General features: G+C 71.6%; 52 protein-coding genes, 1 tRNA gene and 1 pseudogene (2 of these 54 running past the window's edge). 34 read left to right on the top strand and 20 right to left on the bottom strand.

From position 1 onward, the window contains the following. Window positions 1-446, top strand: partial view of a GNAT family N-acetyltransferase gene (locus AC3IYI_RS16445; RefSeq protein ID WP_489410876.1) — the 3' portion only. 697 nt of this gene lie to the left of the window's left edge; only the last 446 of its 1143 coding nucleotides appear in the window; the start codon falls outside the window, past its left edge; it ends in the stop codon at window positions 444-446. 14 nt (window positions 447-460) lie between these two features. Here AC3IYI_RS16445 and AC3IYI_RS16440 read toward each other — a convergent pair whose 3' ends face one another. Next, entirely contained in the window at window positions 461-2128 is a 1668-nt protein-coding gene (locus tag AC3IYI_RS16440) for a glycoside hydrolase family 26 protein (protein WP_489410875.1), read from the bottom strand. Between the two features lie 150 nt (window positions 2129-2278). Here AC3IYI_RS16440 and AC3IYI_RS16435 point away from each other — a divergent pair, with 150 nt between their 5' ends. The 5 genes from AC3IYI_RS16435 to AC3IYI_RS16415 all read left to right on the top strand — a co-directional run bounded on the left by AC3IYI_RS16435 (window position 2279) and on the right by AC3IYI_RS16415 (window position 7912). Then, complete coding sequence (locus tag AC3IYI_RS16435) at window positions 2279-3715, top strand: carboxylate--amine ligase (RefSeq protein WP_489410874.1); 1437 nt, start codon at window positions 2279-2281, stop codon at window positions 3713-3715. Between the two features lie 92 nt (window positions 3716-3807). Beyond that, window positions 3808-5073, top strand: a complete 1266-nt coding sequence (locus AC3IYI_RS16430; protein WP_489410873.1) for an NAD(P)-binding domain-containing protein — start codon at window positions 3808-3810, stop codon at window positions 5071-5073. Between the two features lie 31 nt (window positions 5074-5104). Continuing rightward, a complete protein-coding gene (locus AC3IYI_RS16425; RefSeq protein ID WP_489410872.1) occupies window positions 5105-5530 on the top strand; it encodes a hypothetical protein in 426 nt (141 codons plus the stop codon). A 14-nt stretch (window positions 5531-5544) separates the two neighbouring features. Next, window positions 5545-7665: a SpoIIE family protein phosphatase gene (locus AC3IYI_RS16420; protein ID WP_489411559.1), complete on the top strand. Its 2121-nt coding sequence runs from the start codon at window positions 5545-5547 to the stop codon at window positions 7663-7665. 67 nt (window positions 7666-7732) lie between these two features. Next, the gene (locus tag AC3IYI_RS16415; protein WP_243335422.1) at window positions 7733-7912 is read left to right on the top strand and encodes a hypothetical protein; all 180 of its coding nucleotides are present in this window, start codon (window positions 7733-7735) and stop codon (window positions 7910-7912) included. 84 nt (window positions 7913-7996) lie between these two features. Here AC3IYI_RS16415 and AC3IYI_RS16410 read toward each other — a convergent pair whose 3' ends face one another. Continuing rightward, on the bottom strand, window positions 7997-8443 hold the full coding sequence (locus tag AC3IYI_RS16410) for a DUF6299 family protein (RefSeq protein WP_489410871.1): 447 nt from the start codon (window positions 8441-8443) through the stop codon (window positions 7997-7999). Window positions 8444-8628: 185 nt separating this feature from the next. Between AC3IYI_RS16410 and AC3IYI_RS16405 the strand changes: the two genes are divergently transcribed. Both AC3IYI_RS16405 and AC3IYI_RS16400 read left to right on the top strand, forming a co-directional pair. Beyond that, the gene (locus AC3IYI_RS16405) at window positions 8629-9234 is read left to right on the top strand and encodes a DUF4352 domain-containing protein (protein WP_489410870.1); all 606 of its coding nucleotides are present in this window, start codon (window positions 8629-8631) and stop codon (window positions 9232-9234) included. A 57-nt stretch (window positions 9235-9291) separates the two neighbouring features. Next, window positions 9292-9786 carry a DUF5949 family protein gene (locus AC3IYI_RS16400; RefSeq protein WP_489410869.1) on the top strand — a complete coding sequence of 165 codons (495 nt, stop codon included), beginning with the start codon at window positions 9292-9294 and terminating at the stop codon, window positions 9784-9786. Window positions 9787-9897: 111 nt separating this feature from the next. Here AC3IYI_RS16400 and AC3IYI_RS16395 read toward each other — a convergent pair whose 3' ends face one another. The 3 genes from AC3IYI_RS16395 to AC3IYI_RS16385 all read right to left on the bottom strand — a co-directional run bounded on the left by AC3IYI_RS16395 (window position 9898) and on the right by AC3IYI_RS16385 (window position 13184). Continuing rightward, window positions 9898-11184 (bottom strand): cytochrome P450, encoded by a 1287-nt coding sequence (locus tag AC3IYI_RS16395; RefSeq protein ID WP_489410868.1) that lies wholly within the window; start codon window positions 11182-11184, stop codon window positions 9898-9900. A gap of 85 nt (window positions 11185-11269) precedes the next feature. Beyond that, window positions 11270-12433: a low temperature requirement protein A gene (locus AC3IYI_RS16390; protein WP_489410867.1), complete on the bottom strand. Its 1164-nt coding sequence runs from the start codon at window positions 12431-12433 to the stop codon at window positions 11270-11272. 28 nt (window positions 12434-12461) lie between these two features. Beyond that, window positions 12462-13184, bottom strand: a complete 723-nt coding sequence (locus AC3IYI_RS16385; protein ID WP_489410866.1) for a sirohydrochlorin chelatase — start codon at window positions 13182-13184, stop codon at window positions 12462-12464. 303 nt (window positions 13185-13487) lie between these two features. Here AC3IYI_RS16385 and nirB point away from each other — a divergent pair, with 303 nt between their 5' ends. Together nirB and AC3IYI_RS16375 are read left to right on the top strand one after the other, a co-directional pair. Continuing rightward, window positions 13488-16274, top strand: a complete 2787-nt coding sequence (nirB, locus tag AC3IYI_RS16380; protein ID WP_489410865.1) for a nitrite reductase large subunit NirB — start codon at window positions 13488-13490, stop codon at window positions 16272-16274. 234 nt (window positions 16275-16508) lie between these two features. Further along, entirely contained in the window at window positions 16509-17930 is a 1422-nt protein-coding gene (locus AC3IYI_RS16375) for a NarK family nitrate/nitrite MFS transporter (protein WP_489410864.1), read from the top strand. 15 nt (window positions 17931-17945) lie between these two features. On the opposite strand, the gene AC3IYI_RS16370 is transcribed toward AC3IYI_RS16375, so the two are convergent. Both AC3IYI_RS16370 and AC3IYI_RS16365 read right to left on the bottom strand, forming a co-directional pair. Further along, window positions 17946-19082, bottom strand: a complete 1137-nt coding sequence (locus tag AC3IYI_RS16370) for a hypothetical protein (protein WP_489410863.1) — start codon at window positions 19080-19082, stop codon at window positions 17946-17948. Further along, window positions 19064-19402 carry a hypothetical protein gene (locus tag AC3IYI_RS16365; protein WP_489410862.1) on the bottom strand — a complete coding sequence of 113 codons (339 nt, stop codon included), beginning with the start codon at window positions 19400-19402 and terminating at the stop codon, window positions 19064-19066. The genes AC3IYI_RS16370 and AC3IYI_RS16365 overlap by 19 nt, the downstream gene beginning before the upstream one ends. A gap of 76 nt (window positions 19403-19478) precedes the next feature. Here AC3IYI_RS16365 and AC3IYI_RS16360 point away from each other — a divergent pair, with 76 nt between their 5' ends. The 10 genes and pseudogenes from AC3IYI_RS16360 (at window position 19479) to AC3IYI_RS16315 (ending at window position 30402) form a co-directional block, all read left to right on the top strand. After that, window positions 19479-20036 carry a helix-turn-helix domain-containing protein gene (locus AC3IYI_RS16360; RefSeq protein ID WP_489410861.1) on the top strand — a complete coding sequence of 186 codons (558 nt, stop codon included), beginning with the start codon at window positions 19479-19481 and terminating at the stop codon, window positions 20034-20036. Window positions 20037-20322: 286 nt separating this feature from the next. Next, a complete protein-coding gene (gene pflB, locus AC3IYI_RS16355; RefSeq protein ID WP_489410860.1) occupies window positions 20323-22593 on the top strand; it encodes a formate C-acetyltransferase in 2271 nt (756 codons plus the stop codon). 127 nt (window positions 22594-22720) lie between these two features. Continuing rightward, window positions 22721-23548, top strand: coding sequence for a pyruvate formate-lyase-activating protein (gene pflA / locus AC3IYI_RS16350; RefSeq protein WP_489410859.1), 828 nt, complete (start codon window positions 22721-22723; stop codon window positions 23546-23548). A 94-nt stretch (window positions 23549-23642) separates the two neighbouring features. Further along, a complete protein-coding gene (locus AC3IYI_RS16345) occupies window positions 23643-24737 on the top strand; it encodes an MFS transporter (protein ID WP_489410858.1) in 1095 nt (364 codons plus the stop codon). Further along, window positions 24734-27071: pseudogene (locus tag AC3IYI_RS16340) on the top strand (molybdopterin oxidoreductase family protein). The gene AC3IYI_RS16345 and the pseudogene AC3IYI_RS16340 overlap by 4 nt, the downstream one beginning before the upstream one ends. A 6-nt stretch (window positions 27072-27077) precedes the next feature. After that, entirely contained in the window at window positions 27078-27677 is a 600-nt protein-coding gene (locus AC3IYI_RS16335; RefSeq protein WP_243335392.1) for a 4Fe-4S dicluster domain-containing protein, read from the top strand. Continuing rightward, window positions 27674-28345 (top strand): QcrA and Rieske domain-containing protein, encoded by a 672-nt coding sequence (locus tag AC3IYI_RS16330; protein WP_489410857.1) that lies wholly within the window; start codon window positions 27674-27676, stop codon window positions 28343-28345. Before AC3IYI_RS16335 ends, AC3IYI_RS16330 begins: the two co-directional genes overlap by 4 nt. Beyond that, window positions 28342-28710: a DUF6755 family protein gene (locus AC3IYI_RS16325; RefSeq protein WP_243335387.1), complete on the top strand. Its 369-nt coding sequence runs from the start codon at window positions 28342-28344 to the stop codon at window positions 28708-28710. The genes AC3IYI_RS16330 and AC3IYI_RS16325 overlap by 4 nt, the downstream gene beginning before the upstream one ends. Before the next feature lie 2 nt (window positions 28711-28712). Further along, window positions 28713-30140, top strand: coding sequence for a NarK family nitrate/nitrite MFS transporter (locus AC3IYI_RS16320; protein ID WP_489410856.1), 1428 nt, complete (start codon window positions 28713-28715; stop codon window positions 30138-30140). Window positions 30141-30177: 37 nt separating this feature from the next. After that, window positions 30178-30402 carry a hypothetical protein gene (locus AC3IYI_RS16315; protein ID WP_243335384.1) on the top strand — a complete coding sequence of 75 codons (225 nt, stop codon included), beginning with the start codon at window positions 30178-30180 and terminating at the stop codon, window positions 30400-30402. Between the two features lie 13 nt (window positions 30403-30415). On the opposite strand, the gene mscL is transcribed toward AC3IYI_RS16315, so the two are convergent. The 8 genes from mscL to AC3IYI_RS16275 form a co-directional block, all read right to left on the bottom strand. Further along, on the bottom strand, window positions 30416-30916 hold the full coding sequence (gene mscL, locus AC3IYI_RS16310) for a large conductance mechanosensitive channel protein MscL (protein WP_489410855.1): 501 nt from the start codon (window positions 30914-30916) through the stop codon (window positions 30416-30418). Between the two features lie 120 nt (window positions 30917-31036). Then, window positions 31037-31621, bottom strand: a complete 585-nt coding sequence (locus tag AC3IYI_RS16305; RefSeq protein WP_489410854.1) for a hypothetical protein — start codon at window positions 31619-31621, stop codon at window positions 31037-31039. A 158-nt stretch (window positions 31622-31779) separates the two neighbouring features. Further along, window positions 31780-31920, bottom strand: a complete 141-nt coding sequence (locus AC3IYI_RS16300; RefSeq protein WP_489410853.1) for an orotidine 5'-phosphate decarboxylase / HUMPS family protein — start codon at window positions 31918-31920, stop codon at window positions 31780-31782. Window positions 31921-31996: 76 nt separating this feature from the next. Further along, entirely contained in the window at window positions 31997-32554 is a 558-nt protein-coding gene (locus AC3IYI_RS16295) for a carboxymuconolactone decarboxylase family protein (protein ID WP_489410852.1), read from the bottom strand. A gap of 106 nt (window positions 32555-32660) precedes the next feature. Beyond that, the gene (locus tag AC3IYI_RS16290) at window positions 32661-33494 is read right to left on the bottom strand and encodes an S-methyl-5'-thioadenosine phosphorylase (RefSeq protein WP_489410851.1); all 834 of its coding nucleotides are present in this window, start codon (window positions 33492-33494) and stop codon (window positions 32661-32663) included. A gap of 86 nt (window positions 33495-33580) precedes the next feature. Next, window positions 33581-33895 (bottom strand): FmdB family zinc ribbon protein, encoded by a 315-nt coding sequence (locus tag AC3IYI_RS16285; protein WP_388498032.1) that lies wholly within the window; start codon window positions 33893-33895, stop codon window positions 33581-33583. A 67-nt stretch (window positions 33896-33962) separates the two neighbouring features. Further along, a complete protein-coding gene (locus tag AC3IYI_RS16280) occupies window positions 33963-35303 on the bottom strand; it encodes an MFS transporter (protein ID WP_489410850.1) in 1341 nt (446 codons plus the stop codon). 363 nt (window positions 35304-35666) lie between these two features. Next, window positions 35667-37235: a potassium/proton antiporter gene (locus AC3IYI_RS16275; protein ID WP_489410849.1), complete on the bottom strand. Its 1569-nt coding sequence runs from the start codon at window positions 37233-37235 to the stop codon at window positions 35667-35669. Window positions 37236-37563: 328 nt separating this feature from the next. On the opposite strand from AC3IYI_RS16275, the gene AC3IYI_RS16270 reads away from it, so the two are divergent. Further along, window positions 37564-40422: a penicillin acylase family protein gene (locus tag AC3IYI_RS16270; protein WP_489410848.1), complete on the top strand. Its 2859-nt coding sequence runs from the start codon at window positions 37564-37566 to the stop codon at window positions 40420-40422. 9 nt (window positions 40423-40431) lie between these two features. Here AC3IYI_RS16270 and AC3IYI_RS16265 read toward each other — a convergent pair whose 3' ends face one another. After that, window positions 40432-41043 (bottom strand): 5-formyltetrahydrofolate cyclo-ligase, encoded by a 612-nt coding sequence (locus AC3IYI_RS16265; RefSeq protein WP_489410847.1) that lies wholly within the window; start codon window positions 41041-41043, stop codon window positions 40432-40434. 92 nt (window positions 41044-41135) lie between these two features. Between AC3IYI_RS16265 and galU the strand changes: the two genes are divergently transcribed. The 7 genes from galU to AC3IYI_RS16230 all read left to right on the top strand — a co-directional run bounded on the left by galU (window position 41136) and on the right by AC3IYI_RS16230 (window position 46514). Beyond that, complete coding sequence (galU, locus tag AC3IYI_RS16260; RefSeq protein ID WP_489410846.1) at window positions 41136-42038, top strand: UTP--glucose-1-phosphate uridylyltransferase GalU; 903 nt, start codon at window positions 41136-41138, stop codon at window positions 42036-42038. Between the two features lie 4 nt (window positions 42039-42042). Continuing rightward, window positions 42043-43398, top strand: coding sequence for a molybdotransferase-like divisome protein Glp (glp, locus tag AC3IYI_RS16255; protein ID WP_489410845.1), 1356 nt, complete (start codon window positions 42043-42045; stop codon window positions 43396-43398). 73 nt (window positions 43399-43471) lie between these two features. Then, window positions 43472-43975, top strand: a complete 504-nt coding sequence (gene moaC, locus AC3IYI_RS16250; protein ID WP_243335354.1) for a cyclic pyranopterin monophosphate synthase MoaC — start codon at window positions 43472-43474, stop codon at window positions 43973-43975. A gap of 56 nt (window positions 43976-44031) precedes the next feature. Continuing rightward, complete coding sequence (locus AC3IYI_RS16245) at window positions 44032-44556, top strand: MogA/MoaB family molybdenum cofactor biosynthesis protein (protein WP_489411558.1); 525 nt, start codon at window positions 44032-44034, stop codon at window positions 44554-44556. Window positions 44557-44573: 17 nt separating this feature from the next. Next, window positions 44574-45194: a GNAT family N-acetyltransferase gene (locus AC3IYI_RS16240; protein ID WP_489410844.1), complete on the top strand. Its 621-nt coding sequence runs from the start codon at window positions 44574-44576 to the stop codon at window positions 45192-45194. 157 nt (window positions 45195-45351) lie between these two features. Beyond that, window positions 45352-46362 carry a divisome protein SepX/GlpR gene (gene sepX, locus AC3IYI_RS16235; protein WP_489410843.1) on the top strand — a complete coding sequence of 337 codons (1011 nt, stop codon included), beginning with the start codon at window positions 45352-45354 and terminating at the stop codon, window positions 46360-46362. Window positions 46363-46440: 78 nt separating this feature from the next. Further along, window positions 46441-46514, top strand: a tRNA-Ala gene (locus tag AC3IYI_RS16230). Between the two features lie 84 nt (window positions 46515-46598). Here the strand turns inward: AC3IYI_RS16230 and AC3IYI_RS16225 are convergent. Further along, complete coding sequence (locus tag AC3IYI_RS16225) at window positions 46599-47153, bottom strand: TIGR04222 domain-containing membrane protein (protein WP_489410842.1); 555 nt, start codon at window positions 47151-47153, stop codon at window positions 46599-46601. Between the two features lie 134 nt (window positions 47154-47287). Then, window positions 47288-47791 carry a GNAT family N-acetyltransferase gene (locus AC3IYI_RS16220; RefSeq protein ID WP_489410841.1) on the bottom strand — a complete coding sequence of 168 codons (504 nt, stop codon included), beginning with the start codon at window positions 47789-47791 and terminating at the stop codon, window positions 47288-47290. 38 nt (window positions 47792-47829) lie between these two features. On the opposite strand from AC3IYI_RS16220, the gene AC3IYI_RS16215 reads away from it, so the two are divergent. Beyond that, entirely contained in the window at window positions 47830-48633 is an 804-nt protein-coding gene (locus AC3IYI_RS16215) for an exodeoxyribonuclease III (protein WP_489410840.1), read from the top strand. Here the strand turns inward: AC3IYI_RS16215 and AC3IYI_RS16210 are convergent. Beyond that, window positions 48615-49295, bottom strand: a complete 681-nt coding sequence (locus tag AC3IYI_RS16210) for a MerR family transcriptional regulator (protein ID WP_489410839.1) — start codon at window positions 49293-49295, stop codon at window positions 48615-48617. The genes AC3IYI_RS16215 and AC3IYI_RS16210 overlap by 19 nt on opposite strands. 208 nt (window positions 49296-49503) lie before the next feature. Here AC3IYI_RS16210 and AC3IYI_RS16205 point away from each other — a divergent pair, with 208 nt between their 5' ends. The 4 genes from AC3IYI_RS16205 to AC3IYI_RS16190 all read left to right on the top strand — a co-directional run bounded on the left by AC3IYI_RS16205 (window position 49504) and on the right by AC3IYI_RS16190 (window position 53170). Then, a complete protein-coding gene (locus tag AC3IYI_RS16205) occupies window positions 49504-51090 on the top strand; it encodes a flavin-containing monooxygenase (RefSeq protein WP_489410838.1) in 1587 nt (528 codons plus the stop codon). Further along, window positions 51087-52043: an alpha/beta fold hydrolase gene (locus AC3IYI_RS16200; protein ID WP_489410837.1), complete on the top strand. Its 957-nt coding sequence runs from the start codon at window positions 51087-51089 to the stop codon at window positions 52041-52043. The genes AC3IYI_RS16205 and AC3IYI_RS16200 overlap by 4 nt, the downstream gene beginning before the upstream one ends. Further along, window positions 52040-52924 (top strand): SDR family oxidoreductase, encoded by an 885-nt coding sequence (locus AC3IYI_RS16195; RefSeq protein WP_489410836.1) that lies wholly within the window; start codon window positions 52040-52042, stop codon window positions 52922-52924. The genes AC3IYI_RS16200 and AC3IYI_RS16195 overlap by 4 nt, the downstream gene beginning before the upstream one ends. 78 nt (window positions 52925-53002) lie before the next feature. Further along, on the top strand, window positions 53003-53170 hold the full coding sequence (locus AC3IYI_RS16190) for a hypothetical protein (RefSeq protein WP_489410835.1): 168 nt from the start codon (window positions 53003-53005) through the stop codon (window positions 53168-53170). 115 nt (window positions 53171-53285) lie between these two features. Here the strand turns inward: AC3IYI_RS16190 and AC3IYI_RS16185 are convergent, their stop codons facing one another. Next, entirely contained in the window at window positions 53286-56582 is a 3297-nt protein-coding gene (locus AC3IYI_RS16185) for a S41 family peptidase (protein WP_489410834.1), read from the bottom strand. Window positions 56583-56791: 209 nt separating this feature from the next. On the opposite strand from AC3IYI_RS16185, the gene AC3IYI_RS16180 reads away from it, so the two are divergent. Then, a protein-coding gene (locus AC3IYI_RS16180) for a TetR/AcrR family transcriptional regulator (protein WP_489410833.1) crosses the window boundary here: on the top strand, window positions 56792-57078 show its 5' end (the start). Its footprint extends 304 nt past the window's final position; only the first 287 of its 591 coding nucleotides appear in the window; its start codon is at window positions 56792-56794; its stop codon lies off the right edge, out of view.

The following is a 57078-nucleotide window of genomic DNA, read 5'->3' as shown; positions in this document are numbered from 1 at the left end:
ACCTGACCCGGGCCACGCGGCGGATGGTGCGGGTGGGGGAGGGGCGGCTGGCCGAGTTCCGGCTCGACGGGAAGGTGGTGGCCGCGAACCTCACGCTGCTCTCGGGCGCGCTCAGCGGCGGCTACCTCTACGGCGCCGATCCCGACCTGCGGGACCGGAAGGTGGACGTGGCCACGCTCCTGCTGCGCTACGAGACCACCCGCGCGCTCGCCGAAGGCCGCCCGGTGGTCAGCTTCCTGCGCGGCAACGAACCGTACAAGAACCACTGGCGGCCGCGAACGGTGGTCAATCAGCGTTTCCTGATGGCCACGGCCGCGCTCACGCCCCTGTTGCGACTGCACGAGTCGCAGGTGACGGGGCGCGAGCTGGCGGTGGACGCACTGCGGGAGGCGTTGCCGGCCGCCAGGGACTGGCGGGCGCGGCTCAACGAACTGCGGGTCCGATGACCCGAACGCCCCGCCTAGAAGGGCCAGAAGCCGCTCTCCTTGCCCCAGTCGACCTTGACGCAGACCGACTGCTTGCCGACCAGCTTGGAGAGCCACTCGCCGAAGTTGATCGGCACGCACCACTCCGTGCTGTTGACGGGCGGTACGGGCGGCGTCGTCGGCTCGGGCGGCTGGGACGGCTCGGGCTTGGGGACGAGCGGCGAGGGCGCCGGGGACGGGACCTCGGGGCTCGGCTTCGGCACGACCGGGCTCGGGCTGGCGCTCGGGCTCGCCGGGACCTCGGGGGAGGGGACGAGTGGGCTCGGATCGACGGGGCTCGGCTCGACGGGGCTCGGCTCGACCGGGCTCGGCTCGACCGGGCTGGGCTCGACCGGGACCTCCGGGCTCGGGACCACGGGCGAGGGCGTCGGAACGACCGGGCTCGGAACGACCGGGCTCGGGACTGCCGGGCTCGGTTCGAGCGGGGTGGGCTCGACGGGGCTCGGGGCGACCGGGCTCGGAACGACCGGACTCGGGGCGACCGGGCTCGGGACCTCCGGGCTGGGGAGCACGACCGGCGGTGTGACGACCGGCGTCGGGATGTCCGGCGTGGGGACCTGTGGGGTCGGGATGACCGGCGTGGGCACCACGGGGGTCGGGACGACGGGGGTCGGGATCACGGGGGTCGGGACGACCGGGGTCGGGATCACCGGGCCGGTCCGCTGCGGGGTCAGCGCCTCGCGGAAGACCTTCGTCGAGGCGGGGTTCTGCTTGCACTGCCAGACGCCGTGCGGGCAGTAGTCGGTGATGGTGTGGTAGAGCGGCTTCTGCTGATCGATCCACTTCAGCATGCGCCGCATGTACTCCGGATTGTCCCCGTTGCGGAACAGCCCCCACTCCGGGTACGAGATCTCTTTGCCGTGTGCTCGCGCGAAGTCTACGTGTTTCTGGAGCCCGTACGGCTGGCTGATCTGCTCGTCGAAGTTCCGGCCGGGACCCTGGTCGTACGAATCCATCCCGACGATGTCGACCACGTCGTCGCCCGGGTAGCACGTGGTCCAGCCGATCGCGTCCGTGCCGCGGTTCGGGGTGAAGTCGAACTTGAACTTCTGGCCGGGCACGGAGCGCATCGTGTTGACGACGCGCTTCCAGTACGCCTTCCAGTTCTCCGGGTCGGGTCCGCAGCGGTGGGTGTACGTGATCCCGTTCATCTCCCAGCCGAGCACGATCACCGTGTCCGGGACGCCCAGCGCCACCAGCCGTTCGGCGAGCTTCTTGAAGTGCCGGTCGTACTGGCCGTCGGCGCCGGCCCGGATCAGCTGGGCCACCTGGTAGTCGGGGACCCGCTCTTCGTTGCGCTCCTGCATGGGCACGTTGAGGACGAACAGCCGGTCGTCCCGCTGGCGCCGCCACTGCGCCCAGTCGTCCAGGAAGCTGACGTTGCCCTCGATGCCGGCCCACTGGTCACCGGGCAGATAGGTGTGCCCGACACGGATCTCCTTGCCGCCCAGCCAGTTGGACAGGAACGGGATGCGGGCCACTCCGGGCGGCCCGTAGTCGAGGTAGGCGCCCATGGCGATGTCGGCGTTGTCGGTGGGCTTCCCCTGCTCCTCGGGGGCCGCGAGGGCGGCCCCGGTGGCGAGCAGTCCGGCCGTCACCGTTCCGATGCAGGTGCTCGCCAGTCGGTGGCGTGGTCTGGGCATGGCGTCTCCCGAGCTTTCCTGAATCGGTGTGCTTACAAAAGACGTTAGGCATCACATCCGACGAATGGCCTGTCCGGTGACCTCCGCATAGGCCATTCGCACGTGCGCACCCTCCCCGCTTGGTCCGACTAGGTGAAAGACACCGTTCCCATGCACGCGCATCCCAGCCAAGTGCCCGCAGTTCTGCTCAGACTCGATCGGAATCCGTTCCACCACGGAACCCTCGGCGCCGTCAGATCCCTTGGGCGCACGGGTGTGGAGGTCCATGCCGTCGTCGAGGCCGGGGGAGGTCCCATGGGGCGTTCGCGCTACCTGCGTGCCGTGCATCCCGGACCGTCGGGCGGCGTCGACGCCGAGGCGCCCGAGGCGCTGCTGGAGTGCCTGACCGGGGTGTCCGAGCGGATCGGCCGCCCGGCGGTGCTCATCGCGATGGACGACCTGAGCGCGATCGCGGTGTCCCGGGTCGCGCCGATGCTGGGCGGCCGTTTCCGGATTCCCCATCAGCCCGACGACCTGCCCGCGCGGGTGGCGGACAAGGCCGAGCTGTCGCGGCTCTGCGCCCGGTGGGACGTACCGCACCCGGAGACCGTGATCCCGGCGAGCGGGGCCGAGGCGGCGGCGGCCGCGTGGCGGCTGGGGCTTCCGGTGATCGCCAAGTGGAGCCGGCCGTGGCTGCTGCCCCCGGGCACGGGCCTGCGCAGCACCACCCTGCTGCACGCGGCCGCCGAGGCGCGCCGGCTGTACGAGCGCTCGGCGGAGGCGGGGAGCCGGCTGCTGCTCCAGCGGTTCCTGCCGGCCGGGCCGGACACCGACTGGTTCTTCCACGGCGCGTTCGCCCGGGGCGGGCGTCCGCTGATCACCGGGTCGGGGCGCAAGGAGCTGTCCTGGCCGGTGCGGACGGGGCTGACGGCGGTCGGGCGCTGGCTGCCGGACCCGGCGGTGGAGGAGGCGGGGCTGCGGCTCGCCGAGCGGCTCGGCTACCAGGGGATCCTGGACCTGGACTTCCGCCGGGACGAGCGGGGCGCCTTCCGCCTGGTGGACTTCAACCCGCGTCCGGGGGCGCAGTTCCGTCTCTTCACCGACGCGAGCGGCCTGGACGTGGTCCAGGCGATGTACCTGGACCTGACGGGCCAGCGGGTCCCGGAGCCGTCCGGCGGCCCCGGCCGGGTCTTCGTGGCGGAGAACTACGCGCTGCTCGCGGCGGTACGCGGCCGCTCGCTCCCGCGCCGTCCCCCGGCCCCGCCCGCCGCCGGTGCGGGCGCCGAGCCGGGGCGGTCCGTACGGACGGCTGCCGCTGCCCCCGCCCGCCGGGGCCGGGAGCGGGGGCAGGTGGAAGCGGCGTGGTTCGCGGCCGACGACCCGATGCCGTTCCTGGCGATGCTCGCCGCCTTCCTGGGGCGGGGTGCGGTCAAGGGTGTGCGGGTGCTGCGCGGGGTCCCCGCGCAGGGCCGCCGGACGGCCCGGGCGGTGGTCCGCGCCCCGCGCCAGCGGGGCCGGGAGCTTCCCCCGCCCGGCTCCGCCGGGGCCTCCGGTGGGCCCGGCCCCCGGTCCGCCCCGGCGGAGCCGGACGAGTTGGTGACGCGGTGACGCCGTAGGGGCGTAGGGGCGCAGGGGCGTAGGGCGTGGGGTGCAGGTGGCAGGGGACGAACCATGAGGCTGGAGGGACTGCGGTGACACGGATGGACGACCTCGTGGTGGTCGGAGCGGGGCCCTACGGGCTGTCGATCGCCGCCCACGCGGCCGGTGCGGGGCTCGGGGTGCGGATCCTCGGGCGCCCCATGGCCTCCTGGCGGGACCACATGCCCGAGGGCATGTACCTCAAGTCGGAGCCGTGGTCCTCCAACCTCTCGGCTCCCGAAGGGCGTTACACGCTGGCCGAGTACTGCGCGGGCCGCGGGATCGCCGCCGAACACGGAACTCCGCTGCCCATCGGGACGTTCAGCGCGTACGGGCTCTGGTTCGCCCGGCACGCAGTACCCCCCGTGGAGGAGGCGACCGTCACCGAAGTCACCCCGCAGGGCGGGGGTTTCCTGGTCCGCACCGCCGAGGGGCCGCCGCTGGTCGCCCGGACCGTCGCGCTGGCCGTGGGCGTGATGCCGTTCGTCCGCTACCCCGAGGCGCTACGGGAACTGCCCGCGGCCCACTACTCCCACAGCAGCGGCCACCGCGACCTGACCCGCTTCGCCGGCCGCGAGGTCGCCGTGCTCGGCGCCGGGCAGGCGGCCCTGGAGACCGCGGCCCTGCTCGCGGAGAACGGCGCCCGGCCGTGCCTCGTGGCCCGGCGCTCCCGGCTGAAGTGGAACACCGTCCCGCAGCCGCTGCGCCGGCCCCCGCTGCGCGCCCTGCGCGATCCGCACAGCGGCCTCGGCACCGGCTGGCGCAGCTGGGCCTGGTCGGAGCTGCCCTGGGCGGTGCGCCGGCTGCCCGCGCCGACCCGGGAGCGGATCGCGGCGACCGCGCTGGGCCCGGCCGGAGCCTGGTGGCTGCGGGAGCGCTTCGAGCGGCGGGTCCCGGTCCTGCTCGGGCACCGGTTGCAGCGGGCCGTCCCGTCGGGCGGGCGGACCCGGCTCGGGCTGTCCACCGCCGCCGGGGAGTCCGTCGTCCTGGACGCCTCGCACGTGATCGCGGCGACGGGCTTCACCCCGGACCTGGCCCGGCTGGAGCTGCTCGACGCGGGGCTGAGGGCCGCGCTGGCCACCGTAGGGCGGAGCGGGACGCCGGAGCTGAGTCCCGGCTTCGAGTCCTCGTGGCCGGGGCTGTTCTTCGCGGGGCTGCTGACCGCTCCCTCATTCGGCCCTTCCATGCGATTCGTGCACGGCGCCGGCTTCACGGCGGGGAGACTGGTGTCAGGAGTCCGCAAGCGTCTGGGGGCCCGGAGCCCGCTGACGGGTTCCACCGGTGCGCCCCGGACCGACCGGGCTCCGACTGCAGGGCATAGAGCGTGAGAGCCGGTCACACAACGTGAGAGGTGTCGCGATGAGCGATGAGCGCGCACAGGGCCGGGGCTGGGTGAGGATCCCGGCCAGCCGTGCGGAGCAGCCCGGCACGACGAGGGCGGCGCCCCCGCAGCCGTCCGGGCAGTCCTCGTACCCGCAGTACCCGCAGGACTTGTACCCGCAGGACTCGTACCCGCAGTCCCCGCACCCGCAGTCCTCGTACCCGCAGGACTCGTACCCGCAGTCCCCGTACGCGCAGGACGCGTATCCGCAGGACCCGTACCCGCACGCTCAGCACCCGCACGGCCGGCCCGCGCAGGACCGGTATCCGCAGGTCCCGTACGACCCCTCGATGATCTACCTCTCCCTCGTCAAGCGCTGGCAGGAGGCCGGACGCACCCTTCCGGGGCATCCTGACGAGGAGTGGGAGCGGCTCATTTCCCAGCCGTGCTGGCCCGGCCGTTAGGTGGTGTGAGTCTCGTGGCAGCGGCGGAGCGACGTGACAAGAGACCGGAGGGCCCCGGGAGCGCCGGGAGTGCCGGGAGCGCCCGGCAGCCCCTCATCGGCCCCGGCGAGCGGCTCGCGCTCAACGGCATGGGCAGCTTCGAGTGGGACCTCGCCGCCGGGACCCTGTCCATGGACGAGGCCGGGATGGCGGTCTTCGACCTGGAGCCGGAGGAGTTCGACGACACCCCCGACAGCCTGGGGCTGCGGATCCCGCTCGACGATTCCGCGCGGCTCAGGGAAACCGTCCAGGGCGTCCTGGACAGCGGGGAGGAGACGTACGGCCAGTACTTCACGGTGCAGCGGCGCGACGGCCGCGACCAGTGGACGCACACCCAGGGCCGGGTCCTGCGGGACGCGGAGGGGCGCCCGGTGCGCATCGTCGGGATCGTCCGGGACGCGACGGCCGAGCTCGCCCACCTCACGGTGCTGCGCAAGCTGGAGTCGGCCCGCGCCCAGCAGGCGAGCATCGTGCAGCGGACCACGGAGGCCCTGTCGCGGGCGGTGACGGTCGACGACGTGACGGCCACGCTGACGGGCGCGGGAGCGCTGGAACGGCTCGGCGTCGACGGGATGGCGCTGGGGCTGGTCGAGGGCGGCCACATCAAGATCATCGCGCTGAGCGGGGAGTCGCTGGAGATCCTCAGCGAGCGCAAGTTCACCCGGCTGGACGGCTCGCTGCCGCTGTCGCAGGCGGTGCTCAGCAGGAAGGCACGTTTCGTCACCTCGCTGAGGGAGCTGGCGCAGGAGTTCCCGCTGCTCGCCGACTACCTGAACCGCATCCAGTACGACGCGGCCGCCTACCTCCCCCTCATCGCGCAGGCCGAGGCCATCGGCGGACTGGTGCTCTTCTACCGCCGCCGCACCGACTTCAGCCCCGAGGAGCGCAACCTCTGCCTGGGCCTGGCGGGCATCGTCGCCCAGTCGCTCCAGCGGGCGCTCCTCTTCGACCAGGAGCGCGAGTTCGCCACCATGCTGCAGGCCGCCATGCTGCCGCGCCGGATCCCCGAGATCACCGGAGGGGAGATCGCCGTGCGCTACCACTCGGCCTGGAGCGGACGCGAGGTCGGCGGGGACTGGTACGACGTGATCGCGCTGCCCCGCGACCGCGTCGGCATCGTCGTGGGCGACGTACAGGGCCACGACACGCACGCCGCCGCCATCATGGGCCAGCTCCGCATCGCACTGCGGGCCTACGCGGGGGAGGGGCATCCGCCCTCCACCGTGCTGGCGCGCGCCTCCCGCTTCCTGGCCGAGCTGGACACCGAACGGTTCGCGACCTGCATGTACGCGCAGGTCGACCTGGAGACCGGAGGCGTACGGGCGGTTCGCGCGGGCCACCTCGGACCGCTGATCCGGCACACGGACGGGCGAACGGGCTGGCCCAACGTGCGCGGCGGCCTGCCGCTGGGGCTGGCCACGGTCTTCGAGCAGGAGGAGTTCCCCGAGACCCGGCTCGACCTGGTCCCCGGCGAGACCCTCGTGCTGTGCACCGACGGGCTCGTGGAAGAGCCCGGCACCGCCATCACCCAGGGCATGGAGGCCCTCGCCCACGCGGTCCGCAGCGGCCCCCAGGAAGCCGGGGCGCTCGCCGACCACCTCTCGGACCGCCTGTGGGAGCGCTGGGGCTCCGGTGACGACGTGGCCCTGCTGGTGCTGCGCCGGGCCCCGGACCCGGGCACCCACCGGGCCCCGCGCATCCACCAGTACGTCCACCAGGCGGACCCGGAGGGGCTTTCGGAGGCCCGCTACGCCCTGCGGCAGGCCCTGCGCGACTGGGGCATGCCGGAGCTCGCCGACGACGTGGAGCTGGCGGCGGGAGAGCTGCTGGTCAACGCCCTGCTGCACACGGACGGCGGAGCGGTGCTGACGATGGAGGTGCTGCCGGAGCCGGTCCGGCGGATCCGGCTGTGGGTCAAGGACCGCTCCAGCGTGTGGCCGCGGCGGCGCACCCCGGGGGAGTCGGCCACGACGGGGCGCGGGCTGCTGCTGGTGGACGCGCTGGCCACGCACTGGGGGGTGGAGTCCCGGGGCGACGGCAAGGCGGTGTGGTGCGAGTTCGACGCGGCGGGCAGCGCGGCGCGGAGCGCGCCGTGACCGGTCGCTCACGTCGAGTTGTGGGGCGGCGGGAGCGGGGTGATGATGCCGCCATGGAACGGTTTCTGTGGAACCTGCCGTGCGCCGGCTGAGCAAGCGCGCGGTGACGGGAGTCCTGGCGCTGCTGCTGTGCGCGGCCGGGGCGGCGACTGCGGTGGACTGGTCGACCGGGCGTCCGGACACGGACCCGGGGTGCCAGACGGTGGCCTTCATGTCGATGACGGGCGAAGCGCCCGCGTGCCGTTGAGGGTCTGCGTCCGGCTTCGGCGGGCGCCCGGGCCCCGGTAGCGGCGGCTACCGGAGGGGCGTACGCGCGCACTGCGGGCAGCGGCTATCGGCGGTCGATCACCCGGACCGGGTGGGCGTCCTGCGCGACCGTGTCGATCGACCGGGGCAGCAGTCCGCCGCCGAAGTGGATCTCCTGCAGCTCGGCCCTGGCCAGTGCCTCGCCGGCGTGCACGGTCGGGGTGAGGCGCAGGGTGCCGTGCGCCGACCAGTCGTGCACCGCGCCGTCGCACTGGGCGTCGCCGCCGCCGATGCTGAGGCGGACGTCGTCCTGCTCGATGGTCGCCTTGATCTGAACCGCTCCCGAGGGTGACGGGGCGGTGCAGTGGTATTCACCGAAAAGGTGGATCGTGCCGTCGGGAGCGATGTGGGCTTCCGACGATACGTAAATGTCATTTCCGTAGGGCGCGGCCTGTGCCGGGGCGGTGAATACCGCCGTGGCGCCCAGTGCGGCGAGTGCGGCCAAGGCCATGCGGGGGCCGGTCGTGGCCATCGTTCCTCCTGTGGGACGGGGGGTGCAAAGGGGTTGCGGAATTCCGCCGGAACGCATTGTGCTGGCATATCGAGGTCAATGCGCTCCGCGGGATCGTGTCGGTGGGTGCAATTGCCGGCTCGGGCGCGTGAGACTGGCCGGAATACGTCCTCGAAGATCCCCGAAGATCCCCGAAGGGATCCCGCATGCGTCAGTCCGCTCCTGCCACGGCCGCCCTCCTCCCGCTCCTGCTGTTCGGCGCCACGGCCTGCTCCGGCACCCCGGAAGGGGCCGCGCTCGCCCCGGCCGCGGTGCCCGCCGTGCCCGTGGACGACGGTGCGCCGGGTATCGGGGACGATCCCGCGGCGGGGCGGGACGGGGTGGCGCGGGCCGCCTCGAAGGACGCCCGTGTGGGTGACTCCGTACGGGTCAGGGGCCGGGAGATGGGCCGCCACCTCCAGGTGGTGCTGGCCGCCTACGTCGATCCGGCGGTCAGTGTCGAGAAGAACTTCGCCCCGGCGGCGGGCAAGCGCTGGGTGGCCGCCTCGATGTCCTTCGTCAACGTGGGCGGGGCCTCGTACGGGGCTCTCGGGCGCATGTGGGCGCTCGACGGCGCGGGGCAGCGCCACCCGGTGGTGCCCACCGGGGAGCTCACGACCGGCAAACCGCTCGTCTTCGATTCGCTCTCGGTCGGTGAGCGGGCCGAAGGATGGGTGGTGTTCGAAATTCCGGAAAACGCGCGCATCGTGCGGCTCCAGTACCAGGACGCGAACATGCTGGCGAATTCCGGAGGTGGTTTCTGGGCGGTCTAGCCCGCCCGGGTGAAACGGCGTCAAAGGGCCGGGCCGTCGGCCACTAAGGTGCGGCGCATGACTTCTACCCAGGCCGAACTCGACCGCTCCAAGCTCGGCACCCTTTCGGTGCTCGCGTGGATCGGCGACCCCGACGAGGCCCACGACATTCCCTATCTCCTCGCCTACATCCTCGGGGACGGTCCCGACGGTCCCAAGGCGAGCGAGGCGGCCGCCCGCGGGCTGCTGGAGGAGATCGGCCTGCCCATCGGCGACGTGGTGATGGACGGCGTCCGCAACCCGGCCTCCTTCCCGGTGCAGATCCTCCTGGAGGGCAACCAGATCGCGCTGACCCTGCCGGGCATGAACGCGAAGTGCATCGCCCCGCCGGAGTGGGTCAAGGCGGCGGCCGACAGCGGGCAGGCGTACTTCCTCTTCGCCACCCGCGCCTGGCCCGAGGCGGTTCCCGGCCGGCCGGTCGACGCCGAGACGCTGCAGGCGTTCGCGGGTGACACCGAGGTGCTCAACCACAGCGCCCACGCCGTCCTCGCGGTGCGGCGCCTGCAGCGCTAGGCCGTCTGGACCCGTCGTGGCACCCCTCGCGCGCCCGCCGCGCGTCGGCCCCCGCTCCGGCCGCCGGGCCCCCAGCCCGCCCGGTGGCCGGTCCGCCTTGTCCGGGCCGGCCTACGGCCGTTCGAAGGCGAAGCGCAGGGAGCGGACGCGGTTGTCGAAGCTGGACCCGGCCAGGTCCGGCAGGCCGACCGCGCGCAGGCCGACGGGGCGCGTGAGCAGCTCGCGGAAGAGTGCCTTCATCTCCACCCGGGCCAGGTGCGCGCCCAGGCAGAAGTGCGGCCCGCCGCCGCCGAATCCCAGGTGGGGGTTGGGGGAGCGGGTGATGTCGAAGGCGTCCGGATCGGGGAAGACGGCCTCGTCGCGATTGGCGGAGGCGTAGTACAGCACCACCTTGTCGCCGGGGACGAACGCGTGGTTTCTCAGGGTGTGTTCGGAGACGACCGTCCGGCGGAACTGGATGATCGGCGTGGAGTGGCGGATGATCTCGTCCACCGCGCCGTCCGCGTGCGCCTCGAAGTCTGCGAGGAGCAGGTCGCGTTGGTCCGGGTTGTCGGTCAGCAGGGTCAGGCCGTGGGTGATGGCGTTGCGGGTGGTCTCCACCCCGGCCACCATCAACAGCGAGAAGAAGGCGCCGAGTTGGCGGGCGCCGAGTGCCTCGCCGTCCACGTTCGCGCAGACCAGGGCCGAGATCAGGTCGTCCGTCGGGTTCTCGCGCCGGTCCCGCCCGATCCCCGCCACCATCCGCTGCATCCGGGCCAGGGCACGCAGTCCGCGTCCGGGCATCCGCAGCCGGGCCGTCAGCCCGCGTTCGACGCCGATGTTCTCGGAGGCGTGGTTGACGCGGTCGGCGATCTCGGCGCGGTAGCGCTCCGGGATGCCCATCATGTTGCAGATGACCTCCAGGGGCAGCTTCGAGGCCACCGCCTCGACGAACTCGTCCGGCCGCCGGTCAAGTACGTCGTCCACGATGCGCGCCGCCACCGCGTGGATGTCCTCCTCGGCCGCCGCCAGCAGCCGGGGGGTGAAGGCCCGCTGCACGATCTTGCGCAGCTGCGCGTGCTCGGCGCCGTCCAGGTTGACCATCGAGTCCCCGAACAGCGCCCGCACCCACCGGGCCGGCTCGGGCGTCGTCACCCCGGGCGCGCTGGCGAACACCTTGGGCAGCCGGCTCGCCTCCTGCACGTCCGCGTGCCGTACGAGGGCCCAGTGCCCGGTGCCTTCGGGGACGAACACGGGGGAGTCCAGGGCCCGCAGGCGGGCGAAGGCGGCCAAGCGGTGGGCGGGGGGCGCCTGCCAGAAGGCCGGCTCGGCCAGCTTTGTCGAGTCAGCAGCCCTGCCGGGGGCTTGGCTTGGGGGTTGGCCTTGGGCTTGGCCGGGGCGTTGTGCGGGGAGTGTCATGGCCTGGAAACGGTGCCGGGGGCGCGGGGGTGACGGGTCCGGCGCGGCGCCGTTGCCGGGGGCTCCGCCCCCGGACCCCCGCGCCTCAAACGCCGGCGGGGCTGGATTCAGTGGCCAGGGTCAGGCCGACCGCTACGGTCGCCGCCGCGACCAGGCCCGCGTACAGGACGGCGTACGTCCCGGCCCAGGAGCAGGCCAGTACCACGAGGGCGGAGACCGGCAGGGTCAGTTGTTGGGCGAGGCCGCGCTTGAAGTGGCGGGAGTGCAGCAGCCAGACCATCAGGAGGAAGAGCGCGGTCGGGACGGTGACGGCCGCGTTCGCGGCGAGCTGCGAGACGTGTGCCGTGCCGACCGCGTGCTCGACCGCGACCTCGATGCCCGCGCCGATCGCCGCGCCCGAGGCGAAGATCAGCAGGTGTCCGTAGCCCCACGGGATCGCTTCCCGGTTGGAGTTGAGGCGCTCGTGCATCGGCACCGCGAAGTAGATCCACCAGGCGGCGAAGACGATGAGCAGCCCGCCGGCCGCGATCGGCAGCAGTTCGCCCAGGGCCTCGTGCTCGTCGAGCGCCGACTTCACGGCCACCGTGCTCGCCGCGATCGTCTCGCCGAGCACGATGATCGTGAACAGGCCGTAGCGCTCCACGATGTGGTGGGCGTGCCACGGCGTCTGGTGGCCGCGCTCCGCCAGCACCGGAACCAGCAGCTCGGCCGCGGCCACGATCAGGAACAGCCAGCGCTTCGAGCCGTCCGGGGCGAACAGCAGCGCCACCCAGCCGGCCTGGCACAGGACCAGCCCGGCCGCGTACTTCAGGGCCGCCGTGCGGGCCTCGCCGCTCTCGCCGGAGGCGGCGCGCAGCCACTGGGCGGTGAGCGCGACGCGCATGATGAGGTAGCCGATGACGGCCACCGTCCAGTCGTTCTGGTCGAACGCCCGGCTCACGCCCGCGGCGTAGACGAGCACGCCGCAGATCTGGACGAGCGTCGCGATCCGGTACGGCACGTCGTCGCAGTCGTAGGCGGAGGCGAACCACGTGAAGTTCATCCACGCCCACCACACACCGAAGAAGACGAAGAAGTAGCTGATCACGCCGGTGCCGGGATGGCCCTCGGCCAGCGCGTGCACGAGGGCCGCGCCCGCCTGCGCGATCGCGACGACGAAGCACAGGTCGAAGAAGAGTTCCAGCGGGGTCGCGGCACGGTGGCCCTCGTCCCGGCTGCGGGGGGTCATGGGTACGTAAGCCAGAGCCATACCGCCCAGGACAGCAGCCCTGCGGGGCTCAGCAGGCGAGGCGCGCGGCCCTCAGGGCCCGTGTGCCCCGGGCGGACTCGTACCGGCCCAGGACGAGCCGGGCCAGGCGCGGGTGGTCGGCCAGCGGCTCCGAGACCGTCCAGGCGTCCGAGGCGTTCAGGGTGCGGGTGAAGCGGCCCGGGGCCAGCAGGTGCGCGGCCACCGCGATCCGGCGGTACCCGGCGTCCCGGAGGGAGGCCAGGGCTTCGGGGACGGTCGGCCCGGCGGAGGTGAGGTAGGCGGGGACCGCGGGGACGGGGGCGGCGCCGTCGTCGTGTTCCAGCAGGGCGGCCAGTTGGGCCGCGCAGGCCTCCGTACCGGCGTTGCCGCCGGGCCGGGAGGAGCCGGCGCCGGCCACCACGACCGCGTCGGCCCGGGTGTACGGGCCACGGCGCCGCTCGGCCTCGCGCAGCCGGCCGTGCAGGGCGCGGGCGACGTCGCGCTCGCCGCTGAGGCCCTCGGTGAGGACGCAGCCGGTGCCCTCCAGGACGGCGGGGATGTCGACGCGGCGGTGGAAACCGTCGCCGAGCAGCAGCGGGACGACCACCGCACGCGGGTGCTCCCGTACGACCTCGGCGAGCGAGGGACGCTGCACGTCGAGGTGTCCGACCAGCGCGTGCACCCCGCTGATGGCCTCGACGGCGGCGACGAGCCGGTCAATGGTCGCGGCGGCTTCCGCAGCCGCGCTGCCGTGGACGGCGATGACGAGCATGTGGTCTGCCTCCCTGATCCGGCCCCGGGTCCTCCTCCCCACGCTAGGCGCGGCGCGGCCCCGGGTCAGCCTGGCCAAGGGCCCGCGGGGCAGGCCGGAGGTCCTGTGTGGAAAGGGCCGTTTCCCCGTCCCCAGGGGTCCTTTTCGGGCGTTCGGGGCCATGGCGTCGACCTACCGTCGAAGAGTCGGAACGCATGCACGAATGCACGCATCCACGAATGCACGCATGCACGCGTGACGTCTCGGCCCGGCCGCCCTGGCCGCCCCCGGGACCGCGCGGCACAGGGACACGGAGTGAGATCCATGGGGCAGACGCTGGTTGTCATCGGCCACGGCATGGTGGGGCACCGCCTGCTGGAGGCGCTCGCCGAGCGGGACGCGCTCGCCGACCCGGCCCGCCCCGAGCGCGGCGGCTGGCAGGCCACCGTCCTCGCCGAGGAGGAGCGCCCGGCCTACGACCGCGTGCACCTGTCCGCCGCCTTCACCGGCTCCACCGGCGAGGAGCTGTCCCTGGTGGCGCCCGGCTTCCTGGAGACGTACGGCATCGACCTGCGCCTCGGCGACCCGGCGGAGCTCATCGACACCACGGCCCGTACGGTCACCGCCCGCTCCGGCGACGTGCTCCGCTACGACGCGCTCGTGCTGGCCACCGGCTCCTACCCCTTCGTGCCGCCGATCGACGGCGCCGACGCCGAGGGCTGCTTCACGTACCGCACGCTCGACGACGTCGAGGCCCTGACCGCCTACGCCGCGGGCCCCGAGGTCCGTACCGGTGTCGTCATCGGCGGCGGGCTCCTCGGCCTGGAGGCGGCGGGCGCGCTGCGCACGCTCGGACTGGCCACACACGTCGTGGAGTTCGCGCCCCGGCTGATGCCGCTTCAGGTGGACGACGGCGGCGCGGCCGCCCTGCGGGCCACCATCGAGTCCATGGGCGTCGCCGTGCACACGGGCGTCGGCGCGGCCGGCGTGCAGGTCCACCCCGACGGGCGGGCGCAGGCGCTCCGGCTGACCAGCGGCGAGGAGATCGGCTCCGACGTCGTGGTCTTCTCGGCCGGCGTCCGGCCGCGCGACCGCCTCGCCCGCGAGTGCGGGCTCGCGATGGGCGACCGCGGCGGGGTCGTCGTGGACGGCCACTGCCGCACCAGCGACCCGTACGTCTACGCGATCGGCGAGTGCGCGCAGACCGTCGACGGCACGGTGTACGGGCTGGTCGCGCCCGGCTACCAGATGGCCGAGACCGTCGCGGAGGCCCTCGCGGGCGCGGGTGAGCTGACCTTCACCGGGGCCGACACCTCCACCAAGCTCAAGCTGATGGGCGCCGACGTGGCCTCCTTCGGCGACCCCTTCGCCCCCGAGGGCAGGGGCGGGGCCGTCTCGGTGGTCTTCTCCGACGCCCGCGAGGGCGTCTACAAGAAGCTGCTGCTGGGCCCCGACGGCGCCCTGCTCGGCGGAATCCTGGTCGGCGACGCGGAGGCGTACGGCTCGCTGAAGCCGCACGCCGGCCGGCAGCTCCCGGCCCCGCCGGAGGCCTTCATCCTGCCGTCGGGCGACGGCGTGGCGCTGCCCGGCGCGGATGCGCTGCCCGACGACGCGGTGGTGTGCAGCTGTCACAACATCACCAAGGGGCGGGTGCGCGAGGCGGTCGTCGCGGAGTCCCTCACCGACATCGGCGGCATCAAGAAGTGCACCAAGGCCGGTACGGGCTGCGGCGGCTGCATCGGCACGCTGCAGGCGGTCCTGGACGCCGAACTGGCCGCGGCGGGCATCGAGAAGCCCCGCGGACTGTGTGAGCACTTCACCCTGACCCGGGCGGAGATCTACGAGAAGATCCGCACCGAGCGCATCCGCAGCTTCAGCGAGCTGCTGGAGTCCTACGGCGAGGGCGGCGAGGGCTGCGCCGTCTGCAAGCCGGTCGTCGCGAACGTGCTCGGCACCCTCGCCCCCGACCTCGGCATCGGACACGTCCTGGCGGGCGAGCAGGCAGCCCTGCAGGACTCCAACGACCTCTTCCTCGCCAACCTCCAGAAGGACGGCACCTACTCGGTCATCCCGCGCGTCGCCGGCGGCGAGATCACGGCCGAGCAGGTCATCGCGCTGGGCGAGGTGGCCAGGGACTACGGCCTCTACACGAAGATCACCGGAGCCCAGCGCATCGGCCTCTTCGGGGTCGGGAAGGAGCAGCTGCCCGACATCTGGCGGCGCCTCGGCGGCGCCGGATTCGAGTCCGGGCAGGCGTACGGGAAGTCCCTGCGCGCGGTGAAGTCCTGCGTGGGAGCCCGCTTCTGCCGCTTCGGGCAGGGTGACTCCATCCAGCTCGCGATCGACCTGGAGCTGCGCTACCGGGGCCTGCGCACCCCGCACAAGTTCAAGGGCGGCGTCTCGGGCTGCCTGCGCGAGTGCGCGGAGGCGCGGGGCAAGGACATCGGCGTCATCGCCACCGCCAACGGCTGGAACCTGTACGTCAGCGGCAACGGCGGTGCGACCCCGCGTCACGCCGACCTGCTGGCCTCGGACCTGAACACCGCCGAACTCTTCGCGCTGATCGACCGGTTCCTCATGTACTACATCCGCACCGGCGAGCGCCTGGAGCGGACGGCCGCCTGGCTGGAGCGGCTGGGCGGCAGCGGCGCGGGCCTGGACCACCTCAAGGCCGTCCTGATCGAGGATTCGCTCGGCCTCTGCGCGGAGCTGGAGGCGCAGATGGAGCGCCACGTGTCGGCGTACGAGGACGAGTGGTCCGCGGTCCTTGAGGACCCGGCGGCGCTGGAGCGCTTCGGGAGCGTGGACTTCGGGGCGGCCGAGGGCGCCGCAGGCGCGGCGCGGTCCCTGGAGCCGGGCCGCGGGCGGACCGCGGTACTGCCGGACGGCACCGAGGCCGCGGTCTTCAAGGACCGTGCGGGCGAGGTCTACGCGGTCGGCAACCGGGATCCCTTCTCGGGCGCGGACGTCATCGCCAACGGCATCATGGGCTCGCGCGACGGGGTGCCCGTCGTGGCCTCGCCGATGCACAAACAGGTCTTCGACCTGCGGACCGGCATCTGCCTGGACGACCCCGAGGTGTCCCTGCCGCTGGTGGATCTGGGGCCCTGAGGCTCACGACGGAGGCTTAAGGCTCTGCGGCCGCCGTACCAACGCACTGTGGGCGATGGGACCTTGTCCCGTCGCCCACACGACGTTCTCCCCTGATGTGGGGCGCCCCGGTAGGCGGACCCTAAGAAGGTCAGGGCTTTCAGCTTCATCTTTCTCAACCCCTCCGAACGTTCAGGCCCCTTCGACCTTCAGGCCCCTTCCACCTTCAGGCCCCTTCCACCTTCAGGACATGCCATGAACTCCGCCAAGCAGGACGCGCGCGCGGCGACCGCCCGGGTGCAGGCGCCGGATCCGGCGCAGTACCGCCCCGGTCGCACGATCACGGAGTGGACGCCGGAGGACCCGTCCTTCTGGCAGACCACCGGCAAGAAGGTCGCCACCCGCAACCTGTGGATCGCGGTGCCGGCCCTGCTGGTGGCCTTCGTGGTCTGGCAGGTCTGGAGCATCACGGCGACCAACCTCAAGGACGTCGGCTTCGGGTTCTCGCAGTCCCAGCTGTTCTGGCTGACGGCCGTCCCCGGCATCACGGGTGGCACCGCCCGCATCCTCTACACCTTCATCGGCCCGATGATCGGCCAGCGCCGCTTCACCGCGCTCTCCACGGTCGTCCTGATCGTGCCGCTGCTGTGGCTGGGCTTCGCGGTGCAGGACCCCTCCACCTCGTACACCACGCTGGTCGCCATCGCCGCGCTCTGCGGCATCGGCGGCGCCAACTTCTCCTCCTCGCTGGCGAACATCGGCTTCTTCTACCCGAAGCAGGAGAAGGGCAACGCGACCGGCATCAACGGCGGCCTGGGCAACCTGGGCGTCTCCGTGGTCCAGCTGCTCACCCCGATCCTGATCACCACCTCGGTGCTGGCGATCGGTTCGGGCCAGAAGAAGGCGGACGGCTCGGAGATCTACCTCCAGAACGCCGCGTTCGTCTGGGTGCCGGTCCTGATCGTCCTCGCGGCCATCGCCTGGTTCGGCCAGAACGACCTGAAGGTGGCCTCCACCCCCTTCAGCCAGCAGAAGATCATCTTCAAGCGCAAGCACAACTGGCTGATGACCTGGCTCTACGTCGGCACCTTTGGCTCCTTCATCGGTTTCGCGGCGGCCCTCCCGCTCCTGATCAAGACGACCTTCCCGGCGTACTCCGTGGCCACCTACGCCTGGATGGGCCCGGCGCTCGGCGCGCTGGCCCGCTGGGCCGGCGGCTGGATCGCCGACAAGTTCGGCGGCGCGCGGGTGACGATCCTGTCCTTCGTGGGCATGGGCGCGTCGATCATCGGCGTGATCACCTTCCTGCCGGCGGGCTCCGACCAGGGCTCCTTCTACGGCTTCTTCTTCTGCTTCCTGTCGGCGTTCTTCTTCTCCGGCATCGGCAACGGCTCGACCTTCCGCCAGATCCCGGTCATCTTCCGCGGCCAGCACCTCGCGGGCCTGACCGAGGGCACCCCGCAGTACGCGAAGGCGCTGAAGCAGGCCGAGATCGAGTCGGGCGCGGTCACCGGTTTCACCGCGGCCATCGCCGCCTACGGCTTCTTCTTCATCCCGGCGATGTTCGCCAACTTCGCCGTGACCAGCGCGATGTGGGGCTTCGTCGCCTTCTACGCCAGCTGCGTCGTCGTGGCCTGGTGGTTCTACGCCCGCAAGGGCGCGGAGGCCCCCAGCTAAGACTTGATCCGCAATTCACCAGAGGGTGAGCTGTGGATTGCGGCCGGGGCGGTGTCCGGGCTTTCCGGCGTGGTCACGCACGGGGCGTGTCTCATCCGGGGTTGCTCGGGACCGTCGTCCGGCGGTTCGGGGAGCAGAGGTTCCACGGCGTTGCCGTGGGACTGCCGCATGACCAGCACCGCGAGACGTGGTGGTCTGGCGCGTTGCGGTTGACTCCCGCAGGGCTTCTTCCAGCCCTTGTGCGAAGACGATCTGTGCGTGCCGGGACGCGGTGGTGTCCAGGTACGCGGTGGTGGGGTCGTCCACGTCGGTGAGGCGGACGAACGCGGCCAGGGCGGCGGACACGAGGTCGCGCTTCCCGGCGAGGCCGCAGGCGATGCACTTGTGCTCGCGGTCCCGCAGCGACTTACTGACCCGCTCCCCGTACAGACAGTGCTGCGACAGGGCCGTGGACCAGGTGGAGGCCCGTACGAGACGGCCGCCCGCAGCCTGGCACTCCCGTTCCAGGGCGGAGATCAGCAGGCCGGGTGTGGTCTGGGAGAGGCGCTTGCCCCAGAGCCGGTACCAGGTGCGGATGTCGCAGTCCTCGACCACCAGCACGGGCCCGTGGGCGGCGATAATCTGCCGGGCGAGGATACGGGCGCGGTGGCGTCGGTGGTCAGCGGCCGATGCGGCGGCTTCGGCCTGGCGGGCACACAGTTCCCGGTAGCTGTACGAGATCCGGTCGCGGCGGAACGCCTGCTTCGGCACCCCGTCGACGCCGGCAGCGCGGGCCCCACCCGGAACGCTGACGGCCTTCGGTGTGAGGCCCATGGCCGCCCGCTGCTCCGCCCTGCGGATCTGCTTCTTCGACAGCCCGTACTGCGCGGTGTTCATCGCCCGGCGGGAGCGCTCCAGCGCTCGTGCACGGCCGCGCCGCTTGTACGCTTCCCGCTCCAGCAGGGCGCGTTCCTCAAGGCTGAGGGTGATCTCGGTGGAGGCCGGCGTGCCGTTGGCGGGGTCCAGGGTGGCAGGCAGGGAGACGATGGAGATGTTGGAGACGTTGCCGTCCACGCCGCCGATCCTGCCCATCTCGGCGGCCCGCTGGCGCATGTCCCGTACGGCGGGTGCGCTGTAGCCGGGGCCGAGGATCATCAGGTGCGCCTCGTACACCCAGCCGCCCGGCGCGGACGCCTTGCGACGGCGGACGAGATCGACCTTGTGCCAGCGGCCGGGATTACGGCCTTCGCGCCGTCCTCGTTGCGCTCGTGGAACGCGGTCCAGTAGGCATCGACCTTGGCGCGGGCATCACGCTGGACGGCCCGCTTGATCGAGCCCATCGCCCGGAACAGCTTCTCCACGCGGGCCAGGCCGGCGGGGTCGGTGACGGCCAGCGGCAGCACCATCACCGACACCATCCCGTCGTCGGGCTTCTTCCACTTCGGAGCCTTGTTCTTGCCCCGGAACTTCCGCTCCGTCTGCGCAGCCCGCATAACCATCACCCCCCGTCATGTCCTGACTACCCTACGGTACGACATGTGGGTGGTTAAGCCGTTCCAGCAAGAAGAAATGAGATCTACGGCCTTCGCAATCCCCGGACGCGAAGGCGCCAAGCAGGCGGCGGCTCCTCGCGGCATCGCGTGGCGCACCAACCTGACCCACCGTCAGCTCGCGGACCTGTTCGGCGTCGTCATCGCCGCCGTGCACTGCATCCTCGACCGCATCACACCCCTGGTCGCCCGGCTCCTCGAAGCACCCGAAGGCAGCCGGGCAGACCTGTGGGTCGCGGACGGCACGCTCATCCCCGTCGAAGAACGCGCGGTCACCGCCTGCTCCAAGAACTACCGGCGCAGCGTGAACGTACAGTTCACCTTCCGCGTCAAGGACCGCCGTGTCATCGCAGTCGGTGACTCCTGGCCCGGCAACCGCAACGACAGCGTCGTCTTCCGCGCCACCCTGACCGAGCAGCTCTCCGGACACCGCCTGACCATCGGGGACGGCGCCCTACCGCAGCGCCCCGAGGCCGACCTCGTCTCCCGCGACACGACGGGCCGCGCTAGCTCAACGCGGGCACCGCCACCGGCAGCTTCGCCAACCGCAAGCAGCTCGGCACCACCTCGGTCCTGAAGGGCTACCTCCCCTTCTGGCGGTCTCCCCTCTCCGCCTCCGCGCCCGCCACCTGGTCCCTGACCGGGCGGCGGGCGCTGCCTTTCCCAGAATCTTGTGAAAGTTTTCACAAGCGCACGATGGACCTTTGGCCTACCCAAAGTGCCAGGTCAACCGGGATGGGAGACCCTGGGGGCTGGGGATCAGGGGACCTTCGGGCCCCAGCTCAGGACCAACGCGGCGCCAAATGATCGATCAAAAGGCGTGCAATGGATGCAAGCAATGAGGCGATCGGAAGGTGCGGGCGATGACTGCCACCCCTGCGGAAACCACGAAGAACGGCGAAGCCTGGAACGGCTTCAAGGGCGGCCTGTGGCGCGACGCCGTCGACGTCCGCGACTTCATCCAGCAGAACTACACGCCGTACGAGGGTGACGACACCTTCCTCGCCGGTCCCACCGAGCGCACCACCGCCGTGTGGAAGGCGATCACCGACAAGTTCCCGGAGGAGCGCGACAAGGGCGTCTACGACGTCTCGTACGACATCCCGTCGTCGATCACCGCGCACGCCCCCGGCTACATCGACCGCGACAAGGACCTGATCGTCGGCCTCCAGACGGACGCCCCGCTCAAGCGCGCGATCATGCCCTACGGCGGCTGGCGCATGGTCGCCGGCGCCCTGGAGACCTACGGCTACCCGGTCTCCGACGACCTGGAGAAGGTCTTCACGGAGTACCGCAAGACCCACAACGCCGGCGTCTTCGACGCGTACACCCCCGACATCCGCGCCGCCCGCAAGGCCGGCATCGTGACCGGCCTGCCGGACGCGTACGGCCGCGGCCGCATCATCGGCGACTACCGCCGCGTGTCGCTCTACGGCGTCGACCGCCTCATCGCCGTCAAGAAGGAGGAGAAGGAGGAGATCAACTCCCTCCCCGCGGGCAACCGTTCGCTGGAGGAGACGATCCGCCTGCGCGAGGAGCTCTCCGAGCAGATCCGCGCCCTCGCCGAGCTCAAGGCGATGGCCGCCTCCTACGGGTACGACATCTCCGGGCCGGCCACCACCGGCCGCGAGGCCATCCAGTGGCTGTACTTCGCGTACCTGGCCGCCGTGAAGGAGCAGAACGGCGCGGCCATGTCCCTCGGCCGCACCTCCACCTTCATCGACGTCTACCTCCAGCGCGACATCGAGGCCGGCATCCTCACCGAGGAGCAGGCCCAGGAGCTGGTCGACGACTTCATCATCAAGCTCCGCATCGTCCGCTTCCTGCGCACCCCGGAGTACGACGAGCTCTTCTCCGGCGACCCCACCTGGGTCACCGAGTCGATCGCAGGCATGGGCGAGGACGGCCGTCCGCTGGTCACCAAGACCTCGTTCCGCTACCTCCACACCCTCTACAACCTCGGCCCGGCCCCCGAGCCGAACATGACCGTCTTCTGGTCGCCCCAGCTGCCGCAGGGCTTCAAGGAGTTCTGCGCCCGGGTCTCGATCGACACCTCCTCGGTGCAGTACGAGTCCGACGAACTGATGCGCCCGCGCTTCGGCGACGACACCGCCATCGCCTGCTGCGTCTCGGCCATGCCGGTCGGCAAGCAGATGCAGTTCTTCGGCGCCCGGGTGAACCTCGCCAAGACCCTGCTCTACGCGATCAACGGCGGCCGCGACGAGAAGTCCGGAGCCCAGGTCGGCCCGTCCACCGGCGCCCTCACCTCCGAGGTGCTGGACTACGACCAGGTCATGGCCAAGTTCGACGAGCAGATGGAATGGCTCGCCGACACCTACGTCCACGCCCTGAACGTCATCCACTACATGCACGACAAGTACGCCTACGAGCGCATCGAGATGGCGCTCCACGACCGCGACGTGCGCCGCACCATGGCCTGCGGCATCGCCGGCCTCTCGGTCGCCGCCGACTCGCTGGCCGCCATCAAGTACGCCAAGGTCACCGCGGTGCGCGACGAGACCGGCCTCGCCACGGACTACACCATCGAGGGCGACTACCCGGCGTACGGCAACAACGACGACCGTGTCGACTCGATCGCCGTCTGGCTGGTCGAGGAGTTCATGAAGAAGATCCGCAAGCACCCGACGTACCGCGAGGCCGAGCACACCCAGTCGGTGCTGACCATCACCTCGAACGTGGTCTACGGCAAGAAGACCGGCAACACGCCAGACGGACGCCGCGCCGGCGAGCCGTTCTCCCCGGGTGCCAACCCGATGAACGGCCGCGACACCCACGGCTACGTCACCTCGGCGCTGTCGGTCGCGAAGCTCCCGTACGAGGACGCCGAGGACGGCATCTCGCTGACCAACACCGTCACCCCCGACGGCCTGGGCCGCACCCCCGAGGAGCGGATCAAGAACCTGGCGGGCGTCCTCGACGGCTACATGGCGGTCGACGGCTTCCACATGAACGTGAACGTGCTGAACCGCGACACGCTCATGGACGCCATGGAGCACCCGGAGAACTACCCGCAGCTCACCATCCGCGTCAGCGGATACGCGGTGAACTTCGTCCGCCTCACGCGCGCTCAGCAGCTCGACGTGCTGAACCGCACCTTCCACGGCTCTCTCTGATCCCTCGGAGAGACCCACGAGCACGCGCGGCCCGGGGCCGGCCCTCACCCGGCCCCGGGACCGCGCGTCACCAGATCAGCCATTCACTGGACGTCCGGACCGGAATCTGGAAGCTGGAGCACCTGCCATGACCGTCCTCTTCGGTACGAGCCTTCCCGTCGGCCACGCCAACGCGATCAGCGTGAGCGCCGGCCAGACGCCCGCCGCCGCCGCGACCCAGCGGCCGAGCGAGGGCACGGTGCACTCCTGGGACCTGTCCACCGGGGTCGACGGCCCCGGGACCCGGTTCGTGACCTTCCTGTCCGGCTGCCCGCTGACCTGCCTGTACTGCCACAACCCCGACACCATGCGGATGCGCAACGGCAAGCGCACCTCGGCCGACGACGTCATCGCCGAGGCCCGCAAGTACACCAAGTTCATCGCGGCCTCCGGGGGCGGCGCCACCATCTCGGGCGGCGAGCCGCTGCTGCAGCCCGTCTTCGCGGGCGAACTGCTGCACCGGATGAAGAACGACCTCGGACTGCACACCGCCCTGGACACCTCCGGCTTCCTCGGGGCCCGCGCCACCGACGCGCTGCTGCGCGATGTGGACCTGGTGCTCCTCGACATCAAGTCCTGGGACCGGGAGACGTACAGACGCGTGACCGGCCGTCCGCTGGAGCCGACCCTGGACTTCGCCCGCCGCCTCGCCGACCTCGGCAAGGAGGTGCACCTGCGGTTCGTGCTGGTGCCGGGACTGACCGACGCGACGGAGAACATCGAGGGCGTCGCCGCCTTCGCCGGCGCCCTCGGCAACGTCTCGCGGGTCGACGTACTGCCCTTCCACAAGCTCGGCGAGAGCAAGTGGGAGGCGCTCGACATGAAGTTCACCCTCCACGACACGCCGTCGCCGACCGCCGCACAGGTCGCCGAGGCGAAGGCGGTCTTCGCCGCGCAGGGACTGAACGCGGTCTGAGCGGCGGGTCCCCCTCCCGAGCCCTCACTCGAATGGCGTACTCGTAAGGTACGTATAACGGGCTGAATCGGTACAGACCACCTAGCGTGGTGCTGTGTCCGAGCCCTCAGATGTCATCGACGCCGCGCCGCCCCCACCGGCGCCCGAGACCGCGCCGCCGGCCGGGCGGTCCGTCACCGCACGGGCCACCCTGGCCGGCACCGTCGTCTCGCTCCTGCTCATCCTCGCGATCGTGCTCGGCAGCCGGCTGCTGCGGGACTTCGACTCGGCCCTGCTGCCCTACGCCGTGGCCACCGTCTTCCTGGCCTTCGGTGTGGCCTACCGGTACACCGTGTGGGTCTCGGCCCCCGGCGCGCGGCGCCTCTTCAAAAAGGGCATCGGCAGCTTCTGGTCGGCGGAGAACTTCCGCAAGGCGCCCACCGCCCTGCCGAAGATGATCGCCACCTACCTCGGCTTCCAGAAGTTCCTCGGCGCCCGCTCGCGCCCCCGCTGGATCGCCCACCAGCTGATGTTCTGGGGCTGCCTCCTCGCCGCGGCGATCACCTTCCCGCTGACCTGGGGCTGGTTCACCTTCACCTCGGACAGCGGCGCGGGCCCCGGCTACGACATGCGGATCTGGGGCATCAAGGTCCTCGGCTTCGACGCGCTCAGCGTCCTGGGCTGGCTGATGTTCCACGGCCTGGACATCGCCGCCGTCCTGGTCATCCCCGGCGCCTCGTACTTCCTGTACCGGCGGATGAAGGACCGCGGGGCCATGACCGGCCAGCGCTTCGCCTACGACCTGCTGCCGCTGATCTGCCTGATCGTCATCTCCGTGACCGGTCTGCTGCTGACCTTCTCCTCGATCTTCCTGCACGGCGGCGGATACGAGTTCCTCGCGATCCTGCACATGGTGTCGGTGGTGTTCACCCTCATCTACATCCCGTTCGGGAAGTTCTTCCACATCGTCCAGCGACCGGCCGCCGTCGGCATGCAGCTCTTCAAGTACACGGCCCGCCAGGACGAGCAGGTCTTCCTCTGCAAGCGCTGCGAGGAACCCATCGACACCACGCCGTACGTGGAGAACCTGCGCGGCACCATGCAGGACCTCAATCTCGACTTCAACGCCTTCGTCGAATACTGCCCGCGCTGCAAGCGGGTCCTGCGCGGCAACGCCTACCTGACCCATGTCAAGAAGGGTTTCAAGTGACCGCGACCGACCCCGCCAAGGCCGCGTCCCGGCCCGCACCCGTGAACGTATCCATCGACCCGTCCATCGCCCCGCCCGGCACCCGCAACTTCCGCGACGCCGGAGGCATCCCCGCCGACCAGTGGCACGCCGACCAGGACGGCGAGACCCTGGTCCCCACCCACTGCTGCTTCTGCGGGGTGCAGTGCGGGATGTACCTGCGCGTGGACAAGGGCGGCAAGGTCTTCGGCGTGGAACCCCGCAACCACGACATCAACCGGATGAGGCTGTGCCCCAAGGGCATCAACGCCTACCAGCAGGTCAACCACCCCGACCGGCTGACCGCCCCGCTGATGCGGCGCTCCCGGGACGAGGAGTTCAAGGAGTGCTCCTGGGACGAGGCCCTGGACTTCACCGTCTCCGAGATCAGGCGCATCCAGGAGGCCCACGGCAACGACGCCTTCGGGCTGCTCGGCGGAGCCAGCCTGTTCTCCGAGAAGACCTACCTGGTCGGCAAGTTCGCCCGGGTCGCGCTGAAGACCAAGCACGTCGACTACAACGGCCGCCTGTGCATGGTCAGCGCCGCCGGAGCCAACAAGCTCGCCTTCGGCATCGACCGGGCCGGCAACCCCTTCTCCGACATCCTCCTCACCGACTGCCTGCTCATCGCCGGGTCGAACGTGGGGGAGTGCTTCCCCGTGATGACCCAGTACCTGTGGGGCGCGCGGGACCGCGGCGCCTCGCTGATCGTGGTCGACCCGCGCGAGACGGCCATCGCCCGCACCGCCGACATCCACGTCGCGCTCAAGCCCGGCACCGACTCGGCCTTCTTCAACGCCGTGCTGAACGTGGTCATCGCCGAAGGCCTCACCGACGAGGCCTACATCGCCGAGCACACCACCGGCTGGGACGAGGTCAAGAAGACCGTCGCCGAGTACCCGCCGGCCCGCTCCGCGGAGATCTGCGGGGTACCGGCCTCGCAGATCGTCCAGGTGGCACGCGTCTTCGCCGGCGCGGAGAAGGCCATGGCCTGGCACGCCCGCGGCATCGAGCACCACTCCCAGGGCGTCGAGAACTGCCTGTCCGTGATCAACCTGTGCGTGGCCACCGGCCACATCGGCAAGCCCGGCGCCGGCTACGGCACCATCACCGGGCAGGGCAACGGCCAGGGCGGCCGCGAGCACGGCCAGAAGTCCGACATGCTGCCCGGCGGCCGCTCCATCACCAACCCGGAGCACCGCAGGCAGATCTGCCAGATCTGGGGCATCGAGGAGTCCGAACTCCCCACCGCCGGCACCTCCATGATGGAGATGGTCTGGCAGATGCAGCGGGGGGAGATCCGCGGCCTCATCGGCATCTGCAACAACCCCTTCGTCTCCCTCCCCAACTACGCGGTGGTCAAGGACGGCTACGACACCGCCGAGTTCCACGCCCAGTTCGACTTCTTCCTCTCCGAGACCGCGGCCAACGCCCACGTGGTCTTCCCCGTCACCACCTGGGCCGAGGACGAGGGCGTGATGGCCAACGCGGAAGCCCGCGTGGTCAAGCACAACAAGGCCCAGGAGCCCCCCCGCCGGGGTGCGCACAGACACCTGGGTCATCTGCGAGCTCGCCCGACGGCTCGGCGCCGGGAAGCACTTCGACTTCCCCGGCTCCCGCGAGGTGTTCGAGGAACTGCGCGTCGCCTCCGCCGGCACGGTCAACGACTACTACGGCATCACCTACGACCGCCTCGACGAGACCGGCGGGATCGCCTGGCCCTGCCCCTCCACCGAACACCCGGGCACCCCCCGGCTGTTCGAGGACGGCCGGACCTACCACCCCGACGGCAGGATCCACATGCAGGTCGTGGAATGGCACCTGCCCATGGACGCGTACACCGAGGAGTACCCCCTCTCCCTCACCACCGGCCGCACCGTCGCGCACTTCCTCTCCGGCAACCAGACCCGCAGGCTGGGCGCCCTCGTCGAGCAGACCCCCCGCCCCTGGGTGGAGGTCCATCCCTCGCACGGCTTCCGCAACGGCGAACCGGTCCGGGTCGTCACCCGGCGCGGCAGCGAGGTGTTCCCGGCCCTGGTCACCGAGGCGATCCGCCCCGACACCGTCTTCATCCCGTACCACTGGCCCGTCCCGACGTCCGCGAACGCCCTGACCATCGACGCCCTCGACCCCCGCTCGAAGATCCCCGAGTACAAGGTCTGCGCCGCCCGGATCGAGGCCGCCGAGCGGGTCGACGAGGTGCCTGCGCCGCCCACCGCACCGGGTCACGAGGCCTATCCGGAGACCCAGGTCTCCCGCACCGACCCCCTGCCGCCCACGGCTCCCCAGGGCCGTGGCACGGCGGAGAGGAGCTGACCCGCCATGATGGGCCGCACGATCTTCATCGACCCGGGTCGCTGCATCGGCTGCCAGGCGTGCGTCTCGGCGTGCCGCGAGTGCGATTCGCACCGCGGCAAATCGATGATCCACCTGGACTACACCGAACCCGGCATGTCCGTCGCCTCCCTCCCGAGCGTCTGCATGCACTGCGAGGACCCGGTCGCACCCTGCGCCGAGGTCTGTCCCGCCGACGCGATCCTGGTGACCGCCGACGGGGTGGTCCAGCAGGCCGACACCACCCGCTGCATCGGCTGCTCCAACTGCGTCAACGCCTGCCCCTTCGGCATCCCGAAGATCGACCTTCAAGCGAAGCTGCAGATGAAGTGCAACCTCTGCTACGACCGCACCGCCTACGGCCTCGCCCCGATGTGCGCGACCGTCTGCCCGACCGGGGCCCTCTTCTACGGAACCCTCGAAGAGCTCCAGGCGGAGCGCCCCGGAGTCCAGGTCGCCGACTCCTTCGTCTTCGGCGACGTCGTCGTCCAGACCGGCGTGGCCATGGTCGTCCCCGCCGACAAGGTCCAGTGGCCCGTCCCCGGCGGCCTGCCCGTCGTCGAGATCAACGGAAGGGACGTGCGTTGAGCGTCACCGAACAGCCCCCTCCACACCCAGGCCCGGGACCGGACGGCGGAGCGGCCGCCGACGCCGCGATCGAGCAGCTGCGCGACCGGATCAGTGCCGACTCCCTCACCACCCGCCGCGACTACCTGCGGATCGTCGCCACCGTCTCCGGAGGCCTGGCCATCGGCGGTGTCGGCGTGGCCGCCGGCATCCTGCACCGGCACGGGGACAACGAGGGCCTGCCCAACCCGAAGAAGGTCGCCGACCTGCTGCCCCCCGGCCAGTCCGTGGCCTTCCGGTTCCCCGGCGAGGACGACCGGGCCCTGGCCGTGCGCCTCGGGGACGGCTCCCTCGTGGGCTACTCCGCCGTCTGCACCCACCTGGCCTGCGGCGTGCTGTGGCGCGAGGACCGGGGCCCCGACGGGGAGCTGTACTGCCCCTGCCACGAGGGTGTCTTCGACGCCCGCACCGGCGAGGTGACGGCCGGTCCGCCGCCGCGCCCGCTGCCGAGGATCTACCTGACCGAGCAGGCCGACGGCAGCGTCTGGGCCGTCGCCACCGCCCGGTCGGGAGAGCCGGCCAAGGACGCGCTCTGCCGGCAGTTCGGCGACACCCACCCGGAGGAGGCCGCCCGCCTGGGCTGCCCCGGCTCGGCCCGGGCGGGCACCACCGAGAGGAGGCCCACATGAGCGAGACACCGCTGCCGCCCCGCCCGGAGTACCACCCGGGCAGTGCCCAGCCCCGGCTCAACCGCCCGGTGCGCGAGCGGTACCCGCAGATCCGCTCCACCAGCGGGTACGGGGACCCCCGGATCCGGAACACGGGCCCGGGCCCGGGAGCCGGCACCGAGCAGGAGCCCGAGCGTTCCTCACGGCTCAACGCGCGCCTCGCCCTGGCCCTCACGGTCGTGATCGGCCAGCTCTGGGCGCTCACCGTGACCGTCAACGAGTGGATGAAGGGAAACACCGGCACGGCCTGGTGGGGGGCGGGATTCCTGATCCTGTCCTTCCTCGTCGTGATCGGGCTGTGGCTCCTCGACCCGAAGGACCGATGACCATGTCGATGCCCACGCCGACTTCGGCGGCACCCCGAAGCCACCGCGCCGAGAGCTACAAGCCCGGGGCCACCATCGCCGACTGGCGGCCGGAGGACGAGGGCTTCTGGCAGTCCAAGGGCCAGCGGGTCGCCCAGCGCAACCTCTGGGTCTCGATCCCCGCCCTGATGCTCGGCTTCGTGGTCTGGCAGGTCTGGTCGGTGACCGTGGTCAAGCTGAACGACGTCGGCTTCGGCTTCTCGAAGTCGCAGTTGTTCTGGCTGACCGCCATCCCCGGGATCACCGGCGGCACCTTCCGGATCCTCTACACCTTCATCGGTCCGATGTTCGGCGAGCGGAAGTTCACCGCCTTCAGCACGATCATCCTGATCGGGCCGATGCTGTGGCTGGGCTTCGCGCTCCAGGACACCGGCACGCCCTACTGGGAGCTCGCGCTGATCGCGGCCGTGTGCGGCATCGGCGGCGCGAACTTCGCCTCGTCGATGGCGAACATCGGCTTCTTCTTCCCCAAGCGGGAGAAGGGCAGCGCCAACGGCCTGAACGGCGGCCTCGGCAACCTCGGCGTCAGCGTGGTCCAGCTGATCGCCCCGCTGGTGGTCACCGCGGCCGTCCTGGGCGCCCCGGCGGGCGGACCCCAGCACGACGCGAAGAAGAACACCGACATCTGGCTGCAGAACGGCGCCTTCCTGTGGGTGCCGCTCCTGGTCGTCATGGCGCTGGCCGCCTGGTTCCTGATGAACGACCTGAAGGTGGCCGCGGCCCCCTTCAGCGAGCAGAAGATCATCTTCAAGCGCAAGCACAACTGGCTGATGACCTGGCTGTACGTCGGCACCTTCGGGTCCTTCATCGGCTTCGCGGCCGGACTGCCGCTGCTGATCAAGAACAACTTCGAGGCGCAGGGCTACCAGGCCACCACCTATGCCTGGATCGGCCCGTTCGTCGGGGCGCTCACGCGCTGGGGCGGCGGCTGGCTCTCGGACAAGATCGGCGGAGCCAGGGTCACGATGCTGTCCTTCGTCGGCATGGCGGCCGCCCTCGTCGTGGTGATCTTCGCGCTTCCGTCCGGAGGCGAGGAGGGCCACTTCTGGTCCTTCTACATCGGCTTCCTGGTGGCCTTCGCCTTCTCCGGCCTGGGCAACGGATCGACCTTCCGGCAGATCCCGGTGATCTTCCGCAACCAGCACATGCAGGCGGCCGAGGGCAAGGGCCCCGAGGCGCAGGCCGCGGCGCTGAAGCAGTCGGAGATGGAGTCGGGAGCCGTCACCGGCTTCTCCTCGGCCATCGCGGCCTATGGCTTCTTCTTCATCCCCGCGATGTTCGCGGCCATGGCCGTCACCAACGCACTGTGGATCTTCATCGGCTTCTATGCCACGTGCCTGGCGGTGTGCTGGTGGTTCTACGCCCGCAAGGGTGCCGAGGCTCCCAGCTGAGCGGGGCCGGCGGCGGGGGCGGCCGTACCCTGGAGGCATGAGCGACGCCCCCGCCACCGACCCGCACGCCCCGAAGTCCGCACGGCCGGAGCCCGCGGCAGAGCCCAAGCCCAAGCCGAAGCCGCGGCTGGACTTCGGGGACCCGCTGGACCAGCAGTCCTCGGACGACACCGACCGGGGCTGGGGCGAGCGGCCGCCCGCCGGCGGAAGCGCGGCCGACCTGGCCCGCTTCCTCGACGAGAAGCCCCCGCACCACGTCTGAGCCGGCGGACCGGCTAGAGCCGGGGCCCTGACACGCCGGAGTGCACCGTGCCGTCCACGCCGCGCTGGGCGATCAGCTCGTCGCGGATCTCCTTGAGGACCACCAGCTCGGTGATCTCCATGGTCTCCTGGACGCCTTCCTTCGCCCTGCGGCGCTGCTCCACCTTGGCGAGGTACTTCGCCATCGGCAGGACCATCAGGAAGTAGACGACCGCGGCGGTGATCAGGAAGGTGAGCGCAGCGTTCAGCACGGAGCCCCAGAGGAGCTCCACGCCCGTCGGCTTGCCGTCCGCGCCGATCCCGCAGGGGTCCTTGATGCAGCTCTTGTAGGCGTCCAGGCTCTGCGTGCCGACCAGGCCGATCACCGGGCTGATCAGGCCCTTCACGACGGAGTTCACGATGTTCGTGAACGCGGCACCGATGACCACGGCGACGGCCAGGTCGACCACGTTGCCGCGCATCAGGAAGGCCTTGAAGCCTGCCAGGATGCTCTCCTTCTTCTTCTCGCTCACCACTGAGCCTTTCTTCGTATCTGCCGAACATGGAGCCAACGGTTCCGAAAGCTACGGCAGTTTGGGTCCGGGCTGTCCAATCGACCCCCACCCCACGGTGGCTTGACCGGACGTTCGTACGATTCAACACAGCGTCACCGCCAGTCGGGACACGGTCCCCGCCCCCACCAGAGCCCGCGCGATGTCCCGGGGAACGGACAACACGACCAGGGCCCCGCCGTCCCCAACGCCCTGCTCCGGAGCGGGCACTTCGGCGACCCGGGCCCCCGCCGCCACCACCCGGGGCGGCCCGCCGCGCTCCGCCGCGACCACGTCCACCCGGTCTCCGGGCCGCAGCAGCCGCACCGTCGCCCCGTCGGCGATGCGCACCGGCGCCGACACCAGCCGCACCGCCGCCGGAGGCGGCTGCGCCGCGGGCGGCGGGGAGCCCCGCGAGGCCCGCGCCTCGGTGCCGCCCACCGCCAGCACGGCCGCCACCACGGCCAGTCCGGCCGCGGCCCCGCGCCGCCGACGCCGTACGGCCCTGCGCAGCCGGTCCCCGGCCCGCCCCACGCGGAGCGGGGCGAAGAGGGGAACGGGGCGCGCGGGGGGACACGTGGCGGAAGAGGGCTGCCGGGGGACGGGGGAGGGGCGCACCGGGGTGTGGGTGTGGGTCTGTGCCTGGACGCGGGGCGAGGAGAGGGAAGGGACGCGGGAGTTCGCGGTCATGACGGCCACCACCTGACGGAGTGAGTCCGGAGCCCGGAGTCCGGACCCAGAGCCCGGACCCAGCGCCCGGACAGCCCCCACGATCCGTCGTCCCGCCGGATCCCGCTCGACCCTGTGGAGGATCCACAGCTTGTGGATATCCCGGTCACCCGCAGGAGTTACCGCCCCACGGTGATCCGCCGCAGCGCCGCCACCGGATCCGCGGCCCGCGTCACCGACCGCCCCACCACGACGTGGGAGGCCCCGGCCGCGAAGGCGGCCGCGCCGATGCCGATGTCGGCGAGGTCGCTCCCGGTCATGCTCGTGACCACCGTCAGCGCACTCGGCTGCCCATGTCCGCCATGGTGCGGGTGCGGGTGCGGGTGCGGGTGCGGGTCAGCGCTTGGCGGGGATCTCGCAGGACTCCTTGAAGCCCTGGCTGGTCAGGCCGAAGGCGCTGTTGACGCGCGAGCGCATGTTCTCCAGCGCGACCATGGCGGTCAGTTCGACGAAGGCGGCCTCGCCGAGGCGCGCGATCAGTTCGGCGGCGAGTTCGTCGGTGACGGACGGCTCGGTCTCGGTCATGGCCTCGGCGTACTCCATGACCAGCAGTTCCAGGTCCGTGAACGCCTCGCGGGCCTCGCGCCACACCGGCACCTTCTCGGCCTTCTCCGGGGCGATCCCCTTCGCCTGGCCCTCCCAGTAGCCGAAGTCCATGCACCACGAGCAGTTCATGCGGGCGGCGGCGGCCATGACCGCGAGGTGCTTCAGGCCGCCGTCGAGGGCGTTCCACTTCGCCGCCCGCTGTTCGAGGCGTATGGAGGTGAACAGCACGCGCGCGTTGTGCCCGCAGGCCAGTCCGGGTTCGAGGACCTTGCCGTAGGCGCGGCGCGAGTACCAGGCGCCGAAGCGGTTGAGGAGGGTGCGGGGCGGGGTGAGCGAGATGCGTGCCATGGCGGGTGCCTCCTGGGGCCGGGCCCGGCCGGGCGCTGTTCGCCCGGCCTTCACCAACTGAGACCGGACAGCCCCGCGAAACGTGACACGACCCCGGAAACTTTTCCTACGGCAGCTCGATGCCCAGGTCCCAGCCGTCGTGGGCGTGGGTGCACAGGCAGGCGCGGGATTCCGTCGCGGGCAGGGCGGCCACCGCGTCGAAGAGGACCTCGCGCAGGCGCCCGACGTTCTCGCCGAAGACCTTGAGGACCTCCGTGTGGGAGACCCCTTCGCCCGTCTCCGCGCCCGCGTCCAGGTCCGTGACCAGCGCCATCGAGGTGTAGCAGAGCCCCAGCTCGCGCGCGAGGACCGCCTCGGGGTGGCCCGTCATGCCGACCACCGACCAGCCGGCCGCGGCGTGCCAGCGGGACTCGGCGCGCGTGGAGAAGCGCGGCCCCTCGATGACGACCATGGTGCCGCCGTCCACCGGCTCCCACTCCCGCCCGCGCGCCGCCGCCAGCGCCACCGAGCGGCCTACCGGGCAGTACGGGTCGGCGAAGGTGGTGTGCACGACGTTGGGGACCGAGCCGTCCGGGAGCGGCTCCCCGTCGAAGAAGGTCTGGGCGCGGGACTTCGTACGGTCGACCAGCTGGTCGGGGACGAGCAGGGTGCCCGGGCCGTACTCGGGGCGCAGGCCGCCGACCGCGCAGGGGCCCAGCACCTGGCGGACGCCCACGGAACGCAGCGCCCACAGGTTGGCCCGGTAGTTGATCTTGTGCGGGGGGACGGTGTGGCTGCGGCCGTGACGGGGCAGGAAGGCCACGGTCCGGCCGGCGAGCTCGCCGAGGTAGAGGGAGTCGCTGGGGGGCCCGTAAGGCGTCTCCACCTGGATCTCGGAGACGTCCTCCAGGAAGGAGTAGAAGCCCGATCCGCCGATGACACCGATCTCTGCATTCGCCATGCGGCCACCCTAACGGGGCATGCCGAAGGCCCCGCGGTCCATGGGGACGGGCGGGGCCTGGGGCGAAGCGTGAAGCGTCGGGCGGGTCAGGCGGCCGAGGTGCTCGACGAAGACGAGGAGGTCGACGAAGAGGAGGAAGACGCCGAGGTGCTCGACGACGACGCGGCCGGGGTGGCGGCCGGCGTCGACGCGGGCTTCGAGGCAGGGGTGCTGCTCGACGAAGCGCCGCGGCTGTCGTTCCGGTAGAAACCGGATCCCTTGAAGACGATGCCGACCGCGGAGAACACCTTCTTCAGGCGTCCGTCGCAGCTCGGGCACACGGTCAGTGCGTCATCGGTGAACTTCTGCACGGCCTCAAGGCCCTCACCGCACTCGGTGCACTGGTACTGGTAGGTCGGCACGAATTTCCTCCTGGCACTCTGGCTCAATGAGTGCTAACGACGCTTCATGGTGACGTATTCCGGCGGATCAGTCCACCGTCACCGGGACTCGGTGACCCATCCCACGCTCGTTCACCTTCGTGGACGGTGCGGCGGGCGCGGCCTGTGCGGCCGGCTTGGACGAGCTGACGATCCGGCTCGGGGCCTTCGGGGCCAGCTTCGCACGCAGCGCCAGCAGGATGGCCAGGGCGAGCGCGGTGGCCACCATCGGCACGAGGAACCCGTACGAGGACCCGTGGGCGTCCGTCAGACGGCCGGCCAGGGTCACGGCGCCGGCCTGCCCGAAGGCGACGCCGCCGGTGAGCCAGGTGAAGGCCTCGGTCCGCGAGGTGGACGGGATCAGCTGCTCGATCATGGTGTAGCCGGTGATCAGCGCGGGGGCGATGCACAGACCGACGACCAGGCCGAGCGCGCCGAGCAGGATCATCGAGTTCGCGGCCCACAGGACCGAGGCGGCCGCGGTGAGGCCGATGTAGCCGAGGATCAGGCGGCGGCGCGGGCCGATCTTCCAGGCGATCGCGCCGCAGGCGATGCCGGCGATCATGTTGCCCGCGGCGAAGACGCCGTAGAGCAGACCGTTGGCGCCCGGGTTGCCGATCTCCTCGGAGAAGGCGGCGAGCGAGACCTGCATGCCGCCGAAGACGGCGCCGATGCCGATGAAGGCGACGATCAGGACGCGCAGGCCGTGGAACGACAGGGCCGGAGCGTGCTTCTCACCGTGCGCCGGGCGGGCGACGGGCTTGGGCTGCGTGGCGCGCTGGGCGGCGAACAGCAGGCCGCCGATCAGGGTCAGCGCGGCCTCGGTGACCAGACCGGCCGCCGGGTTGATGCCGGTGCACAGCGCGGTGGCGAGCACCGGGCCGACGACGAAGGTGAACTCGTCGGTGACGGACTCGAACGCGGCGGCCGTGGGCAGCAGCGGGGAGCCCTCGAGCTTGGCCGCCCAGCGGGACCGGACCATGGGTCCGACCTGCGGGACGGATGCACCGGCGGGGACGGCCGCCAGTGCGAGCGCCCAGACGGGCGCACCCAGCAGCGCGAACGCCACCAGGGAGCTGACGGCGGTGGCGTGGATCAGGGCCACCGGGACCAGGACGGCGCTCTGGCCGTGGCGGTCGATGAGCTTGCCCATGACCGGGGCGAACACGGCCATGGAGATACCGGTGAAGGCGGCGACGATGCCGGCGCTGCCGTAGGAACCGGTGGTGTGCTGGACCAGCAGCAGGATGCTGATCGTCAGCATGCCGAAGGGGAGTCGCGCGGCGAATCCCGGGAGAACGAAGCCGAGGGCGCCGGGCGTGCGCAGGAGCTGCCCGTAGCCGGGTCGGGTGGACGGAGCGGACTTGTCGGTCGTGACCGCGGATGTCACGGCCTGGCCTTTCCGCTGCCTGGTAGAACTCCCCGTCTGCGGACGATGCGCGCCTTGTGGGCGATGCACCCGTACATGTGGGAGCCCCGAGAGCTGTCCTCTTGCGCCGAACCGAGTGATACCTGGGCGCCCACTGCGGGAGGGTGCCACGGCCGCTTTGCGGTCGCGCCAGCTCTGCGTCAGGCAGAGTTGGTTCGATGTGTTGTTCCTTTATCGTACAGGCAGATCGACCGATACGCCCTGTGATTAGGGCTACAGGGTGTGTCTTCACCTGCGATTAACTGGAACTTCGCATTCAAGCCCCACGTAAACAGGGGTGAATATGGACAAAGAGCGTCGAAATTGATGAATTAGAGCGTCGCTCTAACCCTGGGCGGGACCCTTCGAAGCCCCCTTGCCGGAGCCCTTGCCCGAGCCCTTGCCGGAGCCCTTCGCCTTCCCGCCGCCGTGCCCGTTCCCGTGCCCGTTCCCGCCGGTCCCCAGCCAGCCCGCGAGCTTGCCGCCCCGGGCCACCGCACGCAGCCGTGCCTCCGCGGCGTCCCGTACCGGATCCGTGGCCACCACCAGCAGCTCGTCCCCGCGCCGCAGCACGGTCGACGGCGCCGGTACGAAGCTCCGCGCGTCCCGTACGACCAGCGTGACGGAAGCCCCCGGCGGCAGCCGCAGCTCGCTCACCTCCACGCCGTGCATCCGCGAGGCGGGCGGGATCGCGAAGGACAGCAGGTGCCCGCGCAGCTTCTCCAGCGGCGCCGACTCGATCCCCAGGTCGGAGGCGGCCTCGTCGCTGCTGCCCAGCTTCAGCTTGCGCGCGAGCCAGGGCAGGGTCGGGCCCTGGACCAGGGTGTAGACGACGACCAGGACGAACACGATGTTGAAGACCCGCTCGCTGCCCTCGATCCCGGACACCATGGGGATGGTCGCGAGGATGATGGGCACGGCCCCGCGCAGGCCCGCCCAGGACATGAGCGCCTGCTCCTGCCAGGGCAGCCGGAAGGGCAGCAGCGAGACGAAGACCTCCAGCGGCCGGGCCACCATCGTCAGCACCAGCCCGATGATCACCGCCGGCCAGAAGTCGTGGACCAGCTCGTGCGGGGTGACCAGCAGCCCCAGCAGCACGAACATGCCGATCTGGGCGATCCAGCCGAGCCCGTCCGCGAATCCCCGGGTGGCGGGCCAGTGGGGGAGCTTCGCGTTCCCGAGCACCATCGCCGCCAGGTACACCGCGAGGAAGCCGGAGCCGTGCGCCATCGCGCCGGCCGCGTACGCGGTGATCGCGATCGCCATCACCGCGATCGGGTAGAGGCCCGAGGCGGGCAGGGCCACGTGCCGCAGCCCGTACGAGCCCAGGAAGCCCACCGACAGGCCGATCGCGACGCCGATCGCCAGCTCCAGCGCGATCTTGCCTATGAGGACGTACCACTGGTCGACCGGCCCGACGGTCGCGAAGGCCACGACCAGGATGACGACGGGGGCGTCGTTGAAGCCGGACTCGGCCTCCAGCACACCCGTCACCCGGGAGGGGAGCGGGACCTTGCGCAGGACCGAGAAGACGGCCGCCGCGTCGGTCGAGGAGACGACCGCGCCGATCAGCAGGGCTTGCCGCCATTCGAGTCCGACCAGGTAGTGCGCGCCCGCCGCGGTCACGCTCACGCTGACGGCGACGCCGACCAGTGACAGCACGATCGCGGCCGGCAGGGCCGGCTTGATCTCTTTCCACTTGGTGCCCAGACCACCCTCGGCGAGGATCACGACGAGCGCGGCATAGCCGATCACCTGGGTCAGCTCGGCGTTGTCGAATACGACGTTGCCGATGCCGTCCTGGCCTATGGCGATGCCTATGCCGAGGTAAATGAGCAGGCTGGGGAGTCCGCTGCGCGAGGAGACGCGCACCGCCGCAACGGCGACGAGCAGCACGAGCGAGCAGACCAGCATGAGCTCATTGAGCGTGTGGACAGTCAGCGGGCGGCCCTTTCCTCGATGTGCCAGGCGACGGCGGAACGGCGGACGTCGGACTGACGGATCGTTCCGGTGCGGGCACGGACGGCAAGTACTTCGTTACCTTACCTAATCTTTGGCGCGCCCTTTACTCATTAGCCACATTGTGAAACGCCTGCGGGGCCCTGTCCTCATGACCCCTCGTCACGAGCCGTCGGCAAGGGGCCGACCACGAGCTCGACCCCTGGCGGATCACCAGGGGCGGTCCTGCGCCTATGGTTGCTCCCAGCACTCCCAGGACCACCCTGCCCCTCTAAGGACAGCGATGCCCGCCAACGAAACCGCCCCTTCCGTCAAGAAGAAGGGACGACGCGCCCGTCTGATCGTGCTCGTCCTGGTGCTGGCGCTCTTCGCTGGCCTCGGGTACGGGGCCTACTGGACCGTGGACAGCGTGCGGGCCTCGTTCCCGCAGACCACCGGCTCCCTCAAGGTGCCCGGCCTGGCCGGGACCGTCGACGTCAAGCGCGACGCCAACGGGATCCCCCAGCTGTACGCCGACTCCGACGAGGACCTCTTCCGCGCGCAGGGCTTCGTGCACGCGCAGGACCGGTTCTGGGAGATGGACGTACGCCGCCACATGACCTCCGGGCGGCTCTCCGAGATGTTCGGCTCCGGCCAGGTCGAGACGGACGCCTTCCTGCGCACGCTCGGCTGGCGCCAGGTCGCGCAGCAGGAGTACGACACCAAGCTGTCGCCGGAAACGAAGAAGTACCTCCAGGCCTACGCCGACGGGGTCAACGCGTACCTGAAGGGGAAGTCCGGCAAGGACCTCTCCGTCGAGCACGCCGCCCTCAAGCTCAGCGACGCCTACGCGCCCGAGCAGTGGACCCCGGTCGACTCGGTGGCCTGGCTCAAGGCCATGGCCTGGGACCTGCGCGGCAACATGCAGGACGAGATCGACCGCGCGCTGATGACGGGCAAGCTCTCGCAGGCGCAGATCGACGAGCTCTACCCGCCGTACCCCTTCGACCGGAACCGGCCGATCGTCGAGGGCGGCACCGTCAAGGGCGGGAAGTACGCCCCGCAGCAGCCCGGCTCCGGCAGCCCCGTGGGCTCCGGCGGGCGGGGCGGCTCCACCGGCTCCACCAGCTCCACCGGCTCCCAGGTCTCCACCCAGACCGTCGGCGAGACCGGGCTGGCCGGCAACGCCACCGCCCAGGGCGCGACCGTGGGCCTGCGCACCTCGCTCGGCGCGCTGGCCGACACCCTCGACGAGATCCCCGCGATCCTCGGCCCTGCCGGCAGCGGCATCGGCTCGAACTCCTGGGTCGTCTCGGGCCGGTACACGACCACCGGCAAGCCGCTGCTCGCGAACGACCCGCACCTCTCCCCGCAGCTGCCCTCGGTCTGGTACCAGATGGGCCTGCACTGCCGGGCGGCCTCGGCCTCGTGCAAGTACGACGTGGCCGGCTACACCTTCTCCGGCATGCCGGGCGTGATCATCGGCCACAACGCCGACATCGCGTGGGGCATGACCAACCTCGGTGCCGACGTCACCGACCTCTACCTGCAGCAGGTCAGGCCCGAGGGCTACGTCTACGACAACAAGGTGCTCCCCTTCACCACCCGCGACGAGGTCATCAAGATCGCCGGCGGCGGCGAGAAGAAGATCACCGTCCGGTCCACCAACAGCGGCCCGCTGATCTCCGACCGCAGCGACGAGATCGCCACGGTCGGCGCCCGCGCCCCCGTCACCAGTGCGGCCCCGGACCGCGGCAACGGATACGGGGTCTCCCTGCGCTGGACCGCGCTGGATCCCGGCAAGTCGATGGACGCCGTCTTCTCGCTCAACCGGGCCAAGAACTTCCAGGAGTTCCGCGCCGCGGCCCGCGACTTCGAGGTCCCCTCGCAGAACCTGATCTACGCCGACGACGAGGGCCTCCACGGCAACATCGGCTACCAGGCCCCCGGCCGCATCCCGATCCGGGGCGGCGGCGCGGACGGCAAGATGCCGGCCCCGGGCTGGGACTCCAAGTACGCCTGGAAGGGTGGCAAGGACGGCAACGCCGGGTACATCCCGCAGGACGAGATGCCGTGGGTGCTCAACCCCGACCGCGGGTTCATCGTGACCGCCAACCAGGCCGTCACCGAGAGCGGCACCGGCACGGGCAAGTACCCGTACCTGCTGACCACCGACTGGGGCTACGGCGCCCGCAGCCAGCGGATCAACGACCTCATCGAGGCGAAGATCAAGGACAGCGGGAAGATCTCCACCGACGACATGCGCACCATGCAGATGGACAACAGCAGCGAGATCGCCGCGCTGCTGACCCCGATGCTGGCCAAGATCGACGTTTCGGACCCGGACGTCCGCTCCGCGCAGAAGCTCCTGGAGGGCTGGAACTACACCCAGGAGCCCGACTCGGCGGCCGCCGCGTACTTCAACGCGGTCTGGCGCAACATCCTCAAGCTGGCCTTCGGCGACAAGATGCCCAAGGAACTGCGGGTCGAGGGCAGTTGCATGAACGTCCCCGAGCAGACCACCGGACCGGCCGACGACCTCGCCACGATGATCCGCGAATGCGGCGAGCGCGACTCCGACTCGGCGCAGCCGGACGGCGGCGACCGCTGGTTCGAGGTGGTCCGCCGCCTGGTCAAGGACGAGAAGTCGCAGTGGTGGCAGTCGCCCGCGGTCGGCCGCAGGGTGGCCGCCACGACCACCCGCGACCAGCTCTTCGCCCGGGCCATGAAGGACGCCCGCTGGGAGCTGACCGCCAAGCTCGGCAAGGACCAGTCGACCTGGAGCTGGGGCCGGATGCACCAGCTGATGCTGAAGAACCAGACGATCGGCACCGAGGGCCCCGGCTACCTTCAGTGGCTCCTCAACCGCGGCCCCTGGAACCTGGGCGGCGGCGAGGCCACCGTCAACGCGACCGGCTGGAACGCCTCCAGCGGGTACGGGGTCACCTGGGTGCCGTCGATGCGGATGGTCGTGAACCTCGCCGACTTCGACAAGTCCCGCTGGATCAACCTGACGGGCGCCTCGGGGCACGCGTACCACGACCACTACACGGACCAGACGACGATGTGGGCCAAGGGCGAACTGCTGGACTGGCCCTTCGGGAAGGCCGCCGTGGACAAGGCCACGGTCGAGACCCTGACCCTCCAGCCCGAGGGTTCCTGACGGGCGGCTTCACAAACTGAAGCGGAGCACCCCCGACGGGGTGGCCACCGCGCGCACGGGGTGGTCGTGCGGTTCCTCCGGGACCCGCGCGACCACCTCGTCGTCGTAGAGGAGCACGACCAGCGCGGGATGCGCCCCGGCGCGCTCCAGCCGCTCCAGCACCCGGTCGTACGAGCCTCCGCCCCGCCCGAGCCGCATCCCCCGCCGGTCCACGGCCAGTCCGGGCAGCAGTACGGCGTCGGCGCCGGTCACCGCGTCCGGGCCGAGGCGGGGCCCGGCGGGCTCCAGGAGCCGCATCTTCCCCGGGTGCGCGGCCTCGGCCAGGCTCTCCGGGCCTTCGTACGCCGCCCAGTCGAGGTCGTTGTCGGGCAGCAGGACGGGCAGCAGCACGCGGATGCCGGCCGCCCGGAGGGCGTCGAGCAGCTCGCGGGTGCCCGGTTCGGAGCCGATGGAGACGTAGGCGGCCACGGTGTGGGCGGAGCTGAGTTCGGGCAGCTCCAGGGCGGAGCGGGAGAGGGCGCGGGCCGTCGTGCGCAGGGCGTCGGCGGACAAGGCGCGACGGGCCGCGAGGCGTTCACGGCGAAGGTCCGCCTTGGCCGTCGGAGGCTGGTTCTCTGTCACGGTTGGCTCGTATCCATTTCTATCGGGGTATACCTGATCATGTTCATCTGAATCTCACTCGGGCCTCATGACGAACGACTATCGTTCCGCGCATGACTCAGTTGCACCCCGTGATCAAAAAGGCCGTCATCCCGGCCGCGGGCCTCGGCACTCGGTTCCTTCCCGCGACCAAGGCGACACCCAAGGAAATGCTTCCCGTGGTGGACAAGCCGGCCATCCAGTACGTCGTCGAGGAGGCCGTGTCGGCCGGCCTCGACGACATCCTCATGATCACGGGCCGTAACAAGCGTGCCCTCGAAGACCACTTCGACCGCAACTACGAGCTGGAGTCCGCGCTCATCGCCAAGGGCGACGACGACAAGCTCAAGAAGGTCCAGGAATCCAGCGACCTGGCCACCATGCACTACGTCCGCCAGGGCGACCCCCGGGGCCTGGGCCACGCCGTGCTGTGCGCCGAGCCGCACGTCGGCGACGAACCCTTCGCCGTCCTCCTCGGCGACGACCTCATCGACCCCCGCGACCCGCTGCTGCGCCGGATGACGGAGATCCAGCAGAGCGCCGGCGGCACCGTCGTCGCGCTGATGGAGGTCGACCCCTCCCAGGTGCACCTCTACGGCTGCGCCGCGGTCGAGCCCACCGACGCGTCGGACGTCGTCCGCATCACCGGTCTCGTGGAGAAGCCGGACGCCGCGGACGCACCCAGCAATTACGCGGTCATCGGACGATACGTCCTCGATCCGGCGATCTTCGGCATACTGCGTGAGACCGAGCCGGGCCGCGGCGGTGAGATCCAGCTGACCGACGCCCTGCAGAAGCTGGCCGCCGACGAGACCGTCGGCGGTCCGGTGCACGGCGTGGTCTTCCGGGGCCGCCGCTACGACACCGGGGACCGCGGGGACTACCTGCGGGCCATCGTCCGGCTCGCGTGCGAGCGTGAGGACCTCGGCCCGGAGTTCCGTGCTTGGCTTCACCATTACGTCACGGAGGAGATGTAGGACCTTGAGCGAGCCCGAAGCACCGCAGCAACCCCAACCGGCTGGGCCCCCCCAGCGCCTCTGGTCGGTGGACGAGCACCTGGCGGACGTCCTCGGCACGGTCCGGCCGCTGGAGCCCATCGAGCTCCAGCTGCTGGACGCCCAGGGCTGTGTCCTCGTCGAGGACGTCACCGTGCCCGTCGCGCTGCCGCCCTTCGACAACAGCTCGATGGACGGGTACGCCGTCCGGACCGCCGACGTCCAGGGTGCGAGCGAGGAGTTCCCCGCGGTGCTGACGGTCATCGGGGACGTGGCGGCCGGCGACGGCCGGCTGCCGACCGTGGGCCCCGGCCAGGCCGCCCGCATCATGACCGGCGCCCCGCTGCCCCCCGGGGCGGAAGCCGTCGTACCGGTCGAGTGGACCGACGGCGGCACGGGCGGTGGCGCCGCCACGGGAATGACCCCCGCCAGCGAGTCGCCCGAGGGCGCCGCCGGCGAGGTACGGGTCCACCGCCCCGCCGAGGCGCGGGCGCACGTCCGCGCGCGCGGCAGCGACGTACAGGCCGGGGACCTCGCGCTCGCCGCGGGCACCGTCCTCGGGCCGCCGCAGATCGCCCTGCTGGCCGCCATCGGGCGGGGCACCGTACGGGTGCGTCCGCGCCCGCGCGTGGTCGTCCTGTCCACCGGCAGCGAACTGGTCCAGCCCGGCGAGGCCCTGACGGCCGGCACGATCTACGACTCCAACAGCTTCGCCCTGGCCGCCGCCGCACGGGACGCCGGAGCCATCGCCTACCGGGTCGGAGCCGTCGCCGACGACGCCGACACCCTGCGCTCCACCATCGAGGACCAGCTCATCCGGGCCGACCTGCTGGTCACCACGGGCGGGGTCAGCGTCGGCGCGTACGACGTGGTCAAGGAAGCCCTCACGGCCGTCTCCACGGGCGACGACGACGTGGACGGCGCCGGCATCGACTTCCGCAAGCTCGCCATGCAGCCCGGCAAGCCCCAGGGCTTCGGCACCATCGGCCCCGACCACACCCCGCTGCTGGCCCTGCCCGGCAACCCGGTCTCCTCCTACGTCTCCTTCGAGCTGTTCGTGCGCCCCGCGATCCGCGCCCTCATGGGCCTGCCCGCCTCCGAGGTCAGCCGGCCGAGCGTGCGCGCGGTGCTCGAGGCGGACAAGGCGATCGGCTCCCCGGCCGGCCGCCGCCAGTTCCTGCGCGGCAAGTACGACGCGGAGAGCGGCACGGTCAGCCCGGTCGGCGGATCGGGTTCGCACCTGATCGCCGCGCTGGCGCACGCCGACTCGCTGATGGTCGTACCGGAGGACGTGACGTCGGTGGAGCCCGGGGCCGAGCTGGAAGTGGTCCTGCTCGGCTGAGGCCCCGCGGATGCGGGTAGCGTGTTGCACCACACAGGCCCTTGCGGGGCCCGGACGGGAGCGGCACGCAGATATGAGTACGCAGAGCAGCGCCGGCGGCGCCGCCGGCACCAGGCTGACGCACATCGACGAGGCCGGCGCGGCCCGGATGGTCGACGTCTCGGCGAAGGACGTCACCACCCGGACGGCGCGGGCCAGCGGCCGCGTGCTCGTCTCCCCCCGGGTCATCGAACTGCTGCGCGGCGAGGGCGTTCCCAAGGGCGACGCCCTCGCCACCGCGCGGATCGCCGGGATCATGGGGGCGAAGAAGACCCCCGACCTGATCCCGCTGTGCCACCCGCTGGCCGTCTCCGGGGTCAAGGTGGACCTGAAGGTCACCGACGACGCCGTCGAGATCCTCGCCACCGTCAAGACCACCGACCGCACGGGCGTCGAGATGGAGGCCCTGACCGCCGTCGCGGTCGCCGGGCTCACCGTCATCGACATGGTCAAGGCCGTCGACAAGGGCGCGGTCATCACCGACGTGCGGGTCGAGGAGAAGACGGGCGGCAAGTCCGGCGACTGGGCGCGCTCGTGAACGCCCCGCGCGGCGGCGAGGTCCACAGCCACGCCCATGCCCAGGAAGCGGAGCCCGTGACGCCGCCGGCCCCCTCGCTGCGCGCGCTGGTGGTCACGGCCTCGAACCGGGCCTCGCAGGGCGTGTACGCGGACAAGGGCGGCCCGGTGCTCGCCGAGGGCCTGAGCGCGCTCGGCTTCGCGGTGGACGGCCCGCGCGTGGTCCCCGACGGGGACCCGGTGGAGGCGGCCCTGCGCGAGGGCGTGGCCGCCGGGTACGACGTCATCCTGACCACCGGGGGCACCGGCATCTCGCCGACCGACCGGACCCCCGACGCCACCGCCCGGGTCCTGGACTACGAGATCCCGGGCATCCCGCAGGCCATCCGCGCGGAGTCCCTGGCGAAGGTGCCCACCGCGGCCCTGTCCCGGGGGCTGGCGGGAGTGGCCGGACACACCCTGATCGTGAACCTGCCCGGTTCCACGGGCGGGGTCCGCGACGGGATCGCGGTCCTGTCCCGCGTCCTGCTGCACGCCGTCGACCAGATCCGCGGCGGCGACCACCCCCGTCCCGGGGGCAGACCGCCGGGGAGCACGAGCTGAACGGCCCCTCCTGGCCGGTGGTGCTGGCGGACGGCGATGTCACGCTCCGGCCGATAAAGCTGCGGGACCAGACCGCCTGGCGCGAGGTCAACCGCCGCAACCGCGACTGGCTGCGGCCGTGGGAGGCGACGATCCCGCCGCCCGCGCCCTGGGGGCCGGTGATCCAGCGGCCGACGTACCGCCAGATGGTGCGCCACCTGCGGGCGGAGGCGAACGCGGGGCGCATGCTGCCGTTCGTCATCGAGTACCAGGGCCGCCTGGTGGGCCAGCTGACGGTCGCCGGGATCACCTGGGGCTCGATGTGCGCGGGCCACGTGGGCTACTGGGTGGACCGGGACGTGGCGGGCCGCGGTGTGATGCCGACGGCGGTCGCGCTGGCGGTGGACCACTGCTTCGGCAAGATCGGGCTGCACCGGATCGAGGTGTGCATCCGGCCGGAGAACGGTCCGAGCCGGCGGGTGGTGGAGAAGCTGGGCTTCCGCGAGGAGGGACTGCGCCCGCGGTACCTGCACATCGACGGGGCCTGGCGCGATCACCTCGTGTACGCGCTCACGGCGGAGGAAGTGCGCGAGGGACTGCTGCGCCGCTGGCACCGCGAACACCATCCGCACGGTCCCGCCACGCCGCCCGGACAATAGAAATCCGATATCTGTTCGAATTCTTTCGCCCCATGACCGATTCGCCCATAACCTGATCCGAAGAATCACAAAAAAAGTCCGTGATATCAGCGAGATCGTGCGACACGCCGTCCCAATTGGCGGATCCCCCCGGCCGCGCCCCTCTACGGTGTGGGGTGTGAGCAGCAGCGGCCTCATCTACGCAGTCATTGTCGGGGCCTGGGCCGCCTACTTGGTGCCCATGTGGCTCCGGAGGCAGGACGAGCTGAACGAAGCCCGTCCGACGGAACGCTTCTCCACCGCCATCCGGCTGCTTTCCGGCCGGGCGGGAATGGAGCGCCGTTACGCCAAGGGGCTGCGTGAGCGCGGTGACGAAGAGGCGCAGCCCCAGCCCCCCGCGGACCCGGACGCCGCGACGGAAACGGTGAAACCCGTGGACGCCGCCGACGCCCGGGCCGTCGTCGTGCCCCCGCCGACCCGGTCCGAGCCGAGATCGGCCGCCTCCGAGCGGGCCGACCGCGCGGAGCGGGCCCGCCGCGAGCAGCGCCTGGTCGTCCTGGCCCGCCGCCGGCGCACCACCGCACTGCTCTTCCTGATCTTCACCCTCGGCGCGGTCGCCGCCGCCGTCGGCGGACTCCACTACCTGTGGGCCCCGGCCGTCCCCGCCCTGCTGCTGAGCACGTACATCGTGCACCTGCGGGTCCAGGAGCGACGCCGCTACGAGTTCACCATGGACCGGCGGCGCGCCGAGGCGGCCGCCCGCCACCTGCGCGAGAACCGCCCCCGGCGCCGGGAGTCCGAGCCGGCCGCCGGCTCCGACCCGGACCCCGCGCCACCCGTCTCCCCGCAGGAGGCCGGCCGGCGCGCCCTGGTCGAGCAGACCGACCACGCGGAGTGGGTGGACCAGCAGCGCGAACGCGAGCGCGGCCCCGCCCGAGGTGACAGCTGGGAGCCCGTCCCGGTGCCGCTGCCGACGTACGTGACGGCCCCGGTCGCCCCGCGCGCCACCGGCCCGGCGACCCCGGACCCCTGGAGCGCGACCCGCTCCAGCACGGCCGAGCCGACGGAACCCCGCCTGCGCGCCCAGCCGTCGACCCCGTCACCGCGGACCCGCCCGCGCGACGCGGCCCGTACCCCCCTCTTCGACCAGTACGAGGGCGACGAGCGCCCGCGCGCCGCGAACGAGTGATCGATGACCTGCGCGGACGCTCCCCGATACCGGTTTTGGAGCACCCGCGAGGGGATGCTAATGTTTCACACGTCGCAAGGGCCTGTGGCGCAGTCTGGTAGCGCACCTCGTTCGCATCGAGGGGGTCTGGGGTTCAAATCCCCACAGGTCCACAAACGACAGTTCACGGGTTGCTCCCGAGAACGTCACGAGATCCCGTCCGGTCGGAAGACCGGGCGGGATCTTTTGCGTTCGGGTCAGGAATCGCTTCCGGAGCCGCCGGAGCCGCCGAAACTGCTGAAGTCCTGGCCGGAGCCGAAGTTTCCGTTGATGTCGCGGTCCAGGGCCGGGGCGCGGGGCCGCAGGCGGTCCAGGACCGTCGGGGTGCGGGTGCCGGTGATGAGGCCGCGCAGGAGGCGGTCCTCGATGGCGGACGGGCCCTGGAGGACGTACGCGGGGTGCGCGCCCACCGACTTCGCCTCGGCGAGCAGCCGGCGGCCGGCGCGGGTGGGGCGGTGGCCGAAGCGGGTGAGGAGACCGAGGGCGCGCAGTCGGCGCCCGATCTCCGCGGTCTCCGGGGCCTCGCGCACGGCCGCGATCGCGGCCGGGACGCCGCGCCCGCGCGAGCAGAACGCCGTGAGCACCGCTTCGACCGGGTGACGGGCGGGCGGTACGGGCGCGGTCGCGCGGACGCGAGGGCCGGTGATGGTCAGCGCGCCGAGGTCGCGCAGAGCGATCAGGGCGGCTTCGGCGACGCGTTGGGGGCCGCCGGCCAGGTGGGCCAGTTCGTAGACGCTCGGATCCGTGTGCACGGTCCCCCCGCTGGGTCGTGGTGACGTCCTCGGCCCAGTGTGGGCGCGGTGGCCGGAGGACGACCGTGGCGGTGGGGAGTTCAGAGGCCGATTCGAGGTTCGGGGCCGAGCGGTCCGGGCCGGGCGGCCCCGGGTCAGGCTCCCGGATTCAGCGGCTTCGTCATGCAGCGGCTGGAGTCGTAGAAGCGGTAGTGGCCGAATTTGGCGTCCGTCAGGGTGTAGCCCTCGGAGAGGTAGAGGGCGATGGCCTCCGGCTGCTGGTCGCCGGTTTCCAGGGCCATGCGCAGGCGGCCGGCCGCGCGGGCGTCCGCTTCGAGGGCGGCGAGGATGCGGCGGGCCAGGCCCAGGCCGCGGGCCTCGGGGACCACGTACATGCGCTTCAGCTCGGCGTCGCCGTCCGCGTAGCCCTCGTCGTTCGCCTCGTGGCCGCGCCAGCCGCCGCTGGCTATCGGGGTGCCCGCAGCGTCGTAGGCGAGCAGGTAGAGGCCCTGCGGCGGGGCGAACATCGCCGGGTCGAGGAAGGTGACATCGCCCTCGCCGTCGTAGCGCTCCTGGTATTCGATCTGCACTTGGTCGTTGAGCTTGACCGCGTCCGGGTGGTCGTACGGAACGACGCGGAGCTGTATCTCCTGAGACATCCGAACAGCGTACGGAACGCTCCGGCTATCGTGCAGGGATGTTCTCTGTGACCTCTGTGAATGTGAACGGAATCCGCGCTGCCGCCAAGAAGGGGTTCTCCCCGTGGCTCGCCGGGTCCGACGCCGACGTCGTCTGCCTGCAGGAAGTACGGGCCGAGGAGGGGCAGATTCCCGACGAGGTGCGGGCGCCCGAGGGGTGGCACACGGTGTTCGCGCCGGCCGCCGCCAAGGGGCGGGCCGGGGTCGCGGTGTACACGCGGCGGGAGCCGGAGCGGGTGCAGGTCGGATTCGGGAGTGCCGAGTTCGACGACAGCGGGCGGTACCTGGAGATCGACCTGCCCGGTGTGACCGTCGCCAGCCTCTACCTGCCCTCCGGGGAGGCCGGGACCGAGAAGCAGGACGAGAAGTACCGGTTCATGGGGGAGTTCCTCGGCTATCTGAAGGAGCTCAAGGCGCGGGCCGCCGCGGACGGCCGGGAGGTCGTCGTCTGCGGTGACTGGAACATCTGCCACCAGGAAGCCGACCTGAAGAACTGGAAGACCAACCGGAAGAACGCCGGCTTCCTGCCCGAGGAGCGCGAGTGGCTCGGGCAGGTGTACGACGCGGCCGGGTACGTGGACGTGGTGCGCAGCCTGCACCCGGACACCGAGGGGCCGTACTCCTGGTGGTCCTACCGCGGGCGGGCCTTCGACAACGACGCCGGCTGGCGGATCGACCTGCAGGTGGCGACGCCGGGGCTGGCCGCCAAGGCCGTCAAGGCGTTCGTGGAGCGGGCCGAGACGCACCCCGAGCGGTGGTCCGACCACGCGCCCGTGACCGTGGTCTACGAGCTCGGCGTCTGAGGGGGAGAGGGAAGAGAAGACCCCGGCGCCGGCGGGCGGAGGCGGTCCATGGCCATCGTGAGTTCCGCCTCGACCACGCTCTTGGCGAGGGGGCGCAGGCGCGGGACGGCTTCCTGCGAGATGTGCGTGGTGATGAGGTCCGCGAACAGGGCCGCCATCGCGTCCGCGTGCTCGCGCACCCGGCGGCCCGCCTCCAGGACGGCCGAGAGCGGTACGCCCTCGCGGACCAGGGCCGAGGAGACGTCCAGGAGCCGGCGGCTGACGTGGACGATCTCCTCGCCGTCGGTGGCGAGGTAGCCGAGGTCGAGCGAGGCCGCCAGGTTCTCCGGGGTGACCTCGCCCTCGAAGTAGTCGGCGAGGGCCTCGGGCGTCAGGCGGACCGGGGTCTCCTCGGACCAGCCGATGCCGAGCAGCTCACCCAGCTGACCGACGTCGCGGCCGTTCTCGAAGGCGACGGTCAGCTCGGCTATCCCGCCGAGGGTGTGGCCGCGCTCCAGCAGGGCGGCGACGGTGCGCAGCCGGGCCAGGTGGTGGTCGTCGTACCAGGCGATGCGGCCCTCGCGGCGCGGCGGCGGCAGGAGCTTGCGCTCACGGTAGAAGCGCAGGGTGCGTACGGGTATGCCGGCGGCCTCGGCCAGCTCTTCCGTGCGGTATTCGCGCACTGTGGTCCCTGCTCCTGTGGCTCGGGTGGGTGGCGCTGCGTCCTGCGTCGCATTGTGCGGCACATGCGCAGCCTAGGGCGTACTCCCGGTAACTTTCCCGGCGCGACCCCTACCCATGAGTACGGGGCTGCTCTACTCTCCCGATTGTGCCAGTGATTGCTGGCAGCATCCGAGTGGGCGTTGGCATCGGCATCCGAAGGTGGCTGGCATGGGCGGTGGCATGGACGGGCGCGAGCAGGAACGCGAGCACGTGCGCGAGCACGTACGCGTGGCGGTGATCGGGTCCGGGTTCGGCGGGCTGGGCGCCGCGGTGCGGCTGCGGCGCGAGGGGATCACGGACTTCGTGGTCCTGGAGCGCGCCGACTCCGTCGGCGGTACCTGGCGGGACAACAACTACCCCGGGTGCGCCTGCGACGTGCCCTCCCATCTGTATTCGTTCTCCTTCGCTCCCAACCCCGACTGGCCCCGCACCTTCTCCGGGCAGCCCGCGATCAGGGAGTACCTGGAGCACGTCGCCGACACCTTCGGGCTGCGCCGCCACATCCGGCTGAACCACGAGGTCCGCATGATGCGGTGGGACGCGGACGGGATGCGGTGGGAGATAGAGACCTCGGGCGGGGACCTCACCGCCGACGTTGTCGTCTCCGCCACCGGGCCGCTGTCGGACCCGAAGATGCCGGAGATCCCCGGGCTGGCCGGCTTCCCGGGCAAGGTCTTCCACTCCGCCCGCTGGGACCACGACTACGACCTGCGCGGAAAGCGCGTCGCCATGATCGGTACGGGCGCCTCCGCCATCCAGATCGTGCCCGCCATCGCGCCCGAGGTGGAGCGGCTCACCCTCTTCCAGCGCACCCCGCCGTGGGTCATGCCGCGCACCGACCGGGCGATCACCTCGGTGGAGCGCTGGCTGCACCGCCAGCTCCCCTTCACCCGGGCGGCCCGCCGCGGGCTGCTGTGGGGGATACGGGAACTCCAGGTCAGCGCCTTCACCAAACGGCCGGGCCAGCTGGGGCTGATCGAGTCCCTCGCCAAGGCCAACATGGCGCGCTCGATCAAGGACCCGGAGCTGCGGGCCAAGCTGACGCCCTCGTACCGCATCGGCTGCAAGCGGATCCTGCTGTCGAGCGAGTACTACCCGGCGCTCGCCCGGCCCAACGTGGACCTCGTGGCCTCCGGGCTCAAGGAGATCCGGGGTTCGGTGCTGGTAGCGGCCGACGGGACCGAGACCGAGGTCGACGCGATCGTCTTCGGCACCGGCTTCCACGTCACGGACATGCCGATCGCCGACCGGGTGGTGGGCGTGGACGGCAAGACCCTCGCGGAGGTCTGGAAGGACGGGATGCAATCCCTGCGCGGGGCGACCGCGGCGGGCTTCCCGAACTGGATGACGATCATCGGGCCGAACACCGGGCTCGGGAACAGCTCGATGATCCTGATGATCGAGTCGCAGCTGAACTACATGGCGGACTACATGCGCCAGCTCGCCCTCCTCGATGGAAGTGGCCCGGGAGGGAAGGTCGCCCTCGCCGCCCGGCCGTCCGCGGTCAACGCCTGGAACCGGCAGGTCCAGGTCCGGATGGAGCGGACGGTGTGGAACACCGGCGGCTGCACCAGCTGGTACCTCGACGCGCAGGGCCGCAACACCACGGTCTGGCCGGGCACCACCGGGGAGTTCCGCAAGGAGACCCTGGGCCTGGACCTGGGCGAGTACGAGGTCGTACGGGTCCGCGAGCGCGAGCGCGAGCGGGTCCCGGCGGCCGCTGCGGCCGAAGCGGCGCAGGAGGGGGCCGCGTGAGCCGCCTGACGCACGTGACCGCGGGGCCGTACGCCCCGCCGGCCGCCCGCCGGGAGCTGGTCGCCACCTCCGCCGACGGTGCGCGCCTGCACGTCGAGGTGCACGGCGAGGACGGAGCCCCGGCCGTGGTGCTCGCGCACGGCTGGACCTGTTCCACCGCATTCTGGGCCGCGCAGATACGGGCCCTGGCCACCGGGCACCGGGTCATCGCCTACGACCAGCGGGGCCACGGCCGCAGCCCCGCCGGCTCCGGCTACGGCACCGAGGCCCTCGCCGACGACCTGGTCGCCGTCCTGGAAGCCACCCTCGCCCCCGGCGAGAAGGCCGTCATCGCGGGCCACTCCATGGGCGGGATGACGGTCATGGCCGCCGCCGCCCGGCCGGAGTTCGCCGAACACGCCGCGGCCGCGCTGCTGTGCAGCACCGGCAGCGGCCGGCTGGTCGAGGAGGCGCAGGTCCTGCCGTGGCGCGCCGGCCGCGCGAGGACCCGCATCACCGGGGCGGTCCTGGGATCCCGGGCCCCGCTCGGGCCCGTCACGCCCGTCGCACGCAAGGTGCTGAAGTACGCCACGATGGGCCCCGGCTCCGCGCCCGACAAGGTCGAGGCCTGTGCGCGGATCGTCCACGCCTGCCCCACCCGGGTGCGGCACGCCTGGTCCGGGGTGCTGGCCGCCCTGGACCTGGACGCGCAGTTGGCCGCGCTGACCGTGCCCACCGCCGTCCTCGGCGGCAAGAGCGACCGGCTGACGCCGATCGTGCACGCCCGGGGGCTGGCCGCCGCGCTGCCGAACTGCGTGGGGCTCACCGAACTGACCGGGGTGGGGCACATGAGCCCGATCGAGGCCCCGGAGGCCGTCACCGCCGCCGTGCGCGAGCTCGCCGAGGCGTATGTCAGCCGCTCCGCCGTCAGCCGCTCCGACATCAACCGTCCCGCGAAGGAGAAGACCCCGTGAGCGCTCGCAGGAGTCTGGAAGGCCAGGTCGCCGTCGTCACGGGGGCCGCGCGCGGGGTCGGCGAACTGCTTGCCCGCAAACTGTCCGCCCGCGGCGCGAAGGTGGCCCTCGTGGGCCTGGAGCCCGAGGCCCTCAAGGAGGTCTCCGAGCGGCTGCACACCGACAGCGACCACTGGTACGCCGACGTCACCGACCACGAGGCCATGGCCCGGGTCGCGCAGGAGGTCAAGCAGCGCTTCGGCAAGGTGGACATAGTCGTCGCCAACGCGGGCGTCGCCTCCGGCGGGCCCTTCGTGGACTCCGACCCCGACGCCTGGCGCCGGGTCATCGAGGTCAACCTCATCGGCGGCGCCGTCACCGCCCGCGCCTTCCTGCCCGTACTGATGGAGAGCCGCGGCTACTTCCTGCAGATCGCCTCCCTCGCGGCGATCACCCCGGCTCCGATGATGACCGCCTACTGCGCCTCCAAGTCCGGGGTCGAGGCCTTCGCGCACTGCCTGAGCGCCGAGGTCGGCTACAAGGGGGTCAAGGTGGGCGTCGGCTACCTGTCCTGGACCGACACCGACATGGTGCGCGGCGCCGACCAGGACGAGGTCATGCGCGAACTGCGCCAGCGGCTGCCGTGGCCGTCGAACCGGACCTACCCGCTGGGGCCGGCCGTCGACCGGATCGTGGCGGGCATCGAGCGGCGCTCCGCGCACGTGTACGCCCAGTGGTGGCTGCGCGGCATGCAGGGGTTCCGCGGGTACCTGCCCGGGATCATCTCGACAGTCGGACAGCGCGAGATGAAGCGGTTCGAGCCGCGACTGGCCAGTGTTTCCAAGGGACTTGTGGGGGCCGGCGGGGCCGCGGACGAGCAGGAGCGCAGCCCCGGCCGCTGACCGGAATGCGAGGAATGTCCACCTGGGTGAGACTGGTCGGGTTCCCCTTACCGAACACCGCTACAGGAGTGAGGACACATGGGTATCAAGGACCAGTTCCAGGACAAGGCCAAGGCACTCGCGGAGAAGGCGAAGGCCTCCGGCAAGCAGGACGAGGTCTCCGAGCGCGCCTCGCAGTCCGTCGACCAGGCCAAGGACAAGGCCCGCGAACCCATCGACGGGACCGTCGAGAATTTCGACAAGTAGCGTCGAGTAGCGGTACGTAGAAACACGCGCTGAGGGGCGCGACCCGCCGTTCCCGGGTCGCGCCCCTTTTCGCATGCCCTACGGTCGCCCGCCCCGCCCAGTCACCCCGACGCAGTCACTCCCGCGGCGGCAGCTTCGGCCGGCGCCGGTCCGGTACGTCCGTATAGCCGGGCGGCACCGCGGCCGGGTCCTGTTCCAGCAGCTCCAGTGCCAGGTGCACGGCGTCGTCGAGCTGCGCGTGCCGCCCCTCCGCCCAGTCGAGCGGGGTGCGCAGGATCGGCAGGTCGGGCTCCACGCCCTGGTTCTCCACGGACCAGCCGTACTCGGGGAACCAGGCCGCGTTCATCGGCACCGTGATCACCGTGCCGTCGCCGAGGGTGTGCCGGCCGGTCATGCCGACCACCCCGCCCCAGGTGCGCTGCCCGACGACGGGGCCGAGCCCCAGCAGCTTGAAGGCGGCCGTGATCATGTCCCCGTCGGAGGAGGTCGCCTCGTCGGCCAGGGCCACGATCGGGCCCCGGGGCGCGTTGGAGGCGTAGGAGACGGGCTGCGCGCCCCGGGTCAGGTCCCAGCCGAGGATCGAGCGGGTCAGCTTCTCCACCACCAGCTCGCTGATGTGCCCGCCGGCGTTGCCGCGTACGTCCACGAGCAGGGCCGGCTTGGCCATCTCGGCGCGCAGGTCGCGGTTGAACTGCGCCCAGCCCGAGCCGCCCATGTCGGGGATGTGCAGGTAGCCGCACCGGCCGCCGCTGACCTCCCTGACCACCTCGCGGCGTTTGGCCACCCAGTCCTGGTAGCGCAGCGGGCGATCATCGACCAGCGGGACGATCGCCACCCGGCGTGCGCGGCCCTGTCCCTCGGCGGGCTCGAAGGTGAGCTCCACGGTGGTGCCGCCGGCCGCCGACAGCAGCGGGTACGGCCCGGCGACCGGGTCCACCGGCCGGCCGTCCACGTGGGTGAGGACCGCGCCCTCGCGGATGCCGGTGCCCGCGAGCGGGGAGCGGGCCTTGGAGTCGGAGGACTCGCCGGGCAGGATCCGGCCGACGACCCAGGCGCCGTCGCGGGGGAAGAGGTTGGCGCCGAGCAGCCCGATGGCCCGCTGGTAGTGCGGGGGTCCCTCGTTGCGGCGGGCCGGGGACACGTACGCGTGCGAGGTGCCGAGCTCGCCGAGGACCTCGCGCATCAGGTCGGCGAACTCGTCGGGGGAGGCGACCCGTTCGACCAGGGACCGGTACTGGCGCAGTACCCCGTCCCAGTCGATGCCGCACATCTCCGGCTCCCAGAAGTAGGCGCGGATCAGCCGCCCGGCCTCCTCGAAGGCCTGGCGCCACTCGGCCGCCGGGTCCACCTCGTGCAGGATGCGCCGCAGGTCCAGGTAGACGGTGGAGTCGCTGTCGCCCGACTCGGTCGCCGGGACCGCGCGCAGGTCGCCGTCCTCGTTGACCACGAGCCGGGTGCCGTCGCCGCTGACCGCGAACCAGTCCAGCCCGGAGGCCAACTCCGTCTTGCGGGCCTTGGTGAGGTCGAAGTACTCCAGCGTCGGCTTGCCGCTGACGTCGGCCGGATTGGCGAAGGTCTCGCCGAGCGCGCCCGAGATCGGCCAGCGCAGCCACACCAGCCCGCCGCCGTGCACCGGGTACAGGGCCGAGTACTTGGAGGCCGACACCGGGAAGGGCGTCACCCGGCTCTCCAGGCCCTCCACCTCCACGGTGACCGCTCCGTCGCCGGACTCCGATTCCCCCTCGACCGGGTCGAGTCCGCCCGCCGCCGGGCGCCCGTCGGGGGAGAAGGCGAAGGGGGAGGGGGTGGCCGAGGACAGCGGCACCAGGTACGGGCGGCAGCCCAGCGGGAAGGACAGGTCGCCGGTGTGGACGTCGTAGACGGGGTCGAAGCCGCGCCAGGACAGGAAGGCGAGGTAGCGGCCGTCCCGGGTGAAGACCGGGTTCTCGTCCTCGAAGCGGCCGTTGGTGACGTCCACGATCGTGTGCGCGCCGGGCCCGGAGATCCGGGCCATCTTGATCTGGCGCAGCGAGCGGCCGATGCCCGGGTGCGACCAGGTCAGCCAGTCGCCGTCGGGGGAGAAGGCGAGGTCGGTGACGGGCCCGTTCTCGGACCGGATCAGCTCGCTCGCCTCCCCGTTGGACCCCTCGGTAGCGTCGATGAGGAGCAGCCGCCCGTCGTTGGAGGCGATCGCGAGCCGTTCCCCGTCCGGATCGGAGAGCAGCTCCAGTACGCGGCCCAGCGCGCCCGAGGCGAGCCGGCGCGGCTCGCGGTCGCCCGAGGCGCGGGGGAGGTAGGCGATCTCGATCGCGTCCTCGCCCTCCGCGTCGGTCACGTACGCCACCTGCCCGCCGCTGCCGAGCATCTCGGGCAGCCGGACCCGTACGCCCGGGGTGTCGGCGATGGTGCGGGCGGGCCCGTCGCGGTGCGTGAGCCAGTACAGGCTGCCGCGCACGACGACGGCGCTGGCCCGTCCGGTGGCGTCGACGGAGAGGGAGTCGACGTGGCTGGCGGCCGGGACCTGGTAGGTACGGCGGCCCGCGCGGGGGCCGCCGAGGCGGACCTCCAGCTTGCGCGGGGAGGCGCCCGGGGCGAGCGACTCGACGATCCACAGGTCGCCGGCGCACTGGTAGACGATCCGGGAGCCGTCGCTGGAGGCGTGCCGGGCGTAGAACTCCTCGTGGTCGGTGTGCCGGCGCAGGTCCGTGCCGTCGGGCAGGCAGGAGTAGAGGTTGCCGATGCCCTCGTGGTCGGAGAGGAAGGCGATCCGGCCGCCCACGAACATCGGCGAGTCCAGGTGGCCCTCGATGCCCTCCAGCAGCCGCTCGCCGTGCAGCCACAGCCGGCCGGTGGCGCCGCCGCGGTAGCGCTTCCACGCGGCGGGCTCGTGCGGGGGCTTGCCGGTCAGCAGCAGGGTGCGCCGCTCGCCCGGCTCGTCCCCGGCGGAGGCCTCCTCGTGGACGGCGATGTCGGAGACGGGTCCCCAGGGGAGCCGGCCGCCGGGGCTGCCGTCGGTGGGGAGGGTGTACGCCCAGGCGAAGTAGGAGAAGGGCTGGCCGTGCGAGGAGACGGCCAGGATGTCGCTGCGGCCGTCCTTGTCGGGCGGGGTCCAGCCGCAGACCCGGGTGTCGGTGGAGCCCCAGTAGCTGAGGCGGCGCGCCGGGCCGCCCGCGACGGGGGCGAGGTGGATCTCGGGGTCGAGGCTGCGCCAGGTGGTGAAGGCGATGTGCTTGCCGTCGGGGGAGAACCGGGGGTGGCCCACCCGGGTCCGGTCGACGGTGATCCGCCAGGCCCGGTCGGCAGGCTCTCCGGGAGGAACCAGGGGCGCCACCCAGAGGTCGTCCTCGGTGGCGAAGCACAGCAGATCGTCGTGGAGATGGGGGAACCGGAGGTACGCCGCGTCGTGACTCACCCCCCAATGCTTTCCGCGCGGAGGGGGGCTGGCAACTCGTACAGGTGATCCATGGGGCTTTCCGCGGGGGTGGCGGCCGACGGGCCGGGCGTGACCGACACCACTCCCCAAGCGAAACGGAACGGTTTCGTTTCGCTTGACTGCGGGGTATGGTCGATCCGTACGAAACGGTTTCGTTCGGTTGGGCAAGGTCGGGAAGAGGTGCCGAGATGGTCGAAGAGGTCATGTCGCGTCGAAGCCGGATCACCCCCGAACGGGAAGCCGAACTCCACGGAGCGGTCCTCGACCTCCTGCGTGAGGTCGGCTACGAGGCGCTGACCATGGACGCGGTCGCCGCCCGTACGAAGTCCAGCAAGGCCACCCTCTACCGCCAGTGGGGGAGCAAGCCCGAGTTGGTCGCGAAGGCCCTGCGCTGCACCCAGCCGGTCTCCCTGCGGGAGATCGACACGGGCAGCATCCGCGGGGACTTCGGGGTCATGATCGAGAACTCCGACGA

It is taken from the genome of Streptomyces sp. GL_148, from assembly GCF_057834205.1.
Note: the sequence above shows the minus strand (reverse complement) of the source record. Positions and strands in the feature narration are given on the sequence as shown.

Excerpts from the sequence above, each read along its gene's own strand:
- AC3IYI_RS16440 (WP_489410875.1), bottom strand. The coding sequence starts at position 2,128 with ATGCCCAGACCACGCCACCGACTGGCGAGCACCTGCATCGGAACGGTG.
- AC3IYI_RS16435 (WP_489410874.1), top strand. The coding sequence starts at position 2,279 with ATGCACGCGCATCCCAGCCAAGTGCCCGCAGTTCTGCTCAGACTCGAT.
- AC3IYI_RS16430 (WP_489410873.1), top strand. The coding sequence starts at position 3,808 with ATGGACGACCTCGTGGTGGTCGGAGCGGGGCCCTACGGGCTGTCGATC.
- AC3IYI_RS16425 (WP_489410872.1), top strand. The coding sequence starts at position 5,105 with ATGAGCGATGAGCGCGCACAGGGCCGGGGCTGGGTGAGGATCCCGGCC.
- AC3IYI_RS16410 (WP_489410871.1), bottom strand. The coding sequence starts at position 8,443 with ATGGCCACGACCGGCCCCCGCATGGCCTTGGCCGCACTCGCCGCACTG.
- AC3IYI_RS16405 (WP_489410870.1), top strand. The coding sequence starts at position 8,629 with ATGCGTCAGTCCGCTCCTGCCACGGCCGCCCTCCTCCCGCTCCTGCTG.
- AC3IYI_RS16400 (WP_489410869.1), top strand. The coding sequence starts at position 9,292 with ATGACTTCTACCCAGGCCGAACTCGACCGCTCCAAGCTCGGCACCCTT.
- AC3IYI_RS16395 (WP_489410868.1), bottom strand. The coding sequence starts at position 11,184 with ATGACACTCCCCGCACAACGCCCCGGCCAAGCCCAAGGCCAACCCCCA.
- AC3IYI_RS16390 (WP_489410867.1), bottom strand. The coding sequence starts at position 12,433 with ATGGCTCTGGCTTACGTACCCATGACCCCCCGCAGCCGGGACGAGGGC.
- AC3IYI_RS16385 (WP_489410866.1), bottom strand. The coding sequence starts at position 13,184 with ATGCTCGTCATCGCCGTCCACGGCAGCGCGGCTGCGGAAGCCGCCGCG.
- nirB (WP_489410865.1), top strand. The coding sequence starts at position 13,488 with ATGGGGCAGACGCTGGTTGTCATCGGCCACGGCATGGTGGGGCACCGC.
- AC3IYI_RS16375 (WP_489410864.1), top strand. The coding sequence starts at position 16,509 with ATGAACTCCGCCAAGCAGGACGCGCGCGCGGCGACCGCCCGGGTGCAG.
- AC3IYI_RS16365 (WP_489410862.1), bottom strand. The coding sequence starts at position 19,402 with ATGCGGGCTGCGCAGACGGAGCGGAAGTTCCGGGGCAAGAACAAGGCT.
- AC3IYI_RS16360 (WP_489410861.1), top strand. The coding sequence starts at position 19,479 with ATGAGATCTACGGCCTTCGCAATCCCCGGACGCGAAGGCGCCAAGCAG.
- pflB (WP_489410860.1), top strand. The coding sequence starts at position 20,323 with ATGACTGCCACCCCTGCGGAAACCACGAAGAACGGCGAAGCCTGGAAC.
- pflA (WP_489410859.1), top strand. The coding sequence starts at position 22,721 with ATGACCGTCCTCTTCGGTACGAGCCTTCCCGTCGGCCACGCCAACGCG.
- AC3IYI_RS16335 (WP_243335392.1), top strand. The coding sequence starts at position 27,078 with ATGATGGGCCGCACGATCTTCATCGACCCGGGTCGCTGCATCGGCTGC.
- AC3IYI_RS16325 (WP_243335387.1), top strand. The coding sequence starts at position 28,342 with ATGAGCGAGACACCGCTGCCGCCCCGCCCGGAGTACCACCCGGGCAGT.
- AC3IYI_RS16320 (WP_489410856.1), top strand. The coding sequence starts at position 28,713 with ATGTCGATGCCCACGCCGACTTCGGCGGCACCCCGAAGCCACCGCGCC.
- AC3IYI_RS16315 (WP_243335384.1), top strand. The coding sequence starts at position 30,178 with ATGAGCGACGCCCCCGCCACCGACCCGCACGCCCCGAAGTCCGCACGG.
- AC3IYI_RS16305 (WP_489410854.1), bottom strand. The coding sequence starts at position 31,621 with ATGACCGCGAACTCCCGCGTCCCTTCCCTCTCCTCGCCCCGCGTCCAG.
- AC3IYI_RS16300 (WP_489410853.1), bottom strand. The coding sequence starts at position 31,920 with ATGACCGGGAGCGACCTCGCCGACATCGGCATCGGCGCGGCCGCCTTC.
- AC3IYI_RS16295 (WP_489410852.1), bottom strand. The coding sequence starts at position 32,554 with ATGGCACGCATCTCGCTCACCCCGCCCCGCACCCTCCTCAACCGCTTC.
- AC3IYI_RS16290 (WP_489410851.1), bottom strand. The coding sequence starts at position 33,494 with ATGGCGAATGCAGAGATCGGTGTCATCGGCGGATCGGGCTTCTACTCC.
- AC3IYI_RS16275 (WP_489410849.1), bottom strand. The coding sequence starts at position 37,235 with ATGCTGGTCTGCTCGCTCGTGCTGCTCGTCGCCGTTGCGGCGGTGCGC.
- AC3IYI_RS16270 (WP_489410848.1), top strand. The coding sequence starts at position 37,564 with ATGCCCGCCAACGAAACCGCCCCTTCCGTCAAGAAGAAGGGACGACGC.
- galU (WP_489410846.1), top strand. The coding sequence starts at position 41,136 with ATGACTCAGTTGCACCCCGTGATCAAAAAGGCCGTCATCCCGGCCGCG.
- moaC (WP_243335354.1), top strand. The coding sequence starts at position 43,472 with ATGAGTACGCAGAGCAGCGCCGGCGGCGCCGCCGGCACCAGGCTGACG.
- AC3IYI_RS16220 (WP_489410841.1), bottom strand. The coding sequence starts at position 47,791 with ATGTCTCAGGAGATACAGCTCCGCGTCGTTCCGTACGACCACCCGGAC.
- AC3IYI_RS16215 (WP_489410840.1), top strand. The coding sequence starts at position 47,830 with ATGTTCTCTGTGACCTCTGTGAATGTGAACGGAATCCGCGCTGCCGCC.
- AC3IYI_RS16205 (WP_489410838.1), top strand. The coding sequence starts at position 49,504 with ATGGGCGGTGGCATGGACGGGCGCGAGCAGGAACGCGAGCACGTGCGC.
- AC3IYI_RS16190 (WP_489410835.1), top strand. The coding sequence starts at position 53,003 with ATGGGTATCAAGGACCAGTTCCAGGACAAGGCCAAGGCACTCGCGGAG.